This is a genomic window from Paraburkholderia sp. EG287B (genome assembly GCF_040965595.1).
Classification (GTDB): domain Bacteria; phylum Pseudomonadota; class Gammaproteobacteria; order Burkholderiales; family Burkholderiaceae; genus Paraburkholderia.
In genome coordinates, this window is sequence record NZ_JBFRCG010000008.1 from 55205 (window position 1) to 111917 (window position 56713).

The 56713-nt window shown below is 66.5% G+C and carries 48 protein-coding genes and 1 pseudogene (1 of these 49 only partly in view); 33 read left to right on the plus strand and 16 right to left on the minus strand.

The window, feature by feature from the left end; genetic code table 11:
• The first annotated feature begins 60 nt into the window (after window positions 1-60).
• Window positions 61-1608 carry a methyl-accepting chemotaxis protein gene (locus tag AB4Y40_RS15550; RefSeq protein ID WP_368688469.1) on the plus strand — a complete coding sequence of 516 codons (1548 nt, stop codon included), beginning with the start codon at window positions 61-63 and terminating at the stop codon, window positions 1606-1608.
• Between the two features lie 221 nt (window positions 1609-1829).
• The gene (locus AB4Y40_RS15555) at window positions 1830-3614 is read left to right on the plus strand and encodes a peptidoglycan D,D-transpeptidase FtsI family protein (RefSeq protein WP_368688470.1); all 1785 of its coding nucleotides are present in this window, start codon (window positions 1830-1832) and stop codon (window positions 3612-3614) included.
• A gap of 8 nt (window positions 3615-3622) precedes the next feature.
• Here AB4Y40_RS15555 and AB4Y40_RS15560 read toward each other — a convergent pair whose 3' ends face one another.
• Together AB4Y40_RS15560 and AB4Y40_RS15565 are read right to left on the minus strand one after the other, a co-directional pair.
• Window positions 3623-3979 (minus strand): DUF4148 domain-containing protein, encoded by a 357-nt coding sequence (locus AB4Y40_RS15560; RefSeq protein ID WP_368688471.1) that lies wholly within the window; start codon window positions 3977-3979, stop codon window positions 3623-3625.
• A 118-nt stretch (window positions 3980-4097) separates the two neighbouring features.
• Window positions 4098-4850, minus strand: a complete 753-nt coding sequence (locus tag AB4Y40_RS15565) for a Crp/Fnr family transcriptional regulator (RefSeq protein WP_368688719.1) — start codon at window positions 4848-4850, stop codon at window positions 4098-4100.
• 173 nt (window positions 4851-5023) lie between these two features.
• Here AB4Y40_RS15565 and AB4Y40_RS15570 point away from each other — a divergent pair, with 173 nt between their 5' ends.
• The 5 genes from AB4Y40_RS15570 (at window position 5024) to AB4Y40_RS15590 (ending at window position 10886) form a co-directional block, all read left to right on the plus strand.
• On the plus strand, window positions 5024-6694 hold the full coding sequence (locus tag AB4Y40_RS15570) for an acyl-CoA synthetase (RefSeq protein ID WP_368688472.1): 1671 nt from the start codon (window positions 5024-5026) through the stop codon (window positions 6692-6694).
• Between the two features lie 311 nt (window positions 6695-7005).
• Window positions 7006-7323, plus strand: a complete 318-nt coding sequence (locus AB4Y40_RS15575; protein WP_368688473.1) for a hypothetical protein — start codon at window positions 7006-7008, stop codon at window positions 7321-7323.
• 803 nt (window positions 7324-8126) lie between these two features.
• Window positions 8127-8720, plus strand: a complete 594-nt coding sequence (locus tag AB4Y40_RS15580; protein ID WP_368688474.1) for a YigZ family protein — start codon at window positions 8127-8129, stop codon at window positions 8718-8720.
• Window positions 8721-8877: 157 nt separating this feature from the next.
• Window positions 8878-10320 carry a flagellar filament capping protein FliD gene (gene fliD / locus AB4Y40_RS15585; RefSeq protein WP_368688475.1) on the plus strand — a complete coding sequence of 481 codons (1443 nt, stop codon included), beginning with the start codon at window positions 8878-8880 and terminating at the stop codon, window positions 10318-10320.
• A 320-nt stretch (window positions 10321-10640) separates the two neighbouring features.
• Window positions 10641-10886, plus strand: coding sequence for a DUF2964 family protein (locus AB4Y40_RS15590; protein WP_245623541.1), 246 nt, complete (start codon window positions 10641-10643; stop codon window positions 10884-10886).
• A gap of 23 nt (window positions 10887-10909) precedes the next feature.
• On the opposite strand, the gene AB4Y40_RS15595 is transcribed toward AB4Y40_RS15590, so the two are convergent.
• Together AB4Y40_RS15595 and AB4Y40_RS15600 are read right to left on the minus strand one after the other, a co-directional pair.
• On the minus strand, window positions 10910-11524 hold the full coding sequence (locus AB4Y40_RS15595) for a hypothetical protein (RefSeq protein ID WP_368688476.1): 615 nt from the start codon (window positions 11522-11524) through the stop codon (window positions 10910-10912).
• A 59-nt stretch (window positions 11525-11583) separates the two neighbouring features.
• Window positions 11584-11982: a hypothetical protein gene (locus tag AB4Y40_RS15600; RefSeq protein WP_368688477.1), complete on the minus strand. Its 399-nt coding sequence runs from the start codon at window positions 11980-11982 to the stop codon at window positions 11584-11586.
• A gap of 803 nt (window positions 11983-12785) precedes the next feature.
• On the opposite strand from AB4Y40_RS15600, the gene AB4Y40_RS15605 reads away from it, so the two are divergent.
• Entirely contained in the window at window positions 12786-13190 is a 405-nt protein-coding gene (locus AB4Y40_RS15605; protein WP_028202557.1) for a helix-turn-helix domain-containing protein, read from the plus strand.
• A 43-nt stretch (window positions 13191-13233) separates the two neighbouring features.
• Here AB4Y40_RS15605 and AB4Y40_RS15610 read toward each other — a convergent pair whose 3' ends face one another.
• Entirely contained in the window at window positions 13234-14859 is a 1626-nt protein-coding gene (locus AB4Y40_RS15610; protein ID WP_368688478.1) for a diguanylate cyclase, read from the minus strand.
• 161 nt (window positions 14860-15020) lie between these two features.
• Here AB4Y40_RS15610 and AB4Y40_RS15615 point away from each other — a divergent pair, with 161 nt between their 5' ends.
• The gene (locus tag AB4Y40_RS15615; protein WP_368688479.1) at window positions 15021-16610 is read left to right on the plus strand and encodes an inorganic phosphate transporter; all 1590 of its coding nucleotides are present in this window, start codon (window positions 15021-15023) and stop codon (window positions 16608-16610) included.
• 84 nt (window positions 16611-16694) lie between these two features.
• Here AB4Y40_RS15615 and ppk2 read toward each other — a convergent pair whose 3' ends face one another.
• The 3 genes and pseudogenes from ppk2 to AB4Y40_RS15630 all read right to left on the minus strand — a co-directional run.
• Window positions 16695-17645: a polyphosphate kinase 2 gene (ppk2, locus tag AB4Y40_RS15620; RefSeq protein ID WP_368688480.1), complete on the minus strand. Its 951-nt coding sequence runs from the start codon at window positions 17643-17645 to the stop codon at window positions 16695-16697.
• Between the two features lie 89 nt (window positions 17646-17734).
• Window positions 17735-18115, minus strand: coding sequence for a VOC family protein (locus AB4Y40_RS15625; protein WP_368688481.1), 381 nt, complete (start codon window positions 18113-18115; stop codon window positions 17735-17737).
• Between the two features lie 246 nt (window positions 18116-18361).
• Window positions 18362-19015, minus strand: a pseudogene (locus AB4Y40_RS15630) (FadR/GntR family transcriptional regulator); the annotation flags it as partial.
• A 206-nt stretch (window positions 19016-19221) separates the two neighbouring features.
• On the opposite strand from AB4Y40_RS15630, the gene AB4Y40_RS15635 reads away from it, so the two are divergent.
• From AB4Y40_RS15635 to AB4Y40_RS15685, 11 genes are all read left to right on the plus strand, one after another.
• Window positions 19222-20013 carry a (Fe-S)-binding protein gene (locus AB4Y40_RS15635; RefSeq protein ID WP_368688482.1) on the plus strand — a complete coding sequence of 264 codons (792 nt, stop codon included), beginning with the start codon at window positions 19222-19224 and terminating at the stop codon, window positions 20011-20013.
• Window positions 20014-20024: 11 nt separating this feature from the next.
• Window positions 20025-20744, plus strand: coding sequence for a lactate utilization protein C (locus tag AB4Y40_RS15640; protein WP_368688720.1), 720 nt, complete (start codon window positions 20025-20027; stop codon window positions 20742-20744).
• Window positions 20741-22207, plus strand: coding sequence for a LutB/LldF family L-lactate oxidation iron-sulfur protein (locus AB4Y40_RS15645; RefSeq protein WP_368688483.1), 1467 nt, complete (start codon window positions 20741-20743; stop codon window positions 22205-22207). Before AB4Y40_RS15640 ends, AB4Y40_RS15645 begins: the two co-directional genes overlap by 4 nt.
• A gap of 91 nt (window positions 22208-22298) precedes the next feature.
• Entirely contained in the window at window positions 22299-24002 is a 1704-nt protein-coding gene (locus AB4Y40_RS15650; RefSeq protein ID WP_368688484.1) for a lactate permease LctP family transporter, read from the plus strand.
• A gap of 384 nt (window positions 24003-24386) precedes the next feature.
• Window positions 24387-27200 carry a monovalent cation/H+ antiporter subunit A gene (locus tag AB4Y40_RS15655; protein WP_368688485.1) on the plus strand — a complete coding sequence of 938 codons (2814 nt, stop codon included), beginning with the start codon at window positions 24387-24389 and terminating at the stop codon, window positions 27198-27200.
• On the plus strand, window positions 27200-27553 hold the full coding sequence (locus AB4Y40_RS15660; RefSeq protein ID WP_368688486.1) for a Na+/H+ antiporter subunit C: 354 nt from the start codon (window positions 27200-27202) through the stop codon (window positions 27551-27553). Before AB4Y40_RS15655 ends, AB4Y40_RS15660 begins: the two co-directional genes overlap by 1 nt.
• A complete protein-coding gene (locus tag AB4Y40_RS15665) occupies window positions 27550-29214 on the plus strand; it encodes a monovalent cation/H+ antiporter subunit D (RefSeq protein ID WP_368688487.1) in 1665 nt (554 codons plus the stop codon). The genes AB4Y40_RS15660 and AB4Y40_RS15665 overlap by 4 nt, the downstream gene beginning before the upstream one ends.
• Window position 29215: 1 nt before the next feature.
• Complete coding sequence (locus tag AB4Y40_RS15670; protein ID WP_368688488.1) at window positions 29216-29710, plus strand: Na+/H+ antiporter subunit E; 495 nt, start codon at window positions 29216-29218, stop codon at window positions 29708-29710.
• Complete coding sequence (locus AB4Y40_RS15675) at window positions 29704-29979, plus strand: K+/H+ antiporter subunit F (RefSeq protein WP_368688489.1); 276 nt, start codon at window positions 29704-29706, stop codon at window positions 29977-29979. The genes AB4Y40_RS15670 and AB4Y40_RS15675 overlap by 7 nt, the downstream gene beginning before the upstream one ends.
• Window positions 29980-29988: 9 nt before the next feature.
• On the plus strand, window positions 29989-30387 hold the full coding sequence (locus AB4Y40_RS15680) for a Na+/H+ antiporter subunit G (protein ID WP_368688490.1): 399 nt from the start codon (window positions 29989-29991) through the stop codon (window positions 30385-30387).
• Window positions 30388-30672: 285 nt separating this feature from the next.
• The gene (locus AB4Y40_RS15685; RefSeq protein ID WP_368688491.1) at window positions 30673-31464 is read left to right on the plus strand and encodes a DUF4397 domain-containing protein; all 792 of its coding nucleotides are present in this window, start codon (window positions 30673-30675) and stop codon (window positions 31462-31464) included.
• Window positions 31465-31515: 51 nt separating this feature from the next.
• On the opposite strand, the gene AB4Y40_RS15690 is transcribed toward AB4Y40_RS15685, so the two are convergent.
• Complete coding sequence (locus tag AB4Y40_RS15690; protein WP_368688492.1) at window positions 31516-32424, minus strand: LysR family transcriptional regulator; 909 nt, start codon at window positions 32422-32424, stop codon at window positions 31516-31518.
• 146 nt (window positions 32425-32570) lie between these two features.
• On the opposite strand from AB4Y40_RS15690, the gene AB4Y40_RS15695 reads away from it, so the two are divergent.
• From AB4Y40_RS15695 to AB4Y40_RS15715, 5 genes are all read left to right on the plus strand, one after another.
• A complete protein-coding gene (locus tag AB4Y40_RS15695) occupies window positions 32571-34703 on the plus strand; it encodes a 3-hydroxyacyl-CoA dehydrogenase NAD-binding domain-containing protein (protein WP_368688493.1) in 2133 nt (710 codons plus the stop codon).
• Window positions 34704-34728: 25 nt separating this feature from the next.
• Entirely contained in the window at window positions 34729-35925 is a 1197-nt protein-coding gene (locus AB4Y40_RS15700; RefSeq protein WP_368688494.1) for an acyl-CoA dehydrogenase family protein, read from the plus strand.
• 10 nt (window positions 35926-35935) lie between these two features.
• Window positions 35936-37072: an acyl-CoA dehydrogenase family protein gene (locus AB4Y40_RS15705; protein WP_368688495.1), complete on the plus strand. Its 1137-nt coding sequence runs from the start codon at window positions 35936-35938 to the stop codon at window positions 37070-37072.
• Between the two features lie 52 nt (window positions 37073-37124).
• Window positions 37125-38339 carry a CaiB/BaiF CoA transferase family protein gene (locus tag AB4Y40_RS15710; protein WP_368688496.1) on the plus strand — a complete coding sequence of 405 codons (1215 nt, stop codon included), beginning with the start codon at window positions 37125-37127 and terminating at the stop codon, window positions 38337-38339.
• A gap of 265 nt (window positions 38340-38604) precedes the next feature.
• Window positions 38605-40683 carry a VTT domain-containing protein gene (locus AB4Y40_RS15715; RefSeq protein WP_368688497.1) on the plus strand — a complete coding sequence of 693 codons (2079 nt, stop codon included), beginning with the start codon at window positions 38605-38607 and terminating at the stop codon, window positions 40681-40683.
• 16 nt (window positions 40684-40699) lie between these two features.
• On the opposite strand, the gene AB4Y40_RS15720 is transcribed toward AB4Y40_RS15715, so the two are convergent.
• A complete protein-coding gene (locus AB4Y40_RS15720) occupies window positions 40700-40972 on the minus strand; it encodes a hypothetical protein (protein ID WP_069261746.1) in 273 nt (90 codons plus the stop codon).
• Between the two features lie 300 nt (window positions 40973-41272).
• Here AB4Y40_RS15720 and AB4Y40_RS15725 point away from each other — a divergent pair, with 300 nt between their 5' ends.
• Window positions 41273-42358: a Dyp-type peroxidase gene (locus AB4Y40_RS15725; RefSeq protein WP_368688498.1), complete on the plus strand. Its 1086-nt coding sequence runs from the start codon at window positions 41273-41275 to the stop codon at window positions 42356-42358.
• Window positions 42351-43151 carry a family 1 encapsulin nanocompartment shell protein gene (locus AB4Y40_RS15730; RefSeq protein ID WP_368688499.1) on the plus strand — a complete coding sequence of 267 codons (801 nt, stop codon included), beginning with the start codon at window positions 42351-42353 and terminating at the stop codon, window positions 43149-43151. Before AB4Y40_RS15725 ends, AB4Y40_RS15730 begins: the two co-directional genes overlap by 8 nt.
• A gap of 95 nt (window positions 43152-43246) precedes the next feature.
• Here the strand turns inward: AB4Y40_RS15730 and AB4Y40_RS15735 are convergent, their stop codons facing one another.
• Window positions 43247-45508, minus strand: a complete 2262-nt coding sequence (locus AB4Y40_RS15735; protein ID WP_368688500.1) for a TonB-dependent receptor — start codon at window positions 45506-45508, stop codon at window positions 43247-43249.
• Window positions 45509-45743: 235 nt separating this feature from the next.
• Between AB4Y40_RS15735 and AB4Y40_RS15740 the strand changes: the two genes are divergently transcribed.
• Both AB4Y40_RS15740 and AB4Y40_RS15745 read left to right on the plus strand, forming a co-directional pair.
• Entirely contained in the window at window positions 45744-46064 is a 321-nt protein-coding gene (locus AB4Y40_RS15740) for a pyrimidine/purine nucleoside phosphorylase (RefSeq protein ID WP_254316758.1), read from the plus strand.
• A 173-nt stretch (window positions 46065-46237) separates the two neighbouring features.
• Entirely contained in the window at window positions 46238-47626 is a 1389-nt protein-coding gene (locus AB4Y40_RS15745) for a chloride channel protein (protein ID WP_368688501.1), read from the plus strand.
• 4 nt (window positions 47627-47630) lie between these two features.
• Here AB4Y40_RS15745 and AB4Y40_RS15750 read toward each other — a convergent pair whose 3' ends face one another.
• The 4 genes from AB4Y40_RS15750 to AB4Y40_RS15765 form a co-directional block, all read right to left on the minus strand.
• A complete protein-coding gene (locus tag AB4Y40_RS15750; protein WP_368688502.1) occupies window positions 47631-48779 on the minus strand; it encodes an enoyl-CoA hydratase/isomerase family protein in 1149 nt (382 codons plus the stop codon).
• Between the two features lie 3 nt (window positions 48780-48782).
• Window positions 48783-49568: an enoyl-CoA hydratase gene (locus AB4Y40_RS15755; protein WP_368688503.1), complete on the minus strand. Its 786-nt coding sequence runs from the start codon at window positions 49566-49568 to the stop codon at window positions 48783-48785.
• 19 nt (window positions 49569-49587) lie between these two features.
• Window positions 49588-51300 (minus strand): AMP-binding protein, encoded by a 1713-nt coding sequence (locus tag AB4Y40_RS15760; RefSeq protein ID WP_368688504.1) that lies wholly within the window; start codon window positions 51298-51300, stop codon window positions 49588-49590.
• A gap of 109 nt (window positions 51301-51409) precedes the next feature.
• Entirely contained in the window at window positions 51410-52543 is a 1134-nt protein-coding gene (locus AB4Y40_RS15765; protein WP_368688505.1) for an acyl-CoA dehydrogenase family protein, read from the minus strand.
• Window positions 52544-52721: 178 nt separating this feature from the next.
• On the opposite strand from AB4Y40_RS15765, the gene AB4Y40_RS15770 reads away from it, so the two are divergent.
• The 4 genes from AB4Y40_RS15770 to AB4Y40_RS15785 all read left to right on the plus strand — a co-directional run bounded on the left by AB4Y40_RS15770 (window position 52722) and on the right by AB4Y40_RS15785 (window position 56452).
• A complete protein-coding gene (locus AB4Y40_RS15770; protein WP_368688506.1) occupies window positions 52722-53780 on the plus strand; it encodes an AraC family transcriptional regulator in 1059 nt (352 codons plus the stop codon).
• An 83-nt stretch (window positions 53781-53863) separates the two neighbouring features.
• Window positions 53864-54133, plus strand: coding sequence for a DUF4148 domain-containing protein (locus tag AB4Y40_RS15775; RefSeq protein ID WP_368688507.1), 270 nt, complete (start codon window positions 53864-53866; stop codon window positions 54131-54133).
• 330 nt (window positions 54134-54463) lie between these two features.
• Window positions 54464-55765, plus strand: a complete 1302-nt coding sequence (locus tag AB4Y40_RS15780; RefSeq protein ID WP_368688508.1) for an NCS2 family permease — start codon at window positions 54464-54466, stop codon at window positions 55763-55765.
• Window positions 55766-55918: 153 nt separating this feature from the next.
• A complete protein-coding gene (locus tag AB4Y40_RS15785) occupies window positions 55919-56452 on the plus strand; it encodes a cytochrome b (RefSeq protein ID WP_368688509.1) in 534 nt (177 codons plus the stop codon).
• Between the two features lie 105 nt (window positions 56453-56557).
• Here AB4Y40_RS15785 and AB4Y40_RS15790 read toward each other — a convergent pair whose 3' ends face one another.
• On the minus strand, window positions 56558-56713 hold the 3' portion of the coding sequence (locus AB4Y40_RS15790; protein ID WP_042266602.1) for a DUF1488 domain-containing protein. The gene runs 135 nt beyond the window's last position; the window shows 156 of its 291 coding nt (coding positions 136-291); the start codon falls outside the window, past its right edge; it ends in the stop codon at window positions 56558-56560.

The following is a 56713-nucleotide window of genomic DNA, read 5'->3' on the forward strand; positions in this document are numbered from 1 at the left end:
CAACGCATCGCCAGTCGTACCGCTCCAGCCCTGTGAATTACCCGACCGACCATGCAGAACATGACCCTCAACAAAAAGCTCCGCTCGATGATCGCGATCCTCTGGATCGGCCTGCTGTTGATCGTCGCCTTTGGCGCCTGGCAAAGCCGCGAAGCGATGATCCGCGAGCGGCGCGCGCAGCTCACGGCGCTCGTCGACGAAGCGACGAGCATCGCCAACTACTACTACGGCCTCTCGCAACGCAACGTCATGCCCGAAGCCGACGCCCAGAAGCAGGCGCTCACCGTGATCGGCTCGATCCGCTACAGCACCGACGGCTATCTGAGCATCAACAACTCGCAGTCGGTCATGCTGATGCACCCGATCAAGCCCGAGCTCGACGGCAAGAACCTCAGCGACTTCACCGACCCCGCGGGGACCCACGTGTTCACCGGGCTCGTGAACGCCGCGAGCGGCCCGAATGGCGGCTTCCTCGACTACCTCTGGGCCAAGCCCGGCCACAGCGAACCCGTTCCCAAGCTGAGCTTCGGCCGCCGCTTCGTGCCGTGGGACTGGGTGATCGTGACGGGCATGTACATGGACGACGTGCGCGCCGAGTTCTACGACAGCCTGCTGCGCTGGCTCGGCGTGACCTTCCTGCTGGGCGGCGCCGCCACGGCCGTGATGGCGCTCGTGGTGCGCAGCGTGCGCAGCAGCATCGGCGGCGAACTGGAAGGCGCGGTGGACGCGGCCAATCGCATCGCCCAGGGCGACCTCACCTTGCGCCTGCAGGTGCAGGGCACGAACGAGACCAGCCTGATGCGCGCGCTCGCCACGATGCAGACAGCGCTCGTGCAGACCGTCTCGCGCGTGCGCAGCGGCGCGGAGAACATCAACGTGGGCGCCAACGAGATCGCGGCGGGCAACACGGATCTCTCGCAACGCACCGAGGAACAGGCGGCGGCACTCGTGCAAACGGCGTCGAGCATGGATCAGATGACGGCGAACGTGCGCCAGAACGCGGATAGCGCCCAGCATGCGGCGTCGCTCGCAAGCCAGGCCGCCGACGTCGCGACGCGCGGCAGCGCCGTAGTCGACGACGTGGTGCGCACCATGGGCGACATCACGACGAGCTCGCAGCAGATCGGCGACATCATCGGTGTAATCGACGGCATTGCGTTCCAGACCAACATCCTCGCCCTGAACGCCGCCGTCGAAGCGGCGCGTGCGGGCGAACAGGGCCGCGGCTTCGCGGTGGTGGCCGCCGAAGTGCGCAGCCTCGCGCAGCGCTCCGCCACCGCCGCCAAGGAGATCAAGGCGCTGATCGAAAAGTCGACCGGCACCGTGACCGAAGGCCAGCATCTCGTGACCAACGCGGGCTCGACGATGACCGAGATCGTGCAGTCGGTGCGACGCGTGCACGAGATCCTCGAGGAGATCAGCAACGCGTCGCGCGAGCAGAGCGCCGGCATCGAGCAGGTCAACCGCGCCGTGGGCGAGATGGATCAGGTGACGCAGCAGAACGCGGCGCTCGTGGAACAGGCCGCCGCCGCCGCCCATTCGCTCAAGGATCAGGTGAGCGGGCTGCGCGAGTCGATCGCGAGCTTCCGCTTGCCCGCGCACGCGTAACGCTGTCGCCATACCGGCTCACCGCCGGTCTGCATGTCTCCCCGCCGGGCCGCATTCGCGGCCCGGTTCGCTTTGCGCCTCTCCCCGCTCCCCTGCACGGCTCGCGCCGCCTGACGGCGTGCACCGCGCGCCCTATTGCCTCGCGGCCGTGCGCACCCAACATTTCAATTCAATTACATCCTGTTTACAATGTGACTCTGCCCCGCCATCCCGCCTTGCCGATGATCCGTTCCAGGAAACCGCCGCGCGACCCGCACGCAGCCGCGACCCGCCACCCGATGCTTGCGCCGCGCCTGCCCGCGTGGCGCTCGAAGTTCATCGTGTTCATCACCTTCGCGGCCTTTGCGGCGCTGGCCGGGCGCGCGTTCTGGATTCAGGTCGCCAATCACGGCTTTTACGTGAAGCAGGGCCAAAAACGCTACCAGCGCACCTTGGAGCTCGACGCCATGCGCGGGCGCATCGTCGACCGCAACGGCGCGCTGCTGGCCGTGAGCCTCGCGACCTTCGAGGTCTGGGTGAATCCGCGGCTCCTCGACGCCGCCGCGCACACGCCGCTCGCGCGCCTGCTCGACATGCCGCTCGCGGAACTGGAGCGGCGCGTTGCCGGCGACCGCTCCTTCGTGCTGCTCAAGCGCCAGGTCGATGCCGAAACCGCCGCGCACATCGACGAGATGGGCGCGGGCGGCATCACCCTGATCGCCGACTCGAAGCGCTATTACCCCGAAGGCGAATCGGCTGCGCACGTGGTGGGCTTCACCGACGTCGAAGACGCCGGCCAGGAAGGCGTGGAGCTTGCCGCGAACGCGCGCCTGCGCGGCACGCCGGGCCAGCGCGAGGTGATCCGCGACCGGCTCGGGCGCGTCGTTTCGGAGCCGAGCGAGCGCGTGCAGCCGCGCAACGGCGACACCGTCCAGCTCACCATCGACCGCCGCGTGCAGCAGCTCGCGTATACGCAGCTCAAGGCCGCCGTGGCGAAGAATCATGCGGAAGCGGGCAGCGTCGTCGTGCTCGACGCCCAGAACGGCGAAATCCTCGCGCTCGCGAACTGGCCGTCGTTCGACCCGAACGACCGCGCGCGGCTCACGGGCAAGCAGTTGCGCAACCGCGCCGTGGTCGACACGTTCGAGCCCGGCTCGACCATCAAGCCTGTGGTCGTTTCGCTGGCGATGGACCTGCACAAGGTCAACGCGAACACCCTCATCGACACCGCGCCGGGCACGTACCGCATCGGCCCCGCGACGATTCACGACACCTCGAATCACGGCCGCATGACCGTGGCGGAGGCCATCCAGAAGTCGAGCAACATCGCGCTCGCCAAGCTCGCGCTGAACCTGCCCGCGCAAACGATCTGGGACAAGTATCAGGAGTACGGGCTCGGGCAGCGGCCCGGCGTCACGTTCCCGGGCGCGGCGCCTGGCCGCGTGCGGCCGTGGGCGCGCTGGCGCCCCATCGAGCAGGCGACGATGGCCTATGGCTACGGCCTGTCCACTTCGCTTTTGCAGATGGCGCAGATCTACACGGCCTACGCCGGCGACGGCACGCTGCATCCGGCCGCCCTGCTGCGTGAAGCGCCGGGCGGCGCAGGCGGTGCCTCCGCGTCGGCGGCGCGCGTGGTCACGACGCCGGCCACGGCCGCCGCGATGCGCAAGATGCTGGAAATGGCGACGAGCGACGGCGGCACGGGGCGCGCCGCCAATGTGGAAGGCTATCGGGTGGGCGGCAAGACCGGCACCGCGCGCAAGCAAATCGGCGCGGGCTACGCGAAGAACCGCTATCGGGCGCTTTTCGTCGGCATGGCGCCGATGAGCGCGCCGCGCGTGATCGTCGCGGTCATGATCGACGATCCGGCGGGCAAGGCGTTCTATGGCGGCACGGTCGCGGGGCCGGTGTTCTCGGGTGTGACGGCCGGCACGCTGCAGTTGCTCGGCGTGCCGCCCGACGTCGCCGCCGGCCCCGAGAGCGCCAAAGGTGCCAGCGGCACCCGGGGCGGCTCAGGGCGCGGTTAGCGCCTCAATCAATGGTGGCGATAAGCGGGCGGCGACTCACTGCCCGACACGGCGGGCGCACCCGCTTCACCGTTCTGCGCGGGCGGTGCGCCGTAGCCCGATTGCGCGACCTGCTCCTGCGCCAGGCGCGCTTCGTTGGCGCGCTTTTCGGCAAGCCGGCCCATGGCGCGCTGCACATCTTCCGGATAAGTGGCGTCGTTCGACGAAGCCGGGTTGTACCCCACCGACTCCAGATCGACCAATTCCTGAAGCACCTGGGCACGCGTTACCGGGCCGTTGTGCGTGCCGGCGGATTGGGCAAACGACACCGCCGGAACGATCGCCATCATCGAAACCAGCGCCGCGCGCAGCATTGCGTTTTTCACCTTGCTCTCCTTATGTATTCGATGAGCAAAGTCTACGCAGCACGGCCACGCCTAAAAACCGGCTCGCGGGGGAGAGAGTCTTCTATACCTCGCAAGATTGATAAGGGTTCTGCGATCCTCAGATCTGGTCGCGGCCAAACGCGCGCAGCCCGTCGAGATCGAGCACGTCCACGCGGTTGTACGAGAGCGCGACGAGCCCCTCGCGCTCGAGCGTCTGCAGCGCCTGGTTGATCCGTTGACGCGACGCGCCCGCCAGCATGCCGATCTCCTCCTGCGAGATGTCGAGCGCACGCCCCGTCTCGGGATAAAGATAGGGATTGAACATCTGCGCGAGCGACTGCGCAACGCGTGCATCCACGTCGAGCAAGCGGCTGTTCTGGATCAACGCGATGAATTCGCCCATGCGGTTGTTGAGCTGATGAATCACGAAGCGGTTGAACGGCAGGCTGCTGTCCATGAGCCGGTGGAACGTCTCGGTGGCGACGGCCATGACGAACGACGGCTGCAGCGCGATCACGTCGTACTTGCGCGGCTCGCGCTTGATCACGCTCCCCTCGCCGAACCAGCCCCCGTGCGGCACGCCCGAAAACGTGCAGCCGCGCCCCGATGCATTGAAGATCGCCAGCTTCACGAGGCCGGAACTCACGCCGAGCCACCAGTCCGAGGGCGCTTCGCGTGCGGCGACGATCGCGCCCGCGGCATAGCCCTGCGCATGCGAGGACGCGAGCACCCACTCGCGATGCTCGGGCGCGAGCGCGCGGAACCAAGCGCACCGCTCGAATAGCGCCGCCAGGCGCGCGGCGTTTGCGGCGTCGATGCGCTCGCCTTCGCGCCATGAATCGCGGGCGGGCGGTGTCCCATCCGGGGGCATAATGGATTGCGACATCGCGCTTTCCTGGGTTAGGTCAATCTTTGGGTCGATCTTGTCGGGCACACCGTGCGTCGCGGCCCGCTCTGTCGCGCCGGCGACAGACTGGCATGCGCGGCCCTGCTACGGTAGCGCGAATCATATCGACAAACCCATAACCGTTCGGAGACACCGCCATGTTGCACCCCTACGAAGAAGGGCTCGCGCAACGCGAGGCCAATTATGTGCCGCTCACGCCGGTCGATTTCATCGCCCGCGCCGCCGAAGTCTATGGCGACCGCCTGGCCGTGGTCCACGGCGAGGTCCGCCGCGACTGGCGAGAAACCTATGCGCGCACGCGGCGGCTCGCGAGCGCGCTCGCGCAGGCGGGCATCGGCCGCGGCGACACGGTGGCGGTGCTGCTGCCCAACATCCCCGCGATGGTCGAAGCGCACTTCGGCGTACCCATGCTCGGCGCGGTGCTCAACACGCTCAACACGCGACTCGATGTCGCAACCATGCTGTTCATGCTGCGCCATGGCGAAGCGAAGGCGTTGATCGTCGATACCGAATTCGCGGCGCTCGCGCAGCGCGCGGCGCTCGAATTCCCCAACCTCAGGATCATCAGCGTGGCCGACATCGCGGCCGCCGACCCCGAGTACTTCCCGCGCGCCACCGACTACGAGGCGTTCCTCGAACAAGGCGATCCCGAGTTCGCCTGGGAGCCGCCGCGCGACGAATGGGACGCCATTGCACTGAACTACACCTCGGGCACGACGGGCGACCCCAAGGGCGTGGTCTATCACCATCGCGGCGCGTACCTCAACGCAGTGAGCAACATCCTCGAATGGGACATGCCCAAGCACGCCGTGTACCTCTGGACGCTGCCGCTCTTTCACTGCAACGGCTGGTGCTTCGCGTGGACCGTCGCCGCGCGTGCGGGCGTGAACGTGTGCCTGCGCAAGTTCGACGCGAAGCTCGTGTTCGATCTCATTCGCAGCGAGCGCGTCACGCACTATTGCGGCGCACCCATCGTGCAGGGCGCGCTCGCCGACGCCCCCGCGGAGTATCGCGAAGGCATCGCTCACACGGTGTGCACGATGGTGGCAGGCGCCCCGCCCGCGCCGGCCGTGATCGCGAAGATGAAGGCGATCGGCATCGAACTCACGCATGTCTATGGTCTGACCGAGGTGTACGGCCCCGCTGCCGTATGCGCGGTGCAGGCGCGCTGGCAGACGTTGCCCGACGAGGAACAGGCGCGCCTCGCCGCGCGCCAGGGCGTGCGCTATCACCTGCAAAGCGGCGTGAGCGTGCGCAATGCGCAGACGATGGAACCCGTGCCCGCCGACGGCGAAACGCTCGGCGAGATCATGTTCCGCGGCAACATCTGCATGAAGGGCTATTTGAAGAACGAGCGCGCGACCGAAGAGGCGTTCCGCGGCGGCTGGTTCCACACGGGCGACCTCGGCGTGATGACGCCCGACGGCTACGTGCGCATCACCGACCGCAGCAAGGACATCATCATCTCGGGCGGCGAGAACATTTCGAGCATCGAGGTCGAGGACACGCTGTATCGCCATCCGGCCGTCGCGCTCGCCGCCGTCGTGGCGATGCCCGATCCGAAGTGGGGCGAAGTGCCTTGCGCATTCGTCGAACTGCGGCCCGGCGCGAGCGCCACGGCCGAGGAAATCATCGCGCACTGCCGGCTCTTTCTCGCGCACTTCAAGGTGCCGCGCGCCGTGCGCTTCGGCGAACTGCCGCGCACGGCCACGGGCAAGATCCAGAAATATGAGTTGCGCGCGCAACTAGGTTCGCAAAGCGCGATCGATGTGGCTGGTGCAACACCCGCGCCGAAAACACCTCGGTAAGAACGACAGCGGGGCCTGCTGGCCGGTACACGTGACGCATTCGGGCGGCCCGCGCCGCCCGAATGTAACGTCAGTTGACAACCCGACCCTCTACGGCTTGTTCCCGATTGTCAGGTACGGCGCTTAATCCTTTCTGCATCAAGGGCCAACTGTCAAAGCGGCCTTTCTGGCATGAAGAATCGTATGAAACGAAAGCTTACAAGTGGTCACGTTTTCCTCCGCTTCGGGCCGATAAGCTTTGAACCGTGGTCGCGACACAAAGGCATCCCGATGCCGCGTGACTGACGACGCAACCAACGAGGAGGTAACTCATGAACACGAAGAGCTGGAAGACCCCCGCCCGCGCCATCGCCGCAGCACTGATCGCCGGCGGCGCATTGATGGGCGCCTCGAGCGCCTTCGCTCAATCGGCTCCGTATGGGCTGCGTGCCGAATCGGCGCCGCAATACGGTCAACCGCACATGATGCCGGTGGACGCGCACGTCTCGATCGGTTGGCACGAGAACCGTTATTACGACGGCCACCGCTATTGGGAACACGACGAGTGGATGCACCATCACCCGCACGATCCGGGTCCCCCGCACTACCGCGACGACGACCATCGTCCGCCGCCCCCGCCGCGTTACTGATCCGCGTGACGCACGCGTGATCCAGGGGCCGCCTTCTCTGGAGGCCCCTGAAGCGGCACACCGAGGCCGGTCTTCCCCCTGGGGAGACCGGCCTCGGCGCATTTCAGCGCCTTACTTCGCCGCGCGCGTGCGGGCGCGCGAATATCGTTCGCTATGCGAATCAAATTGACCGCAACGCCCGCCACACGGCGGATCCGGCCTGCCGCGCCGCACGCCGGGCGCATCCGGAAAGGCAGACGTTAGTAATTGCAGGTAATGCGGAAGTGTTGCCGCCCGCACGCCCCGCGGGTAACGTTGATGGGCGTTTCGTTCCCCGGAGCGCACGGTGTATTCTCATTGCCCGGCCAGAGATGGCCGGGATTTTTTTTGCGCGCGAATGAGAACTCTAGCGCCCTTCGGGTGCCAGGCGCACCAGGTTTTTTTTCCGATTGCGGACGCAATTTTGCGGACGTAAGGTGGGATTGCCTCTTGAGAACAGGCGAGCCTTGTGACCCCCGGTCGTGACACCGTCCGACCGGGGATTTTTTTGGCTTCTGTGCTTCTGGAGAATCGCGTCTGCCGGAACGGTGCAGCGGCGCCGCGAGAGAAGAACTATGACGGATCACCGAATGAGGAGTTCGGCTTCGCTCCAGCCAGAGCTAGATCCGTCATACCGTGCATTATCCGGGCTCAAGGCCGGGGCGTCACTAGCATCTGACGCAAAGAACCATTACGCAAACTGGCAAGATATGGGGACTGACGTCGAAAGCCGACCCATGAGCATCGGTTAACATGGGGGTTTCGCCTGCAGTGCCACCCCGCTTGTGCCAACTTTCACGCTCGCCCATCCCGTCACGGCGGAACTCGATATCCGCAAGAGCCGCTTCATCGCGCACGCCATTCCTGTTGCCGACCGCGAAGCGGCCATGGCTGAAATCCGCCGCCTGCGCGACGAACATCCCACCGCCACGCATGTTTGCTGGGCGCTGCTAGCGGGCGGCCAGTCCGGCATGTCCGACGACGGCGAGCCCTCCGGCACCGCCGGGCGCCCGATCCTCGAAGTGCTTCGCCATCACGACCTGGACGGCTTGCTCGCCGCCGTGGTGCGCTACTACGGCGGCGTGAAGCTCGGCGCGGGCGGCCTCGTGCGCGCCTATACCGACGCCATTGCCAGCGCCCTGCATGGGGCCGAGCGCGTCGAGCGCATCGCGCAGGCGCGCCTCACAGTCGAACTCGGCTATCCCGACGAAACCCGCGTGCGCCACTGGATCGACCAGCAGCAGTTCACGCTCGTGGAGAGCCAGTACGCCATGACGGTCCGCCTCACGATCCAGTTGCCCGCTACCGCCTTGGACGCTGCGCGCCACACGCTGACCGATCTCACGCAAGGCCGCTCGGGCTTCCCCGAGCACGTTTGAAGCGGGCGGCTGGCTGCCGCCGCAGTACCGATCCTGTACTTTTCAAAAACTTTTCATTTCTTTCATAAAGTTTCATGAAAGCTTGCCGTAATGAAAGCATGGCCGCGCATTCGCGCGTTCCGTCGACTCGACGCACCAGAACGAACGGACTTCTTTCATGGCAAGCACGATCACGAACACCACGACCGCCAGCGCCAACAGCGCGCTGAGCGACGCCGCCCAGTCGATCATCAGCGGCGCGACCAACTCCACGCTCGACGTCAACCAGCTCGTCAAGGCGCTCGTCAACGCCAAGATCGCGGGGCCGAGCGCCATCCTCAGCGCGAAGCAGACCGCCAGTAACACGACACTTTCGGCGCTCGGCACGCTGAAGTCGGCGCTCGCTTCGCTCCAGACCGCACTCGAGCCGTTCAAAGATGGCGCCGCGCTGCAACGCTTCACCGTCACGACGAGTGAGAAGGACAAGGGCTTGAGCGCGGTGGCCGGCAAGAACGCGGTGGCGAGCAGCTTCACGGTCGAAGTCGATCGCCTCGCGACAGCGCATAAGCTCGCCTCGGACAGCTTCGACACGGGCGAGACGCTCGGGGAAGGCAGCCTCGACATCTCGATGGGCGGCAAGTCCATGCATCTGACGATCGCTGCGGGCAGCAACAAGCTCAGCGACGTCGTCGCGGCGATCAACCGGGCGAAGGACAACCCAGGCGTCACGGCGTCGATCGTCAACGGCGCCGACGGCCAGCACCTCGTGCTGACCGCGAACAAGACCGGCGCGGCCAACGCGATCGACGTGCAGGCGGGCGCGGGCGTCGACACGCGCCTCGCTTCCTCGCAGATGCGCGAAGTCGAGGCAGCCAGCGACGCCGAACTGCGCATCGACGGCACACGCGTCACGAGCGCGAGCAACACGCTCGAGGGCGTGGTGAGCGACATCACGATCAAGCTCGCAAGCGCCTCGGTGGGCACGAAGCAAACGCTCACCATCGCCCCCGACACCGAAGCGACGGGCACATCCATCCGCGACTTCGTGAAGGCGTACAACAGCTACGTGGATGCCCTGAGCGGGCTGACCTCCTACACGGCCGCGACCGGTTCGACGAGCGCGCAAGCGGGCGCGCTGCTCGGCGACTCGATCGCGCGCACGCTCGCGGCGAGTCTGCCCGCGGTCGTTTCGGCGGGCGTGAAGGGCAGCGACGGCGTGACCCATTCGCTGAGCGAGATCGGCATCAAGCTCGACAAGAGCGGCAAGCTCGAGATCGACGACGAGGCGTTCAAGAAGGCGCTGCAACCGGGCAACAGTGCGATTGCGGCGCTGTTCGGCAGCGGCGGCATGACCACGAAGCTCAACAGCGCCATTACGCCCTACGTGCAGTCGAGCGGCATCATCGAGCGGCGCAGCACGGCCATCAACAAGGAACTCGACGACATCAAAAAGCAGTCGTCGATGCTCGATGTGCGCGCAACCCAGCTCACTGCGCAATTCAACCGCCAGTTCACCGCGCTCAATAACCTCATGTCGATCATGAACAACAACCAGCAATATCTGACACAGCTCTTTGGCGGCGCAAACAGCGCGGGCGCCCTCGCGACGAATCACAAATAAAGGCGTGAATGTGCGGTGATCGACGCTAGCAAACGTCGACGGCAGACGAAAAAAAGGCCGCCGAGTGAATCGGCGGCCAACAGGGGACGTGAAGAACAACCGCGAATCGAACTATCGAATCGACCCGACCGCTCCATCATGGCGAGCCAAAATTAAGACAAACTTAAACGCGCGCAAAAAACGCTCGGGAATTCCGGCGCACCGGGGCGCAGGCAATTGAAAGAACGCGTAATAATGGGCTGGCTATACTTGATCTGGTCCGGGCCGCGCATTCATTCGCGCCCGCATGACCGTCTTCTACCCAACCCGGAAGAGCCGCCATGTTTGATCGACTGCATCGGTTTATGGAAGGCGCAGGTCCCGAGCGGCGCCATCGCGTCTGGAGCAAGGTGCGCATTTTCGTGGCCGCAATGGGCACGCTCGGCTCTGCCGCCGGCATCGCCATCGCAGTGGTCGGCCTCATCAACTTCGACCACCAGAAGGTGATTGCCGGCGTGGCCGTCATCATCGTCTGCACGGCAATCTACGTGTCGATCCTCGTACGCGACCGCAATCGCGCCGACTAGCCACGCCGCCCAGCGTTACTGCTTCACTGCAGGTTCTGGCCGTCGCGCGTGACATGCACGGCCGTCGCGCCCACGTAGTCGGCGCGAATGCTGTCGCCCACCTTGATCGATTCGAGCCGTACGTCCGGCGGCGCCACCACCACGACCGTGCGGTTCGGTCCGCGCAACGCGACCTTGCGGCTCTTGCGGTCGATCTTCTCCACCGTCGCGATCACCTGCACGCTGCGCGCCGTTGCCGTCATGCCGCCGGAAGCGGGCGTGGTAGCGACCGTATCGACGCGCGAGCGGATGCCCCGCGTGGCCACCTTTTCGGCGCGCAGCAGCAACGCCTCCTTGTAGAGGATGTTCACATGATCGCCGGGCTTGAGCTTGCTCACGTCGCCGACCGCGGGATCGACCGCGACCGTCACCAGGTTGCGTCGGGCGCCGCGCAGCGTGACCGAATTGGTGGCCGCGTCGATGCTCACGACCGTCGCCGTGGTCTGCACCTCGCCGATCTGCAGCGTCGCGTTGGGCGCACTTTCAGGCGCGGCATCGGACGCCGTCTGCGCAAACAGCGGCACCTGCGGCGACACGCCGAGGGCAAGCACGAGTATGGCGCCGAGCAGCGGCGCCGAAGAACGGTAGCGTGTGGACATGAAGCCTCCTTGTGTGGATCGTGAATGGCAAGAGAGCGGCATGGCGCCGCCCGCACGCATCAAGCGCTGGTCATGCAGGCTTCTTCGGCCGCACAGCGCAGGTAATGGGCATAGACACGCTCGCGTTCCTCGTTGGCGAGCTGGCGCTTTTCGGCAAGCCGCAGCATGCGATGCCGGTCCGCGCCGAGCGTTTCGTAGTAGCGCTCGGTATGCAAGCGCTTGAAGCGTGTATAGAAGTCCGGGCCGGGCAGGCCCGAATCGGTCGAGAGCAGCGAGGCATAGTCGGCCTCGCGTGGCTCGCACAACGCGGCCGCGGCCGCCTCGAGCTTTTCGTAACGCACCCGCAACGGCACGTCGCCCGCGAACAGGGCATGAAACGCGCCGTACGGCACGAGCGAGCGCCGGCTCGCAGCGCGGCGCAGCAAACGACCTACCTTTTCATCGAGTTCTTGATTCATCCGCAGCGGCCAGAAAGCGGGCCGCCGCCCATGCCGCGCATCGTTTGACGAAGCGCACGGACGCATTTGGCGGCCCGCGGGATTCAGGGACCCGTTTCGCCACACGATACGCTGCGCGGCGAATCCGGCATTCTGCATTCGTTCATTCGAATCCAATCCGCATTGCAATCGATTCGAAATGTTTGCGAAAACATTCTGCACAAAAAAAGCAAATCACTCCCTGAAATTGCCCGATAGCCGTCATCACCCTGCCGGATCAGGCTAACTTTTATGGCACAGATCGAAAACGCTAACAAACATCTAAAGGTGCGACCGGCGTCATTTAATTCATATTGAATAAGACTGGCTCACTTCAATCCATGCTGAATACTGAATTAGTCATACAAAACAACGCAGAGTGTTGCTTTTCAATGTTGAGCAATTAAGTCAGGTTAACTGGCTGAAATAGGAGCAAACTTCGGATTGCCTGAGCGGTGCGAAATGGCGGCGCGCATTGTTGACCCACGCGAGTCGGTTGTTTTTTCTCATTAGTTCAGGATTATCCACAAGTCAAGCAGACTATTTTTCCGCTAGCTATACACATTCCCTACAAAAACAATTATTAATATCCGCTGCGGAACACCGAGGCGTTTCGCAACAAGCGCCCTTCACCGGGCGTCGATTTCGCCGTCCGTCATGGTTCCCGCGTCACCGCACCGGCGCCGGATCCATGGCAAGCGACAAGACCCGCTTGCAGGAAGGGTTACAGGAGCGGCACATCCGCATTGCCGCGTGTCCGGAATCTTTCGTCGACGAGTGAACACATGCTTACCCGAACCGAGAACCTGCCGAGCGTCGCGAGAAGAATGGCCGCCGGCCAGATGTTGATGGAAGGCGCGACCGTGAATAGCGTCGCCGACTCACTCCACCTTTCCGCCCAGACGGTGAGGCGCTACAAGTCCATCGTCGAAGACGGCGGCCTTGCAGCGCTCCAGCAGATGAGCGTGGGTGGCCGGCCTTCAGTGCTCGATCAGGCCGCACTAGGCTGGATCGCGAGCGCCCTGCACGGCTCCGCGCGAGAGCATGGCTTTGCGAGCGATGCGTGGACCAACAGCCGCGTGCGCGAGCTGATCGGCCGCCAGTTCGGCGTGCACTATTCGCGCGTCTATACCTGGCAGATCGTCTCGAACCTCGGCCTCGGCCACCGGCTGTCGAAGTCCGCGCGCTGAACGGCATGGCGGCCGTCGCGCGCCGCACGCAAGCCGGCGCGCCTCAGCCTCGCGTTGCGGGTGCATCGCGGCCTCGGCTTCCGGCTTCGGAATCCACCAGCGGCTGCGCCCCCTCGCCCGTCCATTGCTGCGACCGGACCTGATTGCGGCCCGCTTCCTTGGCCTCGTAGAGCAGGCGGTCGGCGGCGGCCAGCAGCTTCGCGCCGCTGCCGCCGTCCGGCGGATTGCAGCTCGCACACCCCGCGCTCACCGTCACGCACCCATGGTGCGTACCACTCAGCGTGAGATTGTCCGACTCGATGCGTTTGCGGATCTTCTCCGCCATGCGCGTCGCGGCGTCGAGCGCCGTGCCCGGCAGCACCACCGCGAACTCTTCGCCGCCAAAGCGCGCGGCGAGATCGGTTGCGCGCCGCGATCCTGCAGCGATGCGCCCGGCCACGAACACCAGCACCTCGTCGCCGGCGGCGTGTCCGTAGGTGTCGTTGAAGAGCTTGAAGTGGTCGATGTCGAAAAACAGCACGGAAAGCGGCGTGCGTTCGCGCACCGCGTGATGCCACTCCTCCGCGAGACGGCTGTCGAGCGCGCGGCGGTTCGCGAGACCCGTGAGCGGGTCGGTGACGGCGAGGCGCACGAGCTTGCCCTCGGCCACCACCTTGTCGCGCAGCGCGAAGGCGAGCATCCAGGACACCGCAACCCATGCGCCGCCGAACACCGTGGTCATCACGAGCGCGATATAGCTGCGCCGCCGCCAGCCGGCGAGCACGTCCCCCACGGCGGGCGCGACGACGACGATGAACGGCGAGTTGCCCACATGCGCAAAGGTGTAGATGCGCTCGACCCCGTCGATTGCCGAGTGCAGCGTATAGGTGCCGGCGTCGCGACGCGAAAAAAATGCGAAATTCGGCAGGTCCGCGTAGCTCGAGCCGGCGCCGCGCGTCGAGGGCGGCTTGCTCGCGAGCAGCGTGCCGTCGCGCATCAGGATGAAGAGGTGGCCGCCCGGGCCCAGGTCGATGCGCTCGAGCAGTTGATCGAGATAGTCGAGGCGCACCCCGAGCAGCGCAACGCCCGCGAACGAGCCGTCGGGCGCGTTGATGCGGCGCGTGAGGCCGATCGTGAGCGCGCCGCCGCGCAGGCGGGAATGGAACGGCTTCGAAAAGAACAGGCCCACATGCGGGTCGCGCTGCTGCGCGACGAAGTAATCGCGGTCGGCGAACGAAATGCCGGCGGGTGAAGTGTCGAAGGCGTTGCTGCGCGAGGCTTTCACATGGCCCGTGGCGTCGATCACATAGGCCCCGCCGAGCCTCGACGCCGCCGTCGCCCGGTCGAACAGCACGCGCTGGCGCAGCGACTCGGGCATGCTCCAGGTCTGCGGCTGCTGCGCCGCCTGAACCACGGCCTGCAGCGACAGGTCGTAAATCTCCACGTTGCGGGCAATGTCGTTGCTGATGAGCTGCACGAGGTTGCGCGAGTTCTCCTGCGCGTGGCGCAGCTCCTCGGCGCGCCCCTCGTAGAGCGCCGCGTAGGTGAGGATCGCCATCACCGTCGCGACGAGCGTGCCGGAAAGCCCCGCGAAGAAGGGATAGTTGCCGATCAGGCGCGTCGCCGCCTTCGCCCGCGCGTGGGCCCAGCGGTGCACCAGAAGACGCAGCGAAAGAACCCGTTTTGGCATCTGCGCAATCCTCTTGCTGACGGCGCGATTCGATGGGGCGCCGGTCTGTCGGGCATGCATCGGGCATGGCTGGCACGAATCCGTCATCAAACGGACACCTGGGCGGTTCAGGATCGGAGGCGAAACCTTTGCCCACTCCCTCCCCCAGGAGCCCGCCTGCCATGCCAGAATTTTCCCTGTCACCGCAACCGGGCACGGCCCCCGCACGCGGGCGCAACGCCAGCCTGCTCGCCTTCCTCGTGGTCATCGCCGCAGGCGCCGTGTACGTGGGGATGCATCTCGCCGACGACCTCTCGCCGGTGCGCGAAAGCTCGGCGATGCCCTGGATCCTGCTCGGCATCGCGCTCCTGATCGCGCTCGGTTTCGAGTTCGTGAACGGCTTCCACGATACCGCGAATGCGGTCGCAACCGTCATCTATACGCACTCGCTTTCGCCCAATATCGCCGTGATATGGTCGGGCGCGTGGAATTTCCTCGGCGTGCTCACGTCCACCGGCGCGGTGGCCTTCGGCATCCTGCAACTGCTGCCGGTGGAGCTGATCCTGCAGGTAGGCAGCAGCGCGGGTTTCGCCATGGTGTTCGCTCTGCTCATTGCCGCGATCATCTGGAACCTGGGCACGTGGTACTTCGGCCTGCCTTCGTCGAGCTCGCATACGCTGATCGGCTCGATCATCGGCGTGGGTCTCATGAACCAGCTCATGCACGGCGCGAACGGCACGAGCGGCGTGGACTGGAGCCAGGCGCTCGGCGTGGGCAAGTCGCTGCTCTTTTCGCCGATCATCGGCTTTCTGCTGGCCGGCCTGCTGCTGCTCATCCTCAAGGCCGTCGTGCGCGTGCCCGCCCTCTACTCGGCGCCGAAGGGCAAGGAGCCGCCGCCGTTCTGGATCCGCTCGTTGCTGATCCTCACCTGCACGGGCGTGTCGTTCGCGCACGGCTCCAACGACGGCCAGAAGGGCATGGGCCTCATCATGCTGATCCTGATCGGCACGGTGCCCACGGCCTATGCGCTGAACCGCGCCGTGACGGCCGAGCAGACGCAGACCTTCATCGCCGTCGCGCACGACGCCACACGCGCGCTCGAGCGCTATACGAACGGCGTGGCCGCGCCCGCCGATCCGCGCGCCGAAGTGGAACGCTTCATCGGCCGCCGCGCCCTGTCGAGCACGACGGTGCCCGCGCTCGCCGCGCTCTCGAACCAGGTGACCGAACAGGTGCGCGGTTACGGCTCGCTCGCGGCAGTGCCGCAATCGGTCGTCGATAACGTGCGCAACAACATGTACGTGATTTCCGAGGCGATCCGCCTGCTCGACAAACAGAAGGCGGTGCCCTTCTCGGCCGACGACCTGAAGTCCATCAACAACTTCCGCAGCCAGATCGACCACGCGACGAAATTCATCCCGACGTGGGTGAAGGTGGCCGTGGCGATCGCGCTGGGGCTCGGCACGATGGTGGGCTGGAAGCGCATCGTGGTGACGGTGGGCGAGCGCATCGGCAAGCAGCACCTGAGCTACGGCCAGGGCGGCTGCGCGGAGGTCGTGGCGATGGTGACGATCGGTGCGGCGGACGTGTACGGTCTGCCGGTCTCGACCACGCACGTGCTCTCCTCGGGCGTGGCGGGAACGATGGCCGCGAACGGCTCGGGCCTGCAATGGAATACGGTGCGCAGCCTCGTGATGGCGTGGGTGCTCACGCTGCCCGCTTCGATCGTGCTGGCTGGCGCGCTCTATTGGGTGTTCAAGCACGTGTTCTGAGCACGAAAGGACCAGAAAAAAGCCGCGCTCCCTGGGAGGGGAGCGCGGCTTATTTGATTGATTGCTGCGAAAGCGGGCAACCCCTCAATAAATCTCCGGAATGAACATGTCCTGCGGCACCGGCTGGCGAATGTAATCCGGATGATGCACGCGCGCCGGCAGTGTGACTTGCGGGTGCTCGATCTCGTGATACGGCACCTGGCTCAGCAAATGGTTAATGCAGTTCAGGCGCGCGCGCTTCTTGTCCACGCCCTGCACGACCCACCACGGCGCCTCGGTAATGTGCGAGCGCTGCAGCATCACTTCCTTCACGTGCGTGTAGGCCTCCCAGCGGCGGCGGCTTTCGAGGTCCATCGGCGAGAGCTTCCACTGCTTGAGCGGATCGTCGATGCGGCTCTGGAACCGCACTTCCTGCTCGTCGTCGGTGATCGAGAACCAGTACTTGACGATCTGGATGCCGCTTCTCACGAGCATCTTTTCGAACTCGGGCACCGAGCGGAAGAACTCTTCGTATTCGTCGTCGGTGCAGAAGTTCATCACGCGCTCCACGCCCGCGCGGTTGTACCAGCTGCGATCGAACAGCACCATCTCGCCGCCCGCCGGCAGATGCTGCACGTAGCGCTGGAAATACCATTGCGTGCGCTCGCGGTTGTTCGGTGCGGGCAGCGCGGCCACGCGGCACATGCGCGGGTTCAGACGCTGCGTGATGCGCTTGATGACGCCGCCCTTGCCCGCCGCGTCGCGTCCCTCGAAGATCACGATGAGCCGGTGACCCGTGCTCACGATCCAGTCCTGCATCTTCACGAGCTCGCCCTGCAGGCGGATCAGCTCGCGGAAATAGACGCGGCGCAGCGCACGCGCCTCGTCGCTGATCTGCAGACCGCTTTCCTGCAGCCGGTCGTCGACCTCCATTTCGAGCTCTTCGTCGTAAGCGTCGATGAGCTCTTCGTTCAGACGCCGGCGGCGATGCAGTTCGGCTTCCTGCAACTGCGCATCCGTATGTTCGGCGTGCATCGTGCGGTCCAGTTCATTCATGGCGACTCTCTCCTTGGTCGATATGCTGTCAACTCGCGCCACTATCGGCGCAGCGAGTGTCACGAATATTTCAAATGCATTGTGGCGGCTCAGCTGAGCGGCCTGGCGAAGCTGAGCTCGTGGCCGTCCGGGTCGACGAGATGAAAATAGCGTTCGCCCCACGGCGCGTCGCGCGGCGCGAATTCGGGCCTGGCGCCGGTCGCCAGCGCGTGGGCGTAGAAGGCGTCCACGTCGGCGACGTAGACGATCACGCGGCCCCAGCCGTTCACCGCGCCGTGCGGCCCCTCCAGCAGGTTCAAATAGCAGACGCCGGCCGCGCCGCCCAGTGCGAACGACGCGAAGCCCGCCACCGCCGGCCCGGCTCGCTGCACGAAGCCGAGCGCCTCGTAAAAGGACACCGACCGCGCGATGTCGCTGACGGTCAGCGTCACGGCGCTCAACGCTACGATTTGCGCGGCGCGTTCGTTCATCTGTTCCTCCTGCTCATGCGGCCGGGTACGGCGTACGGCCCGGAATGAGGCCGGTCGGCCCGATCAGCCGACTTTAGCAGCGTTCGCGCGCCCGGCGCGAGCCGCAGGCTTTTCCTTTGCGCTGAGAGGCGCCTTGCGCGCGGCTTTGCGCGCCGGCTTACCCGCTTGCGCTGCCGCAGCCGCTGGCGAGGCGCGCGGCGCATCGTCACTGGTCGGACCACTTTCCGGCCAGCCGATCTCCTCTCCCACCCGCGTGCGCACGAAGTCGATGTGCGTCTGCATCGCCGTGCGCGCCTCCTCGGGACGCCGCGCGACGATCGCGTCGCACAGCGTGCGGTGCTGCAGCAGCAACTGGTCCGGCGCGTCTTCGTTCTGCACGCGCAGACCGGTGCCGTTGATGGTGATGTGCTCGCGCAGCACCCCCAGCACGCTCGTGTGCAGGTGCAGGAACATCGCGTTGTGCGAGGCCTGCGCGATCACTTCGTGCAGCTTCGCATCGGTGTCGGCTTCGGCGGCCTTGTCGTCCACTTCGCGCGTGCGCTCCAGCTCCTGCATCAGCGCGCGAATGCGTGCGAGATCCTCGTCGCTCGCGCGCAGCGCCGCAAAATACGCGGTCGCGCCTTCCAGCACGCGGCGAAACTCGAGGATATCTTCGCGCAAGGCCGGATGATCGGCCACCAGTTGCCCCCACGGCGAAGCAAAGCCCGTGCGCAGCTGGTCGGTGACGAACACGCCCGCGCCCGGCCGGCTCTGCACGAGGCCGCGTGCGGCCAGCCGCTGGATCGCCTCGCGCACCGTGTTGCGCGCCACGTCGAATTCCAGTGCGAGCACGCGCTCGGAAGGCAGCTTCGCTCCCGCGCGCCAGGTGCCGTCGAGCAGCGACGTCTCCATCTGACGCATCACGGTCTCCACGCGCCCGCGCGCGCCTGCCCTGTCCCTCATTGTCATACCCGAGTCTCGTTCTAGCCTGCGGCAAGTGGTCCAACCAGTTTGAACCGTTCGCCCGAAGCGGGAATTATGCGCCCAAACCAGCGCTCGTCTCCAAGCTGCCCGGCCCCGGTCCCTGGGGAAGGAGCACGAAAGCGCGCCAAGACAACGAGCGAGACATGAAGCCACGGCAATACCCCACCGAGCACCCCACCGACGTCTATCTGTTCGCCACCTGCCTCGTCGACCTGTTCGTGCCGCAAGCCGGCCTCGACGCGGTGAAGCTGCTCGAACGCGAAGGCCTCACGGTCCATTTCCCGCGCAGCCAGAGCTGCTGCGGCCAGCCTGCGTACAGCAGCGGCAACCCGCGCCAGGCGCGCGAGGTCGCGCTCGCGCAACTCGGACTCTTCGAAAAGCCCTGGCCCGTGATCGTGCCTTCGGGTTCGTGCGCGGGCATGATGCGCCACCACTGGCCCACGCTGTTCGATGGCGACGCCGCCAACGGCGCGCGCGCCGAAGGACTCTCGGCGCGCGTGTACGAACTCACGGAATTCCTCGTGCGCGTGCTGGGCGTCGATTTCAACGCGTATGGCGCGCAGGGTGCCGTCCGCCAGCCCGACGAGCGCGTCGTGCTGCACACCTCCTGCGGCGCGCGGCGCGAGATGGGCACGCGCGTGCACGGCGTCGAAGTCGTCGATGCGCTGCCGGGCGTCACGCGCATCGAGCACGAACGCGAATCGGAATGCTGCGGCTTCGGCGGCACGTTCTCGCTCAAGCACCCGGACATTTCCGGCGCGATGGTCGCCGACAAGATCGCCTCCGCCTGCGCCACGGGCTGCGAGCGCCTCGTTTCCGCCGACTGCGGGTGCCTGCTCAACATCGGCCACGCGGCGGCGCACAAAGGCGCGCCGCTCGCCGTCGAGCACCTCGCTTCGTTCCTCTGGCGCCGCACCGGCGGGGAGGCCGCATGAACCTCGATACGATGAGCGCGCGGGCGCGCATGCTGCAACGCCTGCGCGGCCATGCGCCCGACGCGCCCGCCACGACGCTCGAAGCGCTCGACGCACGCATCGACGCGCATTTCAACGGACGCCGGGCGCTCGCCCCGCTAGTGCTGAACGAACGCATCGCGCAGTTCCGGCGCATGCTCGAAGCCGCGCACGCCGAGGTGATCTGCGCAAGCGCCGCAACGTGGGCCGCCGATCTCGCTGAACGCCTCGCGGCGGCGGGCGTGCGCAACGTGCTGCTCGACACCGCCTGCGCCGAAGGCCAGGCGCTCGAAGCGGCACTGCCTTCCGTCGTGCAGGCGCGCAGTTACGCGCAGCCGATCGAGCAGTGGAAGGCCGAACTGTTCGACACCATCGACGCGGGCTTCACGGTCGCGCGCTCGGGTCTTGCGGCGACAGGCACCCTCGTGGTCGTGCCCGACGCGAACGCGCCGCGCACGGTCTCGCTCGTGCCGCCGCTGCACGTCGCGCTGATCCACGCGCGCACGCTGCACGCCGACCTGCACGCCGCCGTAGCGGCGGAGCGCTGGCGTGACGGCATGCCCACCAATCTCGTGATGATCTCGGGGCCTTCGAAGACCTCGGATATCCAGCAGACCACCGCCTATGGCGCGCATGGCCCCCGCGCCCTGTGGGTCGTCGTCGTGACCGATGACGATAGCGAAACGCGAGCGCAGCACGGAGCCGCCGAATGAGCACGACCACGCAGACATCTCAGGAAAACACGCTCCATTTCGTCCCGACTGCGGAATTCCGCCAGCGCGCACGCACGGCGCTCGACGACCCGCAGTTGCGCAAGAGCTTTCGCGGCGCGATGGACTTCCTGCAAGGCAAGCGCGCCGCGCAGTTCCCCGAGGCGGACGAACTCGAAGCCCTGCGCGACCTCGGCGAAGCGGTGCGCCAGCATGCGCTCGCGCGCCTGCCTGAACTGCTCGAGCAGCTGGAAACGACGCTGCGCGCCAACGGCATCCAGGTGCATTGGGCCGAGACCGCCGACGAGGCGAACCACATCGTCCACGCCATCGCGCACCGTCACGCGGCCACGCGCGTGATCAAGGGCAAGTCGATGGCGAGCGAGGAAATCGAGCTCAACCATTACCTCGCGGAGCGCGGCGTCGACTGCATCGAATCGGACATGGGCGAGTACATCGTGCAGCTCGCGGGCGAGAAGCCCTCGCACATCGTGATGCCCGCCATTCACAAGACGAAGGGCGATATCGGCCACCTGTTCGAGGAGCACATTCCCGATACGCCGTTTACGGAAGACGTCGATACGCTCATTCAAACGGGCCGCCGCGCGCTGCGCCGCGCCTTCGTGGATGCGCAGATCGGCCTTTCCGGCGTGAACTTCGCCGCCGCCGACACAGGCACGCTCTGGCTCGTGGAAAACGAAGGCAACGGCCGCCTTTCCACCACGGTGCCCGACGTGCATATCGCGATCATGGGCATGGAAAAGGTGGTGGCAAAGCTCGAGCACATCGTGCCGCTTTCGAGCCTGCTCACGCGCTCGGCCACGGGCCAGCCCATCACGACGTATTTCAACCTGATCAGCAGCCCGCGCCGCGCAGGCGAGAAAGACGGCCCGCGCGAGGTGCATCTCGTCCTGCTCGACAACGGCCGCAGCCAGGCCTACGCCGACGAGCAATTGCGCGCCACGCTGCAATGCATCCGCTGCGGCGCGTGCATGAACCACTGCCCGGTGTACACGCGCATCGGCGGGCACGCGTATGGCACGACCTATCCGGGGCCGATCGGCAAGATCATTTCGCCGCATCTGCTCGGACTCGACGCGACCGCCGAGTTGCCCACCGCCTCGAGCCTGTGCGGCGCATGCGGCGAAGTCTGCCCGGTGCGCATTCCAATTCCGCAGCTGCTCGTGCGCCTGCGCACCGAGGCGAACCGCGACCCCGAGGAAAGCGTCGCGCATCCGTTGCGCGGCCAGGGCGCGAATCACAGCCGGAGCGAGCAGTTCATCTGGCGCTTCTGGAGCGGCGCGTTCGCGCATCCGCGCGCCTACCGTGCGCTGCGCTGGGCCGTGACGCGTCTGCGCGGCCTCGCGCCCTCGCAGCAAATGGGCTGGACGCAGCATCGCACGCCGCTCAAGCCCGCGCCGCGCAGCCTGCACGACCTGCTGCGCGAACGCGATCAGCCGCAATAGCGTTCATCTCGTCAGACGTGCGAAATAACGCTCATAGCAAGCCTGACGAGATCACATAATTTTTCTACCCGCATCATCGGAGGAGACCGTAGTGCAACCCTGGTACCAGATCTACACACCGCTCGGCAGTCTGTGGCTGTCCGCCCTCGTGGCCGCCATTCCCATTCTGTTCTTCTTCGTCGCGCTCGCCGGCCTGCGCATGAAGGGCCATGTCGCTGCGGCGATCACCCTGCTGCTCGCGCTCGCCGTGGCGATCTTCGAATACGGCATGCCCGTGCGCCAGGCGCTCGTTTCCGCGGGCTTCGGCTTTGCCTACGGCATCTGGCCGATCGCGTGGATCATCGTCACCGCGGTGTTCCTCTACAAGATCGTCGTGAAGACGGGACAGTTCGAGATCATCCGCGCCTCGGTGCTCTCGATCACCGACGACCAGCGCCTGCAGCTGCTGCTGATCGGCTTCTCGTTCGGCGCGTTCCTCGAAGGCGCGGCGGGCTTCGGCGCGCCAGTGGCTATCACTTCGGCGCTGCTCGTCGGCCTCGGTTTCGAGCCGCTCTACGCCGCGGGCCTGTGCCTGATCGCCAACACCGCTCCGGTGGCGTTCGGCGCGATGGGGATTCCCATCATCGTCGCGGGCCAGGTGACGGGCATCGATCCGTTCCTGATCGGCGCGATGGCGGGCCGCCAGTTGCCGCTGCTCTCGCTCTTCGTGCCGTTCTGGCTCGTCTTCATCATGGACGGCAAGCGCGGCGTGAAGGAAACGTGGCCCGCCGCGCTCGTGGCCGGCGGCAGCTTCGCTGTTACGCAGTACTTCACGTCGAACCACATCGGGCCCGAGTTGCCGGACATCACTTCGGCGCTCGTGAGCCTCGTCGCGCTCGCCGCGTTCCTCAACGTGTGGCAGCCGCGCCGGGCAACGCAAGGCACGAGCGTGAAGGTGAGCGGCGGCGCCGCTGCGCTGGGCGGCTTCGGCGGTGGCAGCTCGCGTGCGGCGGCTTCGAGCCGCAAGGCGTCGCCGTACAGCATCGCGCAGACCGTGCGCGCATGGTCGCCGTTCATTCTGCTCACGGCCATCGTAACCGTGTGGAGCGTCAAGCCGTTCAAGGCGCTCTTCGCCGCGAAGGGTCCGCTCGCGGGCACCATTCTGAGCCTGCACGTACCGGGCCTCGACCAGCTCGTGGTGCGCACGGCGCCGATCGTCGCCTCGCCGAAGCCGTACGAAGCCGTGTTCAAGCTCGACTGGCTCTCGGCCGTGGGCACCGCGATCATGATCACCGCGGTCCTCTCCGCGATCCTGCTGCGCATGAAGCCGCGCGCCGCCGTGGCCGCGTTCTGCGAGACGCTCGGCGAACTGCGCCGCCCCGTGCTGTCCATCGGTCTCGTGCTCGCCTTCGCGTTCGTCGCGAACTACTCGGGCATGTCGTCCACTCTCGCCCTCGCACTTGCGGGGACCGGCGCCGCCTTCCCGTTCTTCTCGCCGTTCCTCGGCTGGCTCGGCGTGTTCCTCACGGGCTCCGATACGTCGTCGAACGCGCTGTTCTGCTCGCTGCAGCACACCACGGCGCACCAGATCAACGTGTCGGATACGCTGCTCGTCGCGGCCAACACCTCGGGCGGCGTGAGCGGCAAGATGATTTCGCCGCAGTCGATCGCGGTGGCCTGCGCGGCAACCGGCCTCGTCGGCAAGGAGTCGTCGCTGTTCCGCTTCACCTTGCGTCATAGCCTGTTCTTCGCGGCTGTCGTGGGCGTGGTGACGCTGATTCAGGCTTATGTGCTGACCGGCATGATTCCGCAGTGATGGCGTAGTCGCGGTCGCAACGCGCCGTCATGCAGTGACGAAGGCCGTCTCCCGCCGCGCGCGGGCAACGGCCTTCTTGCATGTGGGCGCGAAAAGCGCGGGCTTTAAGCGGCCGCTATGTGGTCACCGCGAGCCACGCCGGCAACACGGAGCGGCGCACGGTGGACATCGGCAAAACGACCCGCGCTCACGAAACCTTCGTCTGGCCGATGTGAAGATCGTCGACGCGCCCCCCTGGCCGGAGGACCTGACGCAGGTTTCTTTCGTATGACACCCCGTGGCCGCCTCGATGCCACATGAATGAACTCCGTCCCCGTTTGCGGCTATGATCGTGAACTGCGGCGCGGCGGCTCGGCGCCCTGCCGGATCCACGGGGAGTGTCGAATGGCAATGGGGTGGCTCGTCGTACTACCGTTCGTCGCCGCGGCGCTCGTTGCGTTCGCGGGGCCGCTCGCCGGACGCTGGGCGTCCGCCTCCGGCACGTGGATCGCATTCGCGGCCGCGCTCTTCGGCCTGGGACTGCTGGGCAGCGAACGCGTGGGCATGGCCACCCATGGCGTGCTGCACTGGCAAGCCGACTGGATCCCGCAGTTCGGGCTCTCGTTCGCACTGCGTCTGGACGGTCTTTCGTTCATGTTCGCGCTGCTCGTGCTCGCGATCGGTCTGCTCGTCTTTATCTACGCGCGCTACTACCTCGCGGGCAGCGAGTCGCTGCCGCGCCTCTACGCGCTGCTATTGCTCTTCATGGGCGCGATGCTCGGCGTGGTGCTGTCGGACAACCTGCTCCTGCTCGTGATCTTCTGGGAACTCACGAGCATCGTGTCGTTCCTGCTGATCGGCTTCTGGCCGTCGCGCCCCGAAGCGCGGCGCGGCGCGCGCATGGCGCTCACCATCACGGGTGCGGGCGGCCTCGCGCTGCTGGCCGCCGTGCTGCTGCTCGGCCACGTCTGCGGCAGCTACGACCTCGACGTCGTGCTCGCGCACGCGGGCCTGGTGCAGCGCAATCCGCTGTATCCGGCGATCCTCCTGCTCGTGCTGTTCGCGGCCTGCACGAAGTCGGCGCAGTTCCCGTTCCACTTCTGGCTGCCGCATGCGATGTCGGCGCCCACGCCCGTTTCCGCGTATCTGCATTCGGCGACCATGGTGAAGGCGGGCATCTTCCTTATTGCGCGCTTTTACCCCGTGCTCGAAGGCACCGACTGGTTCTTCTACGTGACGAGCCTGATCGGCCTCGTCACACTCACGGGCGGCGCGGCCATGGCGCTCGTGCAGCGCGATCTCAAGGGGCTGCTCGCCTATTCCACCATCAGCCATCTCGGGCTCATCGTGCTGCTGTTCGGCCTCGACACGCAGCTCTCCACCGTCGCCGCGCTCTTTCACACCTTCAATCACGCGGTATTCAAGGCCTCGCTCTTCATGGCGGCGGGCATCATCGACCATGAAACGGGCACACGCGACCTCGGCCGCCTGCGCGGCCTGCGCCGCTTCATGCCGCATACCGCCGCGCTGGCCGCCGTGGCATCGCTCGCGATGGCAGGCGTGCCGCTGCTCAACGGCTTCCTCTCGAAGGAGATGTTCTTCGGCGAAACGCTCGCACAAGGACTGCTCGGCGACTTCAGCTGGATCATTCCCGGGCTCGCCGTCATCGCGGCGGGGCTCTCGGTCGCGTACTCGCTGCGCTTCGTGTGGGGCGTGTTCTTCGACGGCGTGACGCCGCACGACCTTCCGCACTACCCGCCGCACGAGCCTCCGCGCTTCATGAAGCTGCCCGTCGAGATTCTCGTCGTCATCTGTCTGCTCGTGGGCCTCGTGCCGGAGCAGACCATCGGCAGGATGCTCGAGTCCGCGGCGTGGTTCGCGCTCGGCGGCAGCGTGCCCACGTACAGCCTGAGCTTGTGGCACGGCATCAATCTGCCGCTCCTGATGAGCTGCGTATCGTTCGTGGGCGGCGCGCTGCTGTTCTTCTATCGCCGCGACGCGTTCCGCCATCATCGTTCGGTGCTTTCCGAAATGAACGCGAGCGAAGGCTTCGACCGCCTCGTGCAGCAGCTCGAAAAAGCCGCGGGCGTCGTGGTCAATCTCTTCGAAACGCGCTCGCTGCCGGCGTATCTCGCGTGGATGATCGCGGCGATGCTGATCGTGCCCGGCGCGGCGCTCCTCGCGCTCGCTTCGCTGGACGGGGCCTACCGCTCGGCGCCGCTCGATGCGATGACGCTGGTCGGCCTCGTGCTGATGGCGCTGATGGCCGTGGGCGTCGTGCTCGTGCGCGCCAATACGCTCTATGCGCTCGTGATGCTGAGCACCTGCGGGCTGCTCGTCACGCTGGCGTTCGTGCGCTTTTCCGCGCCCGACCTCGCGCTCACGCAGATCTCCGTGGAAGTGGTCACGGTGCTGCTGCTCGTGCTCGCCATCTACTTTCTGCCCGTCGTGCAGCGCGCGCAGGAGCCACCCGCCGCGCGTGCCCGCAATGCGGTGCTCGCGCTCGCGGGCGGCACACTGATCGGCGCCGTGGCGTATGCGGTAATGACGCGCGCCCCCATCGACGGCGTCGGCCAGTTCTTTCTCGCGAACGCGCTGCCGGGCAGCGGCGGCCACAACGTCGTGAACGTGATCCTCGTGGATTTCCGCGGCTTCGATACGATGGTCGAGATCAGCGTGCTGGTGGTGGCGGGGCTCGCCGTGAAAGCGCTGCTGCGTGGCCTGCGCCTCAAATCGCCCGACACGGGCCCGGGCGGTCTGCCGTGGTCGTCGCAGTCGCATCCGCTGCTGCTCGCCATTCTCGCGCGCCTCATGCTGCCGCTCACGCTGCTCGTTGCCGTGTTCATCTTTCTGCGCGGCCATAGTCTGCCGGGAGGCGGCTTTATCGCCTCGCTCGTGATCTCCATTGCACTGCTGTTGCAATACGTGGCGAGCGGCGTGCTGTGGACCGAGTCGCGCATCCGCATCAACTACCGCGGGCTCGCGGGCCTCGGCATTCTCGTCGCGGCCACCACGGGCGTAGGCGCGATCGTGCTGGGCCAGCCCTTCCTCACCAGCGCGTTCGGCCATCTGCACCTGCCGGTGATCGGCGAAATCGAACTGAGCACGGCCATGCTGTTCGACCTCGGCGTGCTGGGCGCCGTGGTCGGCACGACGCTCACGATCGTCTCGCACCTCGGCGTGCGCGACAAGGACATGCAATCCGTGGAGAAAAGCTGATGGAAGCCGCCTTCGCCATTACGCTCGGCGTGCTCTGCGCGAGCGGCCTCTACCTGCTGCTGTGCGCGCGCGTGCTGCCGGTGATCCTCGGCATCACGCTGTTCTCGTATGCGATCAACCTGTTCCTGCTCGGCATCGGCCGGCTCTCCACCGGCAAGCCGCCCGTGATCACGCCGGGCGCGCAGTATGCCGACCCGGTGCCGCAAGCGCTCGTGCTCACTGCGATCGTGATCGGCTTCGCCATGACGGCCTTCACGGTCGTGCTCGCGCTGCGCGCGCTCGCGATCGACGGCACCGATCACGTGGACGGCGACAACCCGCAGCGCAGCGGCCTGGAGATGCGCGGCGAATGAATCACGCTCTCATCCTCCCCATCCTGATTCCGCTCTTCGCGGCCGGCGCAATCGTTGCGCTGCCGCTGCGCGCGAAGCGCCTGCAGCGTGCCATCAACGTGATCGCCACGCTCGCGCTGCTGCCCGTCGCGGTGGCGCTCGCCGAATTCGCGGCGCAAGGGCAGATTGCCAGCTATGCGCTCGGCGCGTGGCCCGCGCCGTTCGGCATCGTGTTGCAGATCGACCGGCTCGGCGCACTGATGCTCGTGCTGACCGCGCTGCTCGCGTGCTGCTGCCTGCTCGGCACCACGAGCGCCGATGTCCGGCGCGGGCGCTACTATCGCGCGCTCGTGCAGTTCGAGCTGATGGGCCTGAACGGCGCGTTTCTCGCCGGCGATCTCTTCAATCTGTTCGTCTTCTTCGAACTGCTACTGATCGCCTCCTACGCGCTGCTGCTGCATGGCGGCGGCCGCCGCCGCGTGCGCAACGGCCTGCACTACATGCTGTTGAACCTCGTCGGCTCGTCGTTCTTCCTGATCGCGCTGGGCGTGCTGTACGGCCTCACGGGCACGCTCAACATGGCCGACGCGGGCGAGCGGCTCGCGCACCTGGACCCCGCGTCGCTGCCGCTCGCGCAGTTCGCGGGCGCGACGCTCATGCTCGTATTCGGCCTCAAGGCCGCGGTGTTCCCCATGTCGTTCTGGTTGCCACAGGCGTATCGAAGCGCAATCGGGCCCGTGGCCGCGCTGTTCGCGATCATGACCAAGGTGGGGATCTACGCGATGCTTCGCTGCGACGCGCTCGTGTTCGGCGCGGCAGGCGGCGTGCTCGACGCGTTCCTGCATCAATGGGCGTGGTGGCTCGCCATTGCGACGATCGTCTATGGCGCGCTCGGCGCGCTCGCGGTATCGAGCCTCAAGACCACGACCGGCTTTCTCGTGCTGGTCTCGGTCGGCCTGCTGATTGCGGCCGTCACGCTGCAGACCGTGCTCGCGTGGAGTGCGCTGCTGTACTACCTCATCAGCACGACGCTATGCACGGGCGCGCTGTTCATGCTCGCCGATACACTGGAGTCCGAAGCAAGCGAACCGGCGGTCGCGCCCGCGGCCCCCGAAACACGCGAGCCCGCCTCGCTCGAATCGCTCGACGACGCCAGCGCGCCCGCCATCACGCCCGAAGCGGACAGCGAGCCGGTCGCAACGCTTCCCAAGGCAGCGGACCCGGAAAAAACGCCCAAGCCCTGGCCCTCGAACCTCGCCGGCGTGCTCTATCTCGCGGCGGCGGTTGGCGCCGTCGGCCTGCCGCCGCTCTCGGGTTTTCTCGGCAAGGCCATGGTGCTCGCCGCCACGCCGCTTGCGCAGGCCGTCGTGCTCTGGCCCGCCGTGCTGGTCGCGGGCCTGCTGTCGATCGTCGCGCTCAGCCGCACAGGCACACGCCTACTGTGGGCGATGCCCGCGGCCCGCGCCTACGACGGCGCACCCGCCATTGCGCCGCGCGGCAGCCGCGCCAGGCTCGCCGCGTGTGCGCTGCTGCTCGCGGGCGTGGTGGCGGCAACGGTGTTTGCCGGCCCGCTCAAGCAGTATCTCGACGCCACCGCGGCGCAGTTGCTTGACCGCGCAGCCTACGTTCACGCGATCCTGCCCGCGCAGGCCGCGCAAACGTCACCGGGCGGAGGAAGCTGACATGCTCAAGAGGCTCTTTCCGCACCCTTGGCTCACCGTCGTGCTGCTCGTATGCTGGGTCTTGCTGATGAACGACGTGTCGCCGGGCAACCTGCTCCTTGGCTTCGTGCTCGGCACCGCGATCGCCTACCGCGTGGGCGAAGGGCTGTGGCTCGCGCCGGTGCGCTTCGGCAAACCGTGGCTGCTCGTGCGGCTGCTCGGGCACGTGCTCTACGACATTCTCGTGGCGAACCTCGAAGTCGCGTTGCTCGTGCTCGGCCCGACGCAGCGCCTGCGCCCCGCCTTCATCGACGTGCCGCTCGACAGCACCCACGAAATCGCCCTTTCTGCGCTCATCAGCATCGTCTCGCTGAGCCCCGGCACACTGTGCGCCGAGCTCTCCGACGACCGCCGACGCCTCGTCGTGCACGTGCTCGATCTCGAAGACGAAGCCGCGCTCGTCGCCTTGATCAAGTCCCGTTACGAAGCCCCGCTCATGGAGATCTTCGCATGCTAGCCATCGCCATTCCGGTGTCGTTCGCGATCCTCGGGCTCGCGTTCCTGCTCACGCTCGTGCGCCTCGTGCGCGGGCCTTCGCTGCCCGACCGGCTCGTTGCGCTCGACACGCTCAACGTCAACGCGATCGCGCTGATCGTCGTCTACGGCATCATGCTGCGCTCGACGGTTTTCTTCGAAATCGCGCTGCTCATCGCGGTCATGGGGTTCGTGGCGACCGTCGCGTTCACCAAGTACCTGCAGCGCGGCGACATCATCGAACTGAACTAGGGCTTCGCCATGCAAACCGTCATCGAAGCGATTGTCTGCGTGCTGCTCCTGCTCGGCAGCGCGTTCACGCTGATCGGCGCGATCGGCCTCGCACGCCTGCCCGACTTCTACATGCGCCTGCACGGACCGACCAAATCGACCACGCTCGGCGTAGGCGGCGTCGTGCTCGCTTCCGTCGTGTACTTCAGTGCGCACAACAATTTCGCGAGCCTGCACGAAGTGCTGATTCCGGCATTCCTGTTTCTCACCGCGCCCATCAGCGCGCATATGCTCACGAAGGCCGGGATCCAGCAACGCGTCGCCGTTTCGTCCGTCACACGCGGACGGCCGAACGCCGTCAACGCGAGCGCCAGCGGCAAACGTGCGCAAGACGCGAACCTGGACAACGAGGGCGCACAGGACTCTTGACTATCGGCGCGGCGCTTCGCGCCGGTAAAAGCTGCCATCGAACGTCGTAACGCTCGCGCGCGCCGGGCCTCACACGCGCTCCGGGCCCCATCGCCCCCCTATCCTCATCCCGTTGCGCACACACGCATCGCGCCGATCGCCACGCACGGCACACCAATTGCTGATCGTGCTCGCCCCCATGCAGCATCGCGCCGCCGTCCCGGCTCGCGATGGGGGCAATAACAACGCGCGGCCGCAAACGAGGCCGCACACCGTGCAGCCTGAACGAAACGAATGAGGTCAACAATGAAGACGATACGCACCCTGCTCGCGTTTGCGAGCACGGCAGCCCTGCTCACGGCATGCGGCGGCGGCAGCAGCAGCAACGACGTCGGCAAGGAAATTGGCGTGCAGAACCCCGAGATACATTTCGTGCATGCCCTGCCCGGCGGCCCGAACGTCGATTTTCTGGTGAATGGCAGCGCCCTGCAGACGAACGTCGCGTACAAGCAGGTCACGAACTTCGCCAACATCAACACCGGCAACACCAACGTCTCGTATGCGAGCACGGGCACGACCACGCCGATTGCAAGCGGCGCCTTCGCCGACGTGGCGAAGGGTCATGAGTACACCGTGCTCGCGTTGCCCGCGCTCACGGGCGGCGACATCGGCCTGATCGATGATCCGTTCGACAAGGGCCTGCTTTCCAGCAGCGCACGCCTGCGCGCGTTCAACGCCACCGTCAATGCGCAGAACCTCGACATTTACATCGTCGCACCCGGCACGGATATCAACGGCGTGCAGCCGACCTTGCCGGCCGTGGGCTACAAGAACGCCGTGCCCGCGAGCGGCCAGGACTCGATCTACATGAACGGCGGCAACTACGTGGCGATCGTCACGGCAGCGGGCAGCAAGACGGCGATCTACGAGTCGGCCTCTTTCAACCTCGCGAACAATGCGGACTGGCTCATTACGACCGTGCCGATCTCGGGTACGCTCTCGCAACTCCTGCCGGGGCAGATTCACCTGCTCGTCGCGCAGGGCGGCAACACCTCGCAGCCCGCCGTGGAGTACAGCAACACGCTCACGGGCCAATAGGCCGTTGCGCAGGCAACCGGCGCGGCCAGTGGCGGCGGCTACCTGCGCCGCTCACGCGGCCGCGCCGCGCCCGGTCTTGCGGGCCTCGCCCAGCACGTAGTCGATGAAGGTGGCCGCCGCCCGCGTGTGGTGGCGGTTCGGCATGTAGAGCATGTACATATGCGTGCCGAAAATGCTCAGGCGCCACGCGTCGAGCGACGTGACGGCCGCGCCCTGGCGAATGTCGTCGTGCATCACGTAGTCGGGCACGATGCCCACGCCGAGTCCCGCGAGAATCGACTGGCGCAAAAACAGGAAGTTTTCCGAAATGATCGACGGCTCGAGCAGCACCTCGTGCCGGTCCTCGTTTAGATAACCCGCAAGGCGCAATTGCCGCCCCACCACCGTTGCGGTGATGACGGGCGCGCGTGCCAGATCCTCCAGCGTTTGCGGCATGCCGTGCTTTTCAGCCCACTCCGTGCACGCACACGCGATGTACTTCACCGGCCCCATATTGCGCGCCACGAGATTCTGCGGCGGCTCGTGCATCACGCGCACGGCAATATCGACTTCGTCGCGCAGCAGGTCTTCCACGCGGTTTTCGAACATCACGTCGAGCACGATGCCGGGATACATCCGCTTGAACTGGATGAGCCAGTCCGACATCACGAGCTGCCCGTAGCCGCTCGGCACGGAAAGCCGCACGCGCCCCTGCAGGCTCTGGCCAAGGGTGGAGACCGATTCGCGCGCGGCGAGCAGCGCGTTCTGGATCGCGCGGCCGTGCTCGTAGAGCTTCAGTCCGATTTCGGTCGGCTCGACCCGGCGCGTCGTGCGGCGCACGAGCTGCAGGCCGATCGACTTCTCCAGATGGTTGAGGTGGTAGCTGACGTTCGCGCGGCTCATCTTGAGCCGGCGCGCCGCCTCGCTGAGGTTGCCCGCATCGAGAATCTCGACGAGCAGGGTCAGCGCGTTGACGTCCATGGCACATCCACTGTCAAAAATACTTTGACAGTCTGTCAACAGGAGATGGGATTGTCAATTGCCGCTGGCGCGCCGAGAATCGACGCGAACATGAAACATTGCCGTCTGGCCCGCCAGTCCGGCCCTCTTTTGGAGACAGCATCGCCATGGCATCCGATTCCGTGAACGCCTCCCCCGTCACTCATGAACTGCGCGGCAAGGTGCTGCTCGTCACCGTGGACAATCCGCCCGTCAACGCGCTGGGCGTGGACGTGCGCCGCGGCCTCGCCGCCGCCATCGAGCATGCCGAGGCGAACGACGCCGTGCAGGCCGTGCTGATCGTCGGCGCGGGGCGCAATTTCATTGCCGGCGCGGACATCCGCGAGTTCGGCAAGCCGCCGCAGCCGCCCGCGCTGCCCGACGTCTGCAACCGCATCGAGGCCTGCCACAAGCCGGTGGTCGCCGCCATTCACGGCGCGGCGCTCGGCGGCGGCCTCGAAGTGGCGCTCGCGGCGCACTACCGGCTCGCCGTGGCGGGCGCGAAGCTCGGCCTGCCCGAAGTGCAGCTGGGCCTGCTGCCAGGTGCCGGCGGCACGCAACGCACGCAACGCACGCCGCGCCTGATCGGCGCCGAAGCGGCGCTCTCGCTGATGCTGAGCGGCCGTCACGCGAGCGCGCAGGAAGCGCATAAGCTCGGCCTCGTCGACCGCGTGGGCGCGAGCGACGACATTCTCGCCGAAGGCCTCGCCTATGCGCAGGAACTGCTCGCGGGCCATGCGCCGGTGCGACGCACGCGCGACGCCCAGGCGCTCGCCGATCGCTCCCAGGCGCAAGCCGCGATCGACGCCGCGCGCGCCGAGACCGCGAAGAAGTCGCGTGGCCTGTTCTCGCCGCTGAAGATCGTCGATTGCGTGCAGGCCGCGCTCGATCTCTCGTTCGACGAAGGCTTGCGCTTCGGGCGCAAGCAGTTCCTCGAATGCCTCGAAAGCCCGCAGCGTGCGGGTCTCGTGCACGCATTCTTCGCCGAGCGCGAAGTGCAGAAGGCCCCTGAAACGAAGAGCGCGAAGCCGCGCGCGATCGACACCGTCGGCGTGATCGGCGGCGGCACGATGGGCGCGGGCATTGCCGTGGCCGTGCTCGACGCGGGCCTGCCGGTGACGATGATCGAACGCGACGACGCCTCGCTCGCGCGCGGCCGCGCCCACGTGGAAAAGGTCTACGACGGCCTCATCGCCAAGGGCCGCATGAAGCCCGAAGCGAAGGCGCAGATCCTCGCGCGCTTCAACGGCAGCACCTCGTACGACGCGCTCGCGAACACCGATCTCGTCATCGAAGCCGTGTTCGAGGACATGGCCGTGAAGCAGGCCGTGTTCGCCGAACTCGACCGCGTGTGCAAGCCCGGCGCCGTGCTCGCGACCAACACCTCGTATCTCGACATCGACGCCATTGCGGCCAGCATCCAACGCCCGCAGGACGTGGTGGGCCTGCACTTCTTCTCGCCCGCCAACATCATGAAGCTGCTCGAAATCGTCGTGCCGAAGCAGGTGAGCGCCGATGTCGTGGCCACGGCATTCGAGCTGGCGAAGAAGCTGCGCAAGGTGCCGGTGCGCGCGGGCGTGTGCGACGGCTTCATCGGCAACCGCATTCTCGCGGTGTTCCGCACCGCCGCGGATCATCTGATGGAGGACGGCGCTTCGCCGTATCAGATCGACAAGGCCGTGCGCGACTTCGGCTTTCCGATGGGCCCGTACCAGGTGGTCGATCTCGCGGGCGGCGACATCGGCTGGGCCACGCGCAAGCGCCGCGCCGCCACGCGCGACCCGAAGGCGCGCTACGTGCAGATCGCCGACCGCATCTGCGAGCGCGGCTGGTTCGGCCAGAAGACGGGCCGCGGCTTCTATCTCTACCCGGAAGGCGCACGCACGGGCACGCCCGACCCCGAAGTGGAAGCGATCATCCGCAGCGAGCGCGAACGCGCGGGCGTCACGCCGCGCAGCTTCAGCGACGAAGCCATCATGCGCCGCTACATGGCCGCGATGATCAACGAAGGCGCGAACGTCGTGCATGAAAAGATCGCACTGCGCCCGCTCGATGTGGATGTCACGCTGCTCTATGGCTACGGCTTCCCGCGCTATCGCGGCGGTCCGATGAAGTACGCCGATACCGTGGGCCTCGCCAACGTGCTCGCCGATATCCGCGAGTATGCGAAGGAAGATCCGCTGTTCTGGCGTCCTTCGCCGCTGCTCGTCGAACTGGTCGAGCGCGGCGAGAATTTCGCGAGCCTCAATCAATCGGCCTGAATGTGCCCTGAAGGAGCTTTTCACAATGGACCTGAAATTCACCGCCGAAGAAGAGGCGTTTCGCAGCGAAGTGCTCGCGTTCCTGAACGAGCGCCTGCCGCAGCGCCTTGCCAGCAAGGTGAGCAACGGCCGGCACCTGACGCGCGACGACATGGCGCAATGGCATGCGATCCTCCACGAAAAAGGCTGGCTCGCGAATCACTGGCCGCAGGCATACGGCGGCCCCGGCTGGAGCGCCGTGCAGAAGTTCATCTTCGAGAACGAATGCGCGATTGCAGGCGCGCCGCGCATCGTGCCGTTCGGCGTCAACATGCTCGGGCCCGTGCTCATCAAGTACGGCAGCGAGGCGCAAAAGCGCTACTGGCTGCCGCGCATTCTCGACGGCTCGGACTGGTGGTGCCAGGGCTATTCGGAACCGGGCGCGGGCTCGGACCTCGCCTCGTTGCGCACGACTGCCGTTCGTGACGGCGACCACTACGTGGTGAATGGCCAGAAAACGTGGACCACGCTCGGCCACTACGCGAACATGATTTTCTGCCTCGTGCGCACCGCCACCGACGTGCGCAAGCAGGAAGGCATCAGCTTCCTGCTGATCGACATGAACACGCCGGGCATCGAGGTTCGCCCCATCGTCACGCTCGACGGCGAACATGAGGTCAACGAAGTGTTCTTCACCGACGTGCGCGTGCCGGTGGCGAACCTCGTTGGCGAAGAAAACCGCGGCTGGACCTACGCGAAATATCTGCTCACGTACGAGCGCACGAATATCGCGGGCGTGGGCTTTTCGGTGGCGGCGCTCGCGCGCCTGAAGCGCGCCGCGCGGAACATCACGCGCAACGGCAAGCCGCTTGCAGAGGATCCGCAGTTTGCGGCACGCATCGCGAAGGTCGAGATCGATCTGGAGAACATGAAGACGACCAACCTGCGCGTGATCGCCGCAGTGGCGGGCGGCGGCGTGCCCGGTGCGGAAAGCTCGATGCTCAAGATTCGCGGCACCGAGATCCGCCAGGAGATTGCCTCGCTGCTGCGCCGCGCGATGGGTCCGTACGCGGCGCCGTTCGTCGAGGACGCGCTCGAAGAAGGGTATGCGGGCGAGGCAATCGGACCCGACGATGCCGCCAGCGCCGCGGCGCAATACTTCAACAACCGCAAGCTGTCGATTTTCGGCGGCTCCAACGAAATTCAGAAGAACATCATCTCCAAGATGATTCTCGGGCTTTGAGAGGCACGCCATGGACTTCCAGCATACAGAAGACCGCCGCATGCTTGCGGATACGCTCAATCGTTTCATCACGGAGCAATACGGTTTCAATACGCGCGATACAATCGCGCGCTCCGAGCAAGGCTTTAGCGCAGACATGTGGCAGCGCTTCGCCGAACTCGGCGTGATCGGCGCGCTGTTCGACGAGGCCGATGGCGGCTTTGGCGGCGCGGGCTTCGATGTCGCCGTGGTGTTCGAAGCGCTCGGGCGCGGACTCGTGGTCGAGCCGTTCCTCGACACGCTGATCGTGGGCCGCGCGCTCGCGCACGCGGGCAGCGAGGCGCAGCGCGCGCGCATTGCCTCGTTCATCGACGGCTCGCAAATCGCCGCGCTCGCGCACGACGAGCCAGGTTCGCACTACGAGGACGCACGCGTGGCGACGCGGGCAGAGAAAAGCGGCGATGGCTGGGTGCTGCAGGGCGCGAAGGGCGTCGTACAGCACGCCGAACACGCCGATATGCTGCTCGTTTCGGCGCGTACCTCCGGCGAAGAATTCGCCGAAGCAGGCATCTCCCTCTTCGTCGTGCCGCGCGATGCAGCGGGCGTGAGCCTGCGCGGCTACCGCAAGATCGATGGCGGCCGCGCAGCGGAAGTGGCGCTCGACAACGTGAAGGTGCATGCCGATGCGCTCATCGGCGCGCAAGGCAGCGGCTTCGCGACGCTCGAACATGCACGCGGATACGGCATCGTCGCGCTCGCATCGGAGGCCGTGGGCGCGATGGAGATCGCACGCGACTTCACGCTCGAATACCTGCGCACGCGCAAGCAGTTCGGTTTGCCCATCGGCAGCTTCCAGGCGCTGCAGCATCGCATGGCGGACGTGCTGCTCGAAATCGAGCAGGCGCGCTCGGCGGTCATCAACGCGGCAGCGGCGATCGACGCGCCGCGCGCGCAGCGCGAACGTGCGCTTTCGGCCGCCAAGTACACGATCGGGCGCATTGGCGCGCGCGTGGCCGAAGAAGCGATCCAGCTGCACGGCGGCATCGGCATGACGTGGGAATTGCCGCTCGCGCACTATGCAAAGCGGCTCGTGATGATCGATCATCAGCTTGGCGACGAGGATCATCATCTCGCGCGCTATATCGCCTTGGGGCGCGAGGCGGCGTGAGCCATGAAGGGGCGGCTGCGTTGCCCCGACAACGAACCAGGAGTACCAGTTGATGCAGACGGACAACAACAGCTTGCCCCTGGCGGGCGTGCGCGTGCTCGATCTTTCGCGCGTGCTGGCCGGGCCGTGGAGCGCGATGGTGCTCGGCGACCTCGGCGCGGAAGTCATCAAGATCGAGCATCCCGACCGCGGCGACGACACACGCGACTGGGGCGTGCGCGTCGGCAAGACGGAGACTGCGTACTTCAACAGCGTGAACCGCAACAAGCGTTCGATCACGCTCGATCTGCAAACGCCCGAAGGCCAGCAGATCGTGCGCGACCTCGCGAAAACCAGCGACATCGTCGTGCAGAACTTCAAGTTCGGCGGTGCGGAAAAGCTCGGGCTCGGCTATGAGCAGTTGAGCGCGGAGAATGCGCGTCTCATCTATTGCTCGATTTCGGGCTACGACCGTACAGGACCCGAAGCGACACGCCCCGGCTACGACCTCGTCGTGCAGGGCGAAACCGGCCTCATGGCGATGAACGGCGAAGCCGACCAGCCGCCGCTCAAGTTCGGTGTGGCGGCCGTGGATCTTTTCACGGGCATGTATTCCGCACAGGCGATGCTCGCCGCGCTCTACGAGCGCGAGCGCACGGGTCGCGGGCGCCACATCGAGATGGCGCTGTTCGACTGCGGCCTCATGATTACCGCCTACTACGGCCTCGAAGCGCTGCTGATCGGCGAGGACCCGCCGCGTTACGGCAATGCGCACCCGTCGATCGTGCCGTATGGCGTGTTCGATGCGGCCGATGGTCCGCTCGTCATCACCGTGGGCAACAACGCGCAGTTCGAGCGCTTTTGCCGCGAAGTGATCGAGCGCGCCGACCTCGCCGACGACGCACGCTACAAGACCAACATCCTGCGCGGGCAGAACCGCGAAACGCTGGTGCCCGAACTCACGCGCGAACTGGGCAGCCGCCCGCGCAAACTGCTGCTCGAACGGCTCGCGCGCGCCGGCATTCCGTGCGGCGAAGTGGCCGGCCTGCGCGAGGCGCTGCTGTCGCCGCGCGCAACGCTTGGCGGCCTCGTCACGCAGCAGCCGCATCCGCATACCGAAAGCGGCACGACGCCGGTGCTCGCGCCGCCGTGGCGCTTCGACGGCGAACGCCTGCCCGTGCGGCACGCGCCTCCGCAACTGGGCGAAGGCACGCAGGAGGTCCTGCAGTCGATGCTCGGTTATTCGGCGGAACAACTGGCCGGGTTGAAGGAGAAAGGGGTTATCTGAATCGGGTCCCGGTCGTAGCCGGACTTGCGGGCGCAAAATCCGCCGCCCCCCCTTCCGCGTCGCCGCCGCGCGACGCGGCCCCGCCTTCGCCCCCTCGCTGCGTCCCGCCCGGCCTCGCGTCGCACGTAGTTGCGCGCGCCCGGTTATATTGCGCCTGATGGTCCCGCACGCCGCTTGCGGCTAGTTGCGAACGGCCGGTGCGGACCGGCACCCGCCCGATCTCGCGCCCGTCCCGCGAGCCCCAGCAAACGAACCCGCCCCGCTCATGGAGCACGCCTACGATCATTTGCTGCACCTGCTCGCCGCGCACGCGACGTGGACGCTCGCCTTTGTCGTGGTCGCCGCTTTCCTCGAATCGCTCGCGTTCATCGGCACGTTCATTCCCGGCAGCACGGCGATGTTCATTGCCGGCGCGTTCGCCGCCACGGGCACGATCAACCTCGGCTGGCTCTTCGTCTGCGCGATTGCGGGCGCCGTGGCCGGCGACGGCGTCAGCTTCTGGATCGGCCATCGCTACCGCGGCTCGCTGGCCCAGATGTGGCCGTTCAGCCGCCATCCCGCCATTCTCGAGCGCGCACACGCCTACTTCGTGAGCCACGGCACGCGCAGCGTGATCCTCGCGCGCTTCATCGCGCCGCTGCGCGCCGTGGTGCCGATCGTCGCGGGCATGGCCGGCATGAAGCCCATGCGCTTCTTCATGATGAACGTGATTTCCGCGCTCGTCTGGGCGCCCGCGCATATCGTGCCGGGCGTCGTGTTCGGCGCCTCGCTCCAGCTCGCGGGCGCGGTGTCGTTCCGGCTGGTGGTCGTCATCGGCATCGTCGCGCTCGCGGTCTGGCTCATCTGGCGTTTCGTGCGCATGCTGCTCCTGCACATCGACAACTGGGCCGGCGCGTCGCGCCGCAGCGCGGCGCAGTGGGCGGCGCAGCATCCCGGGCGCGCCTCGAAGCGCATCGCCCGCCTGCTCGACCCGGCGCAGCCTGCGCTCGGCCCCGTCATCGTGATCACGGGCCTCGTGCCGGTCTGCGCGGCCGTGTTTTCCTATGTGCTCGGCAACGTGCTGCGCGGCGCGCCGCTCGTACAGATCGACCAGTCCGTGCGCCAGTTCCTGCAGTCGATCCGCACCACCTGGGCCGACGAGGCCCTCGCGCGCGTCGAAACGCTCGGCAGCACCTGGACGCTCGCGGCCCTGATCGCGACGGTGGGCATCTGGATGGTGCTGGAGAGGCGTTGGCGCACCATCGCCTACTGGATGATTGCGGCGGCCGTTTCGCAATTGCTCATCCTGATCCTGCGCTTCGTGATCCACCATACGTCGCCGGGCGGCGGCCAGGCCGTCGAAGCCTATGTGTTCCCGAGCGACCGCGTGGCGTCGATGGTGATCGTCTATGGCTTCGTGATGTTCCTGCTCGTGCGCCGCGCGAGCATGCTGGAGGCCGCGCTGGTCGCCGCGCTCGGCAACGGGATCGTCGTGGCCGTGGCGTTCGCGGGGCTCTATTTCGACCGCTTTCTGTTCTCGGACGCCATCGGCGGCGCGGCCTTCGCCGCGATCTGGGTGGCGATCGTGGTGCTCACCTCGCTCTGGCGCTACCCCAAGCGGCCGCCGCAGCGCACCTACGTGCCGCCCATCGTGCTGATCGTGCTGGTCGGCGCCGTTCTGCTGCAGACGGTGCCGGCCGGGCGCATGCCCGCGCCGCCCACGACCGCGGCGGCGGCGCCCGTCGTCCTCTCGCAAATGCAGTGGAGCGATTCGCTGTGGAGGACGTTTGCGTGCTATCGCTTCGACATGAAAGGCGCGCGCCGCGAGCCGATGACGATCCAGTGGGCCGCGAGCGCCGACGACCTGCGCACGGCGCTGCGCGACGCGGGCTGGGCCGAAGGCCCGCAGATTTCGGTGAGGAGCGTGCTATCGCTCGTCGCACCGAACGTGGACGTGATGTCGCTGCCGCTGCTGCCGAAGCTGAACAACGGCCTGCCCTCGCCGCTCGTGTTCGCCCGCGCGCGCCTCGCCGCCAAGCCGGGCGAGGCGGCCGAGCCGGGCAGCCGCCGCGACGTGCTGCGCTTCTGGCCTTCGGGCTACGCGCTCGCGCCGCGGCGCAATGGAAACGGCACTGGCGATGGCCACGCGAGCGACGGGGAACCCACGCCGATCTGGGTCGGCTCGCTCGTCCACGAGCGGCTGCGGCGCGGGTCGTGGCCGTTCAACGTGGTCACGACCTATCCCGACGACGTCGCCGAACTCAGCGCCCCCGGCCAACCGGCAGGCTGGCGCACGCTCGCGCTGCCGGGCGAGGTGAGCTGCGAAGGACGGCCCGTGAAGCTGATCGTGCAGGGCGGCCGCTGAAAGGGAAAACGAAGGCTCAGGCCGTGCTCTCAGCCCAGCTTCCCGTGGCGTGGAAGCGGTCGATGCGCTTGCGGGCGTCCGCGTAGGCGGCGTCGAGCGCGGCGTCGGGGCCGGTGTAGTTGCGCATCATGTCGTGAAAGCGCACGCTGCGCCCTTCGACATGGGCGTCCGCGCCGTGGCGGCAGATGTAGCCGCTGTAGTGGAACAGCGGCTCGGGCGCACGCGGCCCGAACGCCGGAATCGGCAGCACCCAGATCTCGAAGCCTTCATGCTCGGTGTGGTCCCACATGGCGCGTCTCCTGTCGATCCGGAGTTAGTGCTTTAGCACTTACTCCGGTCCCATGCAAAGCTGTCGATCCGGAGTTAGTGCTTTAGCACTTACTCCGGTCCCATGCAAAGCTGTCGATCCGGAGTTAGCGCTTCAGCGCTTACTCCAGCCTGCCCGTCAGGGCACGTCGATATCATGATGAGTATCCTCGCACGGCACCCCTCTCGCCTGCAAACGGCCGTTTTCCCCGAGTTTGGCTAAACTATGCGGGCGCAGCAGAACCCAAACCCGACTCTGGACTCACGAGCGATACCCCACATCATGACGCCGGCCTCTCTCACGCAGGAACCGCAGTCCGTCTCCAGCGCCGTCACGCGCAATGCCTTCTTCATCGTCGCGACCGTCAACGACGACGCCGCGAGCCGCGCCACCGTGCGCGCCTGGTGCGCCGACGTCGCCAACCTCGTGCGCGCGGTCGGCAAGCGCGTGCCCGCCGGCAATCTGTCGTGCGTGGTCGGCTTTTCATCCGACGCATGGGACAAGCTGTTCGGCGAGCCGCGCCCGGCCGGCCTGCACCCGTTCCGCGAATTCGGCACGGGCGAGCGCAAGGCCATCGCCACGCCCGGCGACATCCTGCTGCACATTCGCGCCGACGAAACCGACCTGTGTTTCGAACTCGCCACCCAGCTCATGACGCGCCTGGAAGGCGCGGTCACGACCGTGGACGAAGTGCACGGCTTTCGCAACTTCGACATGCGCGCGATGATCGGCTTCGTCGACGGCACCGAGAATCCGACGGGCAACGAAGCCGTCCATTTCACGGTGATCGGCGAAAACGAAGACCCCGAGTTCTGCGGTGGCAGCTACGTGCTCGTGCAGAAGTACATGCACGACATGAAAGGCTGGAACGCGCTATCCGTGGAGGCCCAGGAGCACATCATCGGCCGCACCAAGCTCCAGGACATCGAACTGGACGAAGCCGTGAAGCCGAGCTGGTCGCACAGCTCGCTCACCACGCTCGAAGACGACGCGGGCAACGAGATCAAGATCCTGCGCGACAACATGCCGTTCGGCCGGCCCGGCTCGGCCGAATTCGGCACCTACTTCATCGGCTACGCGCGCTCGCCCGAGCCGATCGAACAGATGCTCGAAAACATGTTCGTCGGCCTGCCGCCCGGCAACTACGACCGGCTGCTCGACTTCAGCCGCGCCGTCACGGGGGGCCTCTTCTTCGTGCCGTCGCAGACGCTGCTCGAAGCGCTCGCCGAAGTCGACCCGGGCGCCGCACCCACCATCGAGGTGGGCGCCGCCGATTCATCGGAAACAGAAACCGAGCCTGCCGCCGTGCCAAACGCAGACGGCTCGCTCGCCATCGGATCCCTCAAAGGAGCACCCCGGTATGAATAACCTCCATCGCGAGCTGGCGCCCATTTCCACGGCCGCGTGGTCGCAAATCGAAGAAGAAGTTGCGCGCACCTTCAAACGCTCGCTCGCGGGCCGCCGCGTCGTGGACGTCGAGGGCCCCGGCGGCCCGGCGCTCGCCGCAGTCGGCACGGGCCACCAGAACGGCATCGAAGCGCCGCTCGAAGGCATCCGTGCGCGGCAGCGCGAAGTGAAGGCGATCGTGGAACTGCGCGTGCCGTTCGAACTTTCGCGCGACGCCATCGACGACGTCGAGCGCGGCGCCGAAGACTCCGACTGGCAGCCGGCCAAGGACGCGGCGACGCGCCTCGCGTTCGCGGAAGACCGCGCGATTTTCGACGGCTACACGGCCGCGCAGATCACGGGCATCCGCGAAGGCTCGTCGAACCCGATCCTGCCGATGCCGGCCGATATCGCCGATTACCCCACGGTCATCGCCAAGGCGCTCGAACAGCTGCGCCTGCAGGGCGTGGACGGCCCGTACGCAGTGCTGCTCGGCTCCGATGCCTACACGGCGGTGAGCGAAGCGAGCGACATGGGTTATCCGATTCTCGAGCACATTCGCCGCCTCGTGAACGGCGAGATCATCTGGGCGCCGGCCATCGAGGGCGGCGCGATCCTGAGCACGCGTGGCGGCGATTTCGCGTTCCACCTCGGGCAGGACGTGTCGATCGGGTATTCGTCGCATGACGACAAGAGCGTGAAGCTGTATCTGCAGGAGAGCTTCACGTTCATGATGCTGACTGCCGAGGCTTCGGTGGCGGTGAAGCCGGAGTGAGCCTGCGTTGACTCCTGCAGGCGATGAAGAAGGGGCGCTTGTTCGAGCGCCCCTTTTTTATGACTCGCCGTTACCGCCGCGAGCGGCGTTAGCGATCACTGATAGAAGTTCACCGTCACGACCGCCGAGCGGCCCGGCGCCCAGGTTGCGTAGATCGGGTACGCGCTCTGGTAGTACTCCTTGTCGAAGAGGTTGTTCACGTTGAGCTGCAGATCGATCTTCTTCGACACACGCCACGTCGCCGCAGCATCGAAGCGCGCATAGCCCGGCGTCCACTTGCGCGATGTCGCCGAAACCGATGCATACGTCAGGCTCGAAACCGTTGCGCCCGCACCCACCGTGAGCTTCGGCAGCACGTCGTAGCTCGTCCACAGCGTGAAGTTGTGCTTGGGCACCATCACCATCGGCAAGCCGGAAAGCGCGGGGCTGGCCGGGCCGGCATCGGTCGTGATCGCATCGAGGTACGAATAGCCGCCGAACACGGACCACTTGTTCGTCACGTTGCCCGCGAAGCCGAACTCGAAGCCGCGCACGCGCTGCGATCCCGCGTTGATCGTGCCGCCCAGGCCGTCGCTCACGCGCGCGTTGGTCTTGTCGGTCTGGAACAACGCCGTGGTGAGCGAGAGGCGCTGCTCGAGCACGTCCCACTTCGCACCCACTTCGATATTGCGCGAGCGCTCGGGCGCGAGGTCCTTGTTCGTAGCCGTGATCTGGTCCGTGCCGCCGCCGAGACCCGAATTCGAGCCCGGCGGATTCGCCGAGGTGCCGTACGACGCATAAAGGCTCAAGGTCGGCACCGGCTTGAACACGAGGCCGAACTGGTAGCTGAAGAGATTCGACGTGTTCGACAGATCGGCCACGCCCGCCTGCTGCGCGCTCACGTCATAGCGGTCGAAGCGCAGGCCTGCGTTGAAGATCCAGCGCTCGGAAAGCTGCACGCTGTCGAACATGTACGCCGAAGCGATATTCGTCTGCGTATGCGTGGCAGGCCCCGGGAAGCCCTTGTCGCCATTGAGGACGATGCTGCCCGTCCACGGATTGTTCGGGTTCCAGTTGTTGATCGACGCGCAGTTGTACGCAACCGAGCACGGGCCGCCCGAGCGGATGTTGTTGCCCGCCGAATCGCTCACGAGATAGCCCTCGTACAGGTCCTGCTCGTGGCTGAATTCCACGCCCGCCGTGAACGTGTGGCGCATACCGTACAGGTCGAACTTGCCGTTCGCCTCGGTCTGGTTCGCGACGCTGTTGGTCGCGTACTTGCCGCTCTTGGCCTGCAGGCTGAGAATGTTCGAGGTCGCGCTCGTCAGCTGCGGATTGGTCGCCACGTAGTCGAGCGTCGAGCGGCCGAACATCGTCGTGTTCTTGATCTTCCACGCGTCGTTGATGCGGTGCTCCACCTTCACTTCGCCCGTATCGGTCTGGCCGTAGCGGTAGTCGCGCGTGTTCAGGCCGTAGAACTGGCCGCGGTTGGACGACACCGGCGTGCCGCCCGTCGAGCGGAACGGCACGCTGAAGTCGGGCATGTCGTAGGTGTTCAGGTGGTAGTAGCTCACCGTGACCGTGGTCGGCGTGTTCAGGCCAAACGCGATCGAGGGCGCCACGCCCCAGCGTTTGTTGTACACGTCGGTGCGGCCCGCCTGGTCGGCGTCGTGGCCCATGGCGTTGAGGCGGAACGCGGTGGTGTCGTTGAGCGACTGGTTCCAGTCGATGGTGGCGCGCCTGTAGCTATCGGTGCCAAGGCCCACGCTGCCGTTGATGAAGTTGTCGGCCTGCGGCGTTTTCGTCGTGATGTCGATGCTGCCGCCGACCGACCCGCGCCCGGCATACACCGAGTCCGGGCCCTTGATGACGCTGATGTTCTGCACATCGAAGGTTTCGCGGTTCTGCACGCCCGAGTCGCGCATGCCGTCCACGAAGATCGAGTTGCGCGACTCGAAACCGCGAATCACGGGCCGGTCCGCAGACGGATTCGCCGCCGCGTCGCCGCCGAGGAACGTGATGCCGGGCACCGTGCGCAGCGCGTCCTGGAAGGTCGTGACGTTCTTCTCCTTGAGCACCTGCTCCGGAATCACCGTGATGGAGCGTGGCGTGTCGATGAGCGGCGCCGTGAACTTGTACGACTCGAGCGTTTTGGTCTGCATGTCGGAAGGCGCCGAAACGACCTTCACGGCGGGCAGCGTGCTTTCGGCAGCCGCGGTGGACGATGCAGGCGTCGCCGCCGCTGCACTCGCGGCGGCGGGGCTATCGGCGGCGGGCGCGGTCTGCGCGTGTGCGAGAGACGAGGCGAAGAAACCGGAGCAATAGAGCGCAGCGACGGAGGCGATGGCGCGCATCCGCGTCGGGAAATGGACGGACATGAGTGAGCGTGCTGGTCGGCGAATTGTCGTAATTGCAAATGCAGATGATTCTCATTTGTGATAGCGATTGTAATAACTCGTCATTTGTTTGTAAACATTCAATTCGCAATTCGTATGGCAGCAGGGCGATGCCATGCGCCCGCCGCGCCCGACAGCCGGTATGATGGCGGCCTCGCCCCGGACGACGCGTCGTCCCGGCGCCCGGTTCCATTCACGAAGACAGAGGAAGACCGCCATGACGGCAGCAGCACAATTCGACCAGGTTTCCGTAATCAAGCGCGCCAACGTCTACTTCGACGGCAAGTGCGTGTCGCACACCGTGCTGTTCGCCGATGGCTCGCGCAAGACGCTAGGCGTGATCCTGCCGGGCACGCTGAACTTCGGCACTGACGCCGCCGAGCTGATGGAAGTGCAGGCCGGCCAGTGCCGCATCCGCCTGGAAGGCACCGACGAGTGGAAGACCTACAGCGCCGGCGAGTCGTTCTCGGTGCCGGGCAAGAGCCGTTTCGACATCGAAGTGGTCGAGACGCTCGACTACGTCTGCAGCTACCTGTAAGCGCTGCGTCGATTCGAACGCCCGCCGCGGGACGCGCGGCTGGCGTTTTCGCTTCTGCCGGGCGTTGGGCGGAAGCGCCGGCGCGCTGAACGTGCTCGACGCGCCGCCCCCCTGCCCTCGCTACAATGGGCGCCAGCCCGTCGCCTGGCGACTCCCACGCCTGTCTTCCCGCCGTGTCATCCCTCACGCCCCAACCCTCGCCGCGCTCTCGCGCCAACGCCGATCGTCCGCCTCCGCGCAGCCCGCTCGTCACGTTGGCGCTCGTGACCGTGCTCACCGGCATCGGCGCGGGTCTCTCCGGCATGCTGCTCGCGCTGCTGCTGCACGCGATCCAGCACGTCGCCTATGGCTACGGCGCGGGGCACATCATCGGCGAGGAGAGCTTTCTGCAGGGCGTGACCGATACCGCGCCCTGGCGGCGCGTAGCGGTGCTCGTGGCGTGCGGGCTGATCGCCGGCGGCGGATGGTGGGCGCTCTATCGCTACGCGCGCCCGCTCGTGAGCATCAGCGCGGCGATCAAGCCAGGCGGCAAGCGCATGCCCATTTTCGCGACCACCGTGCACGCGCTGCTGCAGATCGTGACCGTCGCGATGGGTTCGCCGCTCGGGCGCGAAGTCGCACCGCGCGAGATCGGCGCCGCGTTCGCGAGCTGGCTCGCGAAGCGCACCGGCCTCACCGCCGCGGAGCGCCGCGTGATGATCGCGTGCGGTGCGGGTGCGGGGCTCGCGGCTGTCTACAACGTGCCATTGGGCGGTGCGATGTTCGTGCTCGAAGTGCTGCTCGGCACGTTCGGCTGGTCGGTGGCGGTGCCGGCGATCAGCACCTCGGCCATTGCGGCCGTGATCGCATGGATCGGTCTCGGCGACGCGCAGCAATACCACGTGCCCGGCTATGGCATCAATGCGCAGCTCGTGGTGTGGTCGGTGCTCTGCGGGCCGCTGTTCGGCGCGGCCGCGCATGCTTTTTCACGCGTGACGAGCCGCGCGCGCGACGCCTCGCCCAAAGACTGGCGGCTGCCGCTCTACACGCTGGTGAATTTCGCGGCCATTGGCCTGCTGGCCATCTGGTTTCCGCAGTTGCTCGGCAACGGCAAGGGCGCGGCCGGCCTGAGCTTCGACGACGATCTCGGCATCGGCCTGGCGGCCACGCTGCTCGTGCTGCGCGTGTTCGTCACGACGACCACGTTGCGCGCGGGCGCGAAGGGCGGCCTGCTTACGCCGGGGCTCGCGAACGGCGCGCTGCTCGCCATCGTGATCGCCGGGCTCGTGAATCACGTGTGGCCCGGCCTTTCGCCGGGTGCATTTGCGATCGTCGGCGCGGGTGCGTTTCTCGCCTCTTCGATGCAGATGCCGATCACCGCAACCGTGCTGATTCTCGAGTTCACTCACGCGAATCACGATCTTGCGATTCCGCTGCTGCTCGCCGTGGCAGGTTCGGTCGCGACGCTGCGCATGCTGACGCGGGCGCAGGGTCCTTCCCACGGCGCGCCGGCACTCGGCGCCGAACGTGAACTACGGCTCGCCGCACTGCGCGAGCCGTCGGCACGCGAGTCCTCCGACTGAACCGTTAGGCGCCGAGGTCCGCCAGCGGATGCGCCTCGCCGCGCCACGGCGACGCGAGGAAATGCTGCACGCGTTCGGTCCGCACCTCGACGAGCGTGGCGGGCGCCCAGCGCGGCTTGCGGTCCTTGTCGACGAGATGCGCGCGCACGCCCTCGCAGAAGTCGCCTTCCTCGATCGCACGGCCAACGATGCCAAGCTCCATGCGGAAGCACTCGGCGAGCGTCATCTGGCGGCCGCGCAGCAGCGCTTCGCGCGTGACTTCGAGCATCGTCGGCGAATAGTGCGTGAGCGCTTCGAGTGTAGCTTCGAGCCACGCCCGTTCGGCTTGCGCGTGCTCGCGTTCGAGGTCGGCGCGCAGCGATGCGACGATCTGCTCGACACGCAGATGGCGGTCGAAGTGCCGCACGATGAGCGGCGTCAACGAAGCAAGCGCGCCGTCGTCAGCCTCGTGACACGGCGCGACGAATACTTCGCGTAGCGAAGCATGCACATCGCCCGACCATTGCGCTGCCAGCAGACGCGCCTCGTAGCCATCGAGCCATTCGCCCGGCACGCAGGCGTCGGCAAGGCCGCATTGCAGCGCATCCGCGCCGCTGAGCATCGCGCCGGTCAGACCCACGTAAAGCGCCGTCTCCACCGGCAGCTTCGCGAGGAAGTGCGTCGCACCCACATCGGGCAAGAGCCCGATGCGCGTTTCCGGCATCGCGATCTTCGTACGCGAAGTCGCCACGCGCAGCACGGCCGCCTGGCCGAGACCCATGCCGCCGCCCATCGTCACGCCGTCGAGCAGCGCGACGAGCGGCTTGGAAAAGGTATGCAACGCATAATCGAGACGATATTCGTCGACGAAGAATTGCTGCCAGCCATTCGCGCCTTCGCGCGCTTTCTCGCGGGCGAGCCGATAGATCGCGCGCACGTCGCCGCCCGCGCAAAAGCCCTTCGGGCCTGCACCTTCCAGCACGAGCGCGACGATGCCGTCGTCCGTGCGCACGCGTTCCAGCAGCACGGCCAGCTCGCGAACCATGGCGTGCGAGAGCGCATTGAGCGCAGCCGGCCGGTTGAGCGTGACGATCGCCACGCGATTGACCACGCGAAACAGCACGTCCTTTTCGGCTTCCGTTGCAGCCTGGGCGGAAGCGGGTGTTGCATTCATTGCCTAGTTCTCCGTTTCAATATGCCAGCGTGGCTTGCGTTTCTCCAGAAACGCGTTGACGCCCTCGCGCTGGTTGGGCGAATCGAACAGATCGACGAAGCGCTCGCGCTCGACGGCGAGCGCGGCGCCGCGCGGCACGCCGTTGCGCGCCTGATGGATCAGCGACTTGCTGAAGGTGACCGCTTGCGGGCTCAAGCCCGCCACACGCGCGGCCATCGCGAGCGCGGCCTCGCGCGCGCCGCCCGTCGCCACGACTTCCTCCACGAGACCGATGCGCAGCGCCGTTTGCGCGTCCACGCGTTCGCCCGTGAGGATGATGCGCTTGGCCCAGCCTTCGCCCACGAGCCAGGGCAAGGTCTGCGTGCCGCAGCCAGAGGGCAGCAGCCCCACGGCAGGTTCGGGCAGCGCGAGTTGCGCATGCGCCTCTGCAATGCGGATGTCGCATGCGAGCGCGCACTCGAGGCCGCCGCCCATGGCATAGCCGTTGATCGCCGCGATGACCACGGGCCGCGCCTTCTGCAGCGCCTCGAATGCCGCGCCGAACGCGCTCGCCGCCGTGCGTGCGACCTCGCGGTCGCCGCTGGCGAAGGCATTGAGGTCGGCGCCCGCGCTGAAGAACTTCGGCCCGCTGCCGGTGATGACGACCGCGCGCACCTGCGGCTCTCGGTCGAACGCCTCGACGACCTGCTGGAGCTGACGCAAACCGTCGATCGTAAAAGCATTCGCAGGCGGCCGCGACAGCGTGAGCAGGGCCACCGCGCCCTCATGCGCGTACTCGAATTCGATCATTTCGGACTCCGTGTGGATATCAGCGCAGCTCGGGGAAATCCTCTTCCCAGTACTCGTCGGGCTGGCGCGGGGGCTCGGCGCTGCGCTCCATTTCGCGTCGGCGCAGCTCCACGCGGCGGATCTTGCCCGAGATGGTCTTGGGCAGGTCGCTGAACTGCAGGCGGCGAATGCGCTTGTACGGCGCGAGCTTTTCACGCGAGAAGCGGAACACCTCGCGTGCGAGTTCGGGGCCCGCCTCGAAGCCCTGGCGCACGATGACGAAGGCTTTCGGCACCGAGAGGCGCAGCTCGTCCGGACTCGGCACGACCGCCGCCTCGGCGATCGCCTCGTGCTCGATCAGCACGCTTTCCAGCTCGAACGGGCTCAGGCGGTAATCGGACGACTTGAACACGTCGTCGGCACGGCCCACGTAGACGTAGTAACCGTCGTCGCGACGCAGGGCGACGTCGGACGTGTGGTAGTAGCCGTTGCGCATGGCGTATTCGCTCGCCTTCGCGTTGTTCGCGTAGCCCGTCATCAGGCCGAGCGGACGGTGCATGAGCGGCAGCGCGATTTCGCCTTCGCTCGCGGGCTGATCGTCGGCATCGACGAGTTCCACGCGGTAGCCAGGCAGCGGCCGTCCCATCGAGCCCGCCACCACGGGCTGGCCCGGAGAATTGCCGATCTGGCAGGTCGTTTCGGTCTGGCCGTAGCCGTCGCGGATCGTAATGCCCCACGCGTGACGCACGCGCTCGATGACCTCGGGATTGAGCGGCTCGCCCGCGCCCACGATCTCGCGCAGCTTCACCGCATAGCTTGCGAGCGGCTCCTGCACGAGCATGCGCCACACCGTGGGCGGCGCGCACAGGGTGGTCACACCGCATTGCACGAGTGCGGCGAGCGTGTCTTTCGGCACGAAGCGCGCATAGTTGTAGACGAACACGCAGGCCTGCGCGTTCCACGGCGCGAAGAAGCAGCTCCACGCGTGTTTGGCCCAGCCCGGCGAACTGATGTTCCAGTGGACGTCGCCGGGCATGAGGCCGATCCAGTACATCGTCGAAAGGTGGCCTACGGGGTAGCTCTCGTGCGTGTGTTCGACGAGCTTGGGCTTCGAGGTCGTGCCCGAAGTGAAATAGAGCAGCAGCGGGTCGGTGGCGCGTGTCGGGCCGTCGGGTTCGAACGCGGGGCTCGCTTCGTACGCGCGCGAAAGGTCGATCCAGCCTTCGCACGCACCGGGCGCCGCGCCTACCGCGATGCGCTTCACGCTCGGGTCGAGTGCATCGAATTTGCCGAGTTCGGCGGCATCCACGACGACGTAGCGCGCGCCGCCCGTTTCCACGCGCTCGCGCACGTCGTCGGGCGAAAGCTGCGTCGTGGCGGGCAGCACGATGGCGCCCAGCTTCATCGCCGCCAGCATCACGTCCCAGAGTTCGACGCGATTGGGCAGCATCAACAGCAAGCGGTCGCCACGCGCCACACCCTGCTCGCGCAGAAAATTCGCCATGCGCGACGAGCGCTCCGACATCTGCGCGAACGAATAGCGCGTGCCGCCGTCCGCGAGGTCGTCGACGATCCAGAGCGCCGGGGTGTCGTTGCCGCGCGCCATCACGTCGAAGTAGTCGAGCGCCCAGTTGAACGTGTCGAGCTTCGGCCACGCGAATGCTTCGTACGCGCGCGCGTAGTCGGTACGGTGACGCAGCAGCAGCTCGCGTGCGTCGATGAAGGCCTGCGCGGAAGGGGTGAACCCGGTCATCGTCGTCTCCTGTCGAGCCGGAGTTAGCGCAAAGCACTGACTCCGGTCCCATGCATAGCTATGGCGCATACGCGCTCGCTTATTATTGCTTCGTCTTCCTCACTTCATTTCAAAGCTGCCGTGCGATCACCATCCTCTGCACTTCGCTCGTGCCTTCGTAAATCTGCGTGATGCGTGCGTCGCGGTAGTGGCGCTCCACCGGATAATCGTTCAGGAAGCCGTAGCCGCCATGAATCTGAATCGCGTGGGAGCACACTTCCTCGGCCATTTCGGAAGCATAGAGCTTGGCCTGCGAAGCCTCGGAAAGACACGGCTTGCCTAGCGTGCGCAGCCGCGCCGCGTGATGCACGAGATGACGCGCGGCGTTGATGCGCGTATGCATGTCCGCGAGCAGGTTGGCCACGCTCTGATGCTTGATGATGGGCTCGCCGAACTGCACGCGTTCGTGCGCATAGGCACGTGCCACATCGAAGGCCGCGCGCGCGATGCCCAAAGCCTGCGCGGCGATGCCGATGCGCCCGCCTTCGAGATTCGCCAAAGCGATCTTCAGGCCCTCGCCGCGCTGGCCGAGCAGATTGCCTTCGGGAATCGCGCAGTCCACCAGCGAGATCGGGCAGGTGTCCGAAGCGCGGATGCCCATCTTTTTCTCGAGCGGCCCGACGTTGAAGCCCGGCGTTTCGGTCGGCACGATGAACGCGGAAATGCCGCGCTTGCCGGCGTCGGGATCGGTCACGGCAAACACGATGGCAATGTTCGCGCGCGAGCCGTTGGTCACGAACTGCTTGTTGCCGTTGAGCACCCACTTGCCGTCGCGCAGCTCGGCGCGCGTGCGCAGGTTGCTCGCCTCGGAGCCTGCCTGCGGTTCGGTCAGGCAAAACGCGCCGATCAACTCGCCGCTCGCGAGCTTGCCGAGCCAGCGGTCCTTTTGCGCATCGGTGCCGAACTGCAGAATCGGCCCGCAGCCCACCGAGTTGTGCACGCTCACGAGCGTCGCGCACGAGGCGCAGCCGGCCGCGATCTCCTCCATGGCGAGCGCGTAGGCCACGTAATCGGTGTACGAGCCGCCCTGCTCCTGCGGCACGATCATGCCGAGAAAACCCAGTTCGCCCAGTTGCTTGACGACCTCGTCGGGCAGCCTGCCGTCGCGGTCCCATTGCGCCGCGTTCGGCGCCAGTTGCCCGCTCGCAAAGTCGCGCGCGGCGTCGCGGATCATGCGCTGGTCGTCGGTATAGAACTCGTCCATGTTTGTCCCCTTCCTGTGTCTCTTGCCCTTGCCTTCCACTGTGGCGCGATGCGGCCCCGGCTGCAAGACTTGCGAAAAGTGTAGGCACGCGAGCGGCCGTATTCGATGCCCGCCACGCTCAAAGTCACTGATCGGATTTACCATATTGGTCGTGACAGCCCCCACGGGAAAAGGATCCATGCAACCGGCGAGAACCCAGACACTGAGCGAAAAAGGCACGATCTCGATGAGCCTCGTGAACGAGACGCTGGCGCTGGCGCGCGCGGGCGGCCTCGAAACCGCGCCGCTCACCGATGCCGCCGGCATCGCGCCGGCCGTGCTGCGCGAGCCCGGGGCGCGCGTGAGTGCGGCGCAATACGGCCAGTTGTGGTCGGGCATCGCGCGCGCGCTCGACGACGAATTCTTCGGCCAGGATTCGCACGCGATGAAAAGCGGCAGCTTCATCGCCATGACGCACTCGGCGCTCGGCGCCAGCACGGGCCGCCAGGCGCTGCAGCGCGCGGTGCACTTCATGCGCCTCGTGCTCGACGACCTGTCGGGCGAGATCGACGTCGACGCCACGCGCGTGCGCGTCACGCTCTCGCATCGCGCGGACAAACCCACGCCCACCATGTTCGCGTACGCCACCTGGTTCATCTTGGTCTACGGGCTCGTGTGCTGGCTCGTGGGGCGGCGCATTCCGCTGCTCGCGGCGCGCTTTCGCTGCCCGCAGCCCGCCGCCGCGCACGAATACCAGCTCATGCTCTGCGACGACATGGCGTTCGATCGGCCGGCTACCTGGTTCGAATTCGCGCCGGGCTTTCTCGAACTGCCCGTGATCCAGACCGCCAACTCGGCGCGGGCGTTTCTGCGCAACGCGCCCGGCAACTTCGTCGTGAAGTACCGCAATCCGGGCTCGTTCGCCGCGCGCGTGCGACGCGCGCTGCGCGCCCTGCCCGTCAATGCGTGGCCCGATGCCGACGCCATCGCACAACGGCTGAACGTGGCGCCCGCCACGCTGCGCCGACGGCTGAGCCAGGAGGGCCACAGCTGCCAGTCGATCAAGGACGAACTGCGCCGCGACCTGGCGATTGCGGCGCTGCAGGAGCCGGGCCGCTCGGTCGCCGACGTCGCCGCCGCGGTCGGGTTCGCGGAACCGAGCGCGTTTCATCGGGCGTTCCGCAAATGGACCGGACAGCGCCCGACCGACTACCGCACGGCAAACGCCCGCAACGACTCTTCGAAGCCTCGCGGGTAGCCCGGGAAGCCCTCGATCCCCTTTGAGTTAATGAGATAGCGCCTATACTTTTAAGGGATATCCCTAATATGAAAGGCCTTGCCATGAACTCACTTTCGCGTGTAACGCTCGGCGCCCTCGCAGCAGCGTGCTGCTTCGCGTCGGCTGCGGCGGTGGCCCAACCGTACGATCCCTCACAACCGCTGACTCGAGCCCAGGTCCGGGCGGATCTGATCGAATGGCGGCAGGCGGGCTACGATCCGCTCGACTGGATCGACTACCCCGAAAACGCGCAACGCGCAGGCGCGATCGTCGCGCAACGGCGTGCGGCGCGCGCCGGCTATGGCGCTCCCGCCGGTCAAATGCAGCAGTAATCGCTTTATTGCAGGACGGCCGCAGTAACCCGGCACCGCGCGAAGCAACGCCCGGCGCCCGCGAGCGGTCGTGCCCGTCTCTCCCCCGCCACAGGCGCAACTCGCCGCGCCCTCTCCCGCTTGCTACCGCAACGCGCGCTGTTGTACCCGTTCCACGCTCACGACGGCTTTTCTGCGCTCGACGGACAATTGTTTACAATCGCGCCCGTAGCCGCGCGCTGCGGCGCGCGCGTGCATGGGTACGTCAAGGACCTGTCGCGCCGGCTATACGCAAGACACCACACCAACAAGCAGCGAACAACCCGCTCGACTCTCAAGGGCCCGATCTTCATGGACGCCATCAAACGCTATTTCGGTTTCGAAGAAGCAGGCACCAACCTGCGCACCGAACTGCTCGCCGGTATCACGACTTTCCTCACGATGGCTTACATCATCTTCGTGAATCCGGCCATTCTCGGCGACGCCGGCATGCCGAAGGAAAGCGTATTCGTCGCCACCTGCCTCGTCGCGGCGCTCGCCTCGCTCGTCATGGGCCTCTACGCGAACTACCCCATCGCGCTCGCGCCCGGCATGGGCCTGAACGCCTATTTCGCCTATACGGTCGTGAAGGGCATGGGCTTCACGTGGCAGGCCGCGCTCGGCGCGGTGTTCATCTCCGGGTGCCTGTTCTTCATCGTCACGCTGCTGCGCGTGCGCGAAGCCATCGTCAATGGCATTCCGCATTCGATCCGCGTGTCGATCACGGCGGGTATCGGTCTCTTCCTTGCCATCATCTCGCTCAAGACCTCGGGCGTGGTGGTCGGCAGCCCGGCCACGCTCGTCGAGCTCGGCAACCTGCACGATCCGCACACGATCCTCGCGATCATCGGTTTCTTCGCGATCGTCACGCTCGACGTGCTGAAGGTGCGCGGTGCGATCCTGATCGGCATCGTGGGCGTCACGATTCTCTCGTTCTTCTTCGGCGGCAACCAGTTCCACGGCATCTTCTCGCCGCCGCCGTCGATCATGCCGACGTTCGCGCAGCTCGACATCAAGGCGGCGCTCTCCACGGGCGTGCTCAACGTGGTGCTCGTGTTCTTCCTCGTCGAGCTGTTCGATGCGACCGGCACGCTGATGGGCGTGGCCAACCGCGCCGGCCTGCTCGTGCACGGCAAGATGCACCGCCTGAACCGCGCGCTGCTCGCGGACAGCACGGCGATTCTCGCGGGCTCGATTCTCGGCACCTCGTCGACCACGGCGTATATCGAAAGCGCATCGGGCGTGCAGGCAGGCGGCCGCACCGGCATGACCGCGCTCACCGTAGCCGTGCTGTTCCTCGCGTGCCTGTTCGTCGCGCCGCTCGCGGGCGTCGTGCCGGGCTACGCCACGGCGCCGGCGCTGCTCTACGTCTCGTGCCTGATGCTGCGCGAACTTGCCGATCTGCCCTGGGACGACGCCACCGAAGTCGTGCCCGCCGCCCTCACGGCGCTCGCCATGCCGTTCACCTACTCGATCGCCAACGGCGTGGCGTTCGGCTTCATCTCGTATGCGGGCCTGAAGCTCCTCACGGGCCGCGTGCGCGACGTGAAACTGATCGTGTGGATCATCGCCGCCGTGTTCCTGTTCCGGTTCTTCTATCTCGGCAACGCATAAAAGCAAAAGGGTGGCTTCGCGCCACCCTTTTTGTTTTGATTCGCCGCCGCCCCCCTCCGCATCAAACTTCCCAGCCGCACAACCGCCCCGCCCGGCGCGTCCTCCTTATCATAGGGAACTATCGTCAGATTCCCCGCACACAGGAGCCGCCACGTGGCAACTTACCCCGCCGCAACCGAACGCTACACGAAGCCCGCCATCTTCTTTCACTGGGTCATCTTCCTGCTCGTCGCGCTCGCCTGGCTGGCGATCGAGGTGCGCGGCCCCAAGGGCACGGACAGCCGCGTGTTCTGGAGCAACGTGCACTTCTGGGCGGGCTCGCTCGTGCTCGCGCTCGCCGTGCTGCGCCTCGCGTGGCGTCTTTGGCGCGGCGCGCCCGCGGAGATCGACTCGAATGCGCTGCTGTCGTTTCTATCGCGCCTCGTGCATCTCGCGCTCTACCTTTTCATCTTCGTGCAGCCGCTCCTCGGCATTCTGATGATCAACGCCGGCGGCCATCCGGTCACGCTCGCGGGGTTCAACCTGCAGATCACGCTCATCGGCCCGGACCCGGCTGCGCGCACGTTCCTCAAGGACGCACACGTGCTGATCGGCAATCTGTTCTATTGGGTGATCGGGCTGCACGCGCTCGCGGCGATCGCGCATCACGTCGTATTCCGCGACAACACGCTGCGCCGCATGATCTAGCGGCAAGGCGGCGCACGCGTAAACGAACGCCGCGCCCCAACGGGCGCGGCAAGCAAACTCAGCTGAACGGAAAGCGCCCGCGTCCTGCGGGCGCTTTTTTGTTGACTACGCGTTGGCGTGGGCCTGCACGAAACGCACGTAGCCGCTGCGCAGCACGAGGCACTGCGCACGTGTTTCGGAGAGCAAGCGGCGCGCGCAGGCCTCGATGCGGTCGCGATGATGGTCGAACGCGCTGAGCATGTCTTCGGCGCGCGGCGAAGC

Coding starts and splice junctions, on each gene's coding strand:
- AB4Y40_RS15550 (WP_368688469.1), top strand. CDS start 61: ATGACCCTCAACAAAAAGCTCCGCTCGATGATCGCGATCCTCTGGATC.
- AB4Y40_RS15555 (WP_368688470.1), top strand. CDS start 1,830: ATGATCCGTTCCAGGAAACCGCCGCGCGACCCGCACGCAGCCGCGACC.
- AB4Y40_RS15565 (WP_368688719.1), bottom strand. CDS start 4,850: ATGCCCCCGGATGGGACACCGCCCGCCCGCGATTCATGGCGCGAAGGC.
- AB4Y40_RS15570 (WP_368688472.1), top strand. CDS start 5,024: ATGTTGCACCCCTACGAAGAAGGGCTCGCGCAACGCGAGGCCAATTAT.
- AB4Y40_RS15575 (WP_368688473.1), top strand. CDS start 7,006: ATGAACACGAAGAGCTGGAAGACCCCCGCCCGCGCCATCGCCGCAGCA.
- fliD (WP_368688475.1), top strand. CDS start 8,878: ATGGCAAGCACGATCACGAACACCACGACCGCCAGCGCCAACAGCGCG.
- AB4Y40_RS15590 (WP_245623541.1), top strand. CDS start 10,641: ATGTTTGATCGACTGCATCGGTTTATGGAAGGCGCAGGTCCCGAGCGG.
- AB4Y40_RS15595 (WP_368688476.1), bottom strand. CDS start 11,524: ATGTCCACACGCTACCGTTCTTCGGCGCCGCTGCTCGGCGCCATACTC.
- AB4Y40_RS15600 (WP_368688477.1), bottom strand. CDS start 11,982: ATGAATCAAGAACTCGATGAAAAGGTAGGTCGTTTGCTGCGCCGCGCT.
- AB4Y40_RS15605 (WP_028202557.1), top strand. CDS start 12,786: ATGCTTACCCGAACCGAGAACCTGCCGAGCGTCGCGAGAAGAATGGCC.
- AB4Y40_RS15610 (WP_368688478.1), bottom strand. CDS start 14,859: ATGCCAAAACGGGTTCTTTCGCTGCGTCTTCTGGTGCACCGCTGGGCC.
- AB4Y40_RS15615 (WP_368688479.1), top strand. CDS start 15,021: ATGCCAGAATTTTCCCTGTCACCGCAACCGGGCACGGCCCCCGCACGC.
- ppk2 (WP_368688480.1), bottom strand. CDS start 17,645: ATGAATGAACTGGACCGCACGATGCACGCCGAACATACGGATGCGCAG.
- AB4Y40_RS15625 (WP_368688481.1), bottom strand. CDS start 18,115: ATGAACGAACGCGCCGCGCAAATCGTAGCGTTGAGCGCCGTGACGCTG.
- AB4Y40_RS15635 (WP_368688482.1), top strand. CDS start 19,222: ATGAAGCCACGGCAATACCCCACCGAGCACCCCACCGACGTCTATCTG.
- AB4Y40_RS15640 (WP_368688720.1), top strand. CDS start 20,025: ATGAGCGCGCGGGCGCGCATGCTGCAACGCCTGCGCGGCCATGCGCCC.
- AB4Y40_RS15645 (WP_368688483.1), top strand. CDS start 20,741: ATGAGCACGACCACGCAGACATCTCAGGAAAACACGCTCCATTTCGTC.
- AB4Y40_RS15655 (WP_368688485.1), top strand. CDS start 24,387: ATGGCAATGGGGTGGCTCGTCGTACTACCGTTCGTCGCCGCGGCGCTC.
- AB4Y40_RS15660 (WP_368688486.1), top strand. CDS start 27,200: ATGGAAGCCGCCTTCGCCATTACGCTCGGCGTGCTCTGCGCGAGCGGC.
- AB4Y40_RS15665 (WP_368688487.1), top strand. CDS start 27,550: ATGAATCACGCTCTCATCCTCCCCATCCTGATTCCGCTCTTCGCGGCC.
- AB4Y40_RS15670 (WP_368688488.1), top strand. CDS start 29,216: ATGCTCAAGAGGCTCTTTCCGCACCCTTGGCTCACCGTCGTGCTGCTC.
- AB4Y40_RS15675 (WP_368688489.1), top strand. CDS start 29,704: ATGCTAGCCATCGCCATTCCGGTGTCGTTCGCGATCCTCGGGCTCGCG.
- AB4Y40_RS15680 (WP_368688490.1), top strand. CDS start 29,989: ATGCAAACCGTCATCGAAGCGATTGTCTGCGTGCTGCTCCTGCTCGGC.
- AB4Y40_RS15685 (WP_368688491.1), top strand. CDS start 30,673: ATGAAGACGATACGCACCCTGCTCGCGTTTGCGAGCACGGCAGCCCTG.
- AB4Y40_RS15690 (WP_368688492.1), bottom strand. CDS start 32,424: ATGGACGTCAACGCGCTGACCCTGCTCGTCGAGATTCTCGATGCGGGC.
- AB4Y40_RS15695 (WP_368688493.1), top strand. CDS start 32,571: ATGGCATCCGATTCCGTGAACGCCTCCCCCGTCACTCATGAACTGCGC.
- AB4Y40_RS15700 (WP_368688494.1), top strand. CDS start 34,729: ATGGACCTGAAATTCACCGCCGAAGAAGAGGCGTTTCGCAGCGAAGTG.
- AB4Y40_RS15705 (WP_368688495.1), top strand. CDS start 35,936: ATGGACTTCCAGCATACAGAAGACCGCCGCATGCTTGCGGATACGCTC.
- AB4Y40_RS15710 (WP_368688496.1), top strand. CDS start 37,125: ATGCAGACGGACAACAACAGCTTGCCCCTGGCGGGCGTGCGCGTGCTC.
- AB4Y40_RS15715 (WP_368688497.1), top strand. CDS start 38,605: ATGGAGCACGCCTACGATCATTTGCTGCACCTGCTCGCCGCGCACGCG.
- AB4Y40_RS15720 (WP_069261746.1), bottom strand. CDS start 40,972: ATGTGGGACCACACCGAGCATGAAGGCTTCGAGATCTGGGTGCTGCCG.
- AB4Y40_RS15725 (WP_368688498.1), top strand. CDS start 41,273: ATGACGCCGGCCTCTCTCACGCAGGAACCGCAGTCCGTCTCCAGCGCC.
- AB4Y40_RS15730 (WP_368688499.1), top strand. CDS start 42,351: ATGAATAACCTCCATCGCGAGCTGGCGCCCATTTCCACGGCCGCGTGG.
- AB4Y40_RS15735 (WP_368688500.1), bottom strand. CDS start 45,508: ATGTCCGTCCATTTCCCGACGCGGATGCGCGCCATCGCCTCCGTCGCT.
- AB4Y40_RS15740 (WP_254316758.1), top strand. CDS start 45,744: ATGACGGCAGCAGCACAATTCGACCAGGTTTCCGTAATCAAGCGCGCC.
- AB4Y40_RS15750 (WP_368688502.1), bottom strand. CDS start 48,779: ATGAATGCAACACCCGCTTCCGCCCAGGCTGCAACGGAAGCCGAAAAG.
- AB4Y40_RS15755 (WP_368688503.1), bottom strand. CDS start 49,568: ATGATCGAATTCGAGTACGCGCATGAGGGCGCGGTGGCCCTGCTCACG.
- AB4Y40_RS15760 (WP_368688504.1), bottom strand. CDS start 51,300: ATGACCGGGTTCACCCCTTCCGCGCAGGCCTTCATCGACGCACGCGAG.
- AB4Y40_RS15765 (WP_368688505.1), bottom strand. CDS start 52,543: ATGGACGAGTTCTATACCGACGACCAGCGCATGATCCGCGACGCCGCG.
- AB4Y40_RS15770 (WP_368688506.1), top strand. CDS start 52,722: ATGCAACCGGCGAGAACCCAGACACTGAGCGAAAAAGGCACGATCTCG.
- AB4Y40_RS15775 (WP_368688507.1), top strand. CDS start 53,864: ATGAACTCACTTTCGCGTGTAACGCTCGGCGCCCTCGCAGCAGCGTGC.
- AB4Y40_RS15780 (WP_368688508.1), top strand. CDS start 54,464: ATGGACGCCATCAAACGCTATTTCGGTTTCGAAGAAGCAGGCACCAAC.